This is a genomic window from Rothia nasimurium (assembly GCF_928392795.1).
GTDB lineage: Bacteria > Actinomycetota > Actinomycetes > Actinomycetales > Micrococcaceae > Rothia > Rothia nasimurium_F.
This window is the reverse complement of sequence record NZ_CAKMTJ010000009.1, coordinates 57,672-115,342: the sequence shown is the minus strand read 5'-3', so window position 1 is coordinate 115,342 and position 57,671 is coordinate 57,672. Positions and strand designations below refer to the sequence as shown.

Genomic DNA, 57,671 nt, shown 5'->3' with positions numbered 1-57,671 from the left:
CTTCTCAGGGCCTGACCCGCCACCTGGTGCTTAACCCTGAGATTACCGAGGCCGTCCTGCACATCACCGCCCGTGCCGCGGCCTGCGACGGTGAGCCCGGCGGGGAAATCCCCGACCACGCTGCCTGCCACCTCTACCAGCAGGACTGGGGCCTGCCCGTCATCGTCACCGGTGACGATGCAGACGAGGCCCACCTGGTGCTTGACCTGCGCGGGGTGAACTAGGCAAAAGTGACGTTTAGCCAGCGGGGGTAAAGGTGAGAGTTTCCCCGCTGGCAGTCAACGACCCTTTCAGGGAAAAGGAGACAGTCTTGGTGACCTGCTGAGTCTCTCCTGTATACAGGTCAAGCTCGGTAAAGGAAATCTCTGCTTTACCACTGCTCTTGCCCAGAGCCCATTTGCCCCCGGCCAAAGTCACCTCGGGCTGAGGGTACTCGGTGACAAGCCACGTGACATCGCCGTCCACGCGACCTGAAAAGTCGTACTCAAACGGACAGCCGGTGGGGTAGAGGGAATTCTGCGCGGCACAGGTATCAAGGTAGGTCTTAATCTGTTGCTGCACAGAGGTCACCGCAGCTTCTGAGGGGGTGAGCTCAACGGTGAGAGGGGAAGGGCCGCTGCTCGGAGCTGTCACATCGACCGTCTGAGACCCGGCAGTGTACAGCGCTGACTCATAGGTGACCGTGTAGGAGCCGGGGTAGAGCACCGCAAACTTACGGGTTCCCCCTTCAACCGCCACCTTGGTGTTGTTAAGGGTTGCTGCCTCCACCGAATTCGAGGTAATTTCTACGGTCGGCAGCTCTCCGGCATCAATCTGCCACTGGTCAAAAACACCCCAGTGGGACCCCACCTTATGAAGATAGAAATCGGTGCTACCGGCCTCACCGTCGAGAGTATAGGTGACGGTCACGGTGGCGCGATCCCCACCGTCAGTTACGGTAACCGCCCTCGTTGAGAGGTCTTTGAGACCGGCAAAGGACGCCTTCAGCGCGCCCCCATTGAGCATGGCGGCACTGGCATCAGGCACCTGGGCGCCCAAAATGCCCAGGGCTTTAGAACCATCCCCCTCACGAACAGCAGCGAAGTAGGCGCGCACCTGCCCCTGCGGCCCGTAGACCAGACGGTTAATGAGGGCTAAAGAAGTAAGGGCGATAACAAGCGCGGCAAGGACGCCCAACAACCACCAGGCTAAAACACGGTCTACTGAAGATCTAAAATGCACCCTTTAAATGTAGCTCACACGCGCTTACGCCCCGTTTGGGCGGTACTGCCGATAGAGTAGAGCCATGGCAGAACACGCTCACCAGGTACCCGATAAATACGGGGCCGTCACGAAGATCTTTCACCCCCGAATCAACTCCTACCACCGCCGTCTCATCGCGGGTGTACCCGCGGGTGTGCTGGCTTTAGCCTGCATCTGGTTCATGGTGGCCAAGCGCCCCACCCCGGTCTTTATGGTGCTTCTGGGCCTGATTACCCTGGGTGCCCTCTTTGCTATCTACTCCACCCTGCGCCCTCAGATTGTGGTTAAGACCGAAACCCACGTGCTGAGCGGACGCCTGTTCGGATGGCAGGCTGCCGAGCTCAGCTCGATTTCTCAGACAGTCTTCGCTGAGCGTCTCACCCCCCGCCAGGCAGCGGGCAAGGAGCTAACCGGCATGGCAGCTTTGCGCTACAAGGGGGTGCCTGCCCTCTGGGCCGTGAACGCCAAGGGCAAGCGTGTTTTCCGCCTTGACGGGCGTATCTGGGACGCCAAAACCCTGCGCTCCATCGCCACCGCAATTGCCCCCCAGACCACCGTCTACCAGGTTATCAACGTGACCCAGATGAACAAGCAGCACCCCGGCCTGGTGACCTTCAACGAGCTGCACCCCGGCTGGAAGTCCACCACCGTGGGCGTCATCTCCCTGCTCTTCCTGCTGGCCCTGGCTGTTGCCGCAGTGCTCCCAGAAGAGACCCTGCAGCAGTTCAATATCCTGTAGAAGCGCTCACTGATATAACAGAGCCCGGGCTTCCCCTTACTCAGGGAAGCCCGGGCTTTAGCGTACCTGCTCGAAATACACCCTAGAGCTATTGGCGGTCGTTAGCGATAATCTCGTACTCTGAGTCAGACTCATCATCTGTGCTCTCTATGTCTGCCTCTACGAGAGAGTCGTAGTCGGCATTAATTTCAGCAATGATGTCTTCCACAAAATTCATTACCTTCTTGCCGCCAAAGACCGGGCCGCCGGCCAGAAGACCGTCTGCCCCCAGGGCAACAGCGCCAGGAGTGCCCTTGCCAAAGAGGCTCTGAGTCTTAAAGCCGGGGTCAACAAAGACCTGGATATCGCCGGTGAAACTGAAACGGTCGATATCGGAGTCGTTAGAGACTACCGGGTGGATACCCAACATGGGCAGCTGCTGCTGCCACTCATCGATTTTGTCGATAACTTCGTGGCAGTGCCCGCAACCGGGGGAAACAAAGAGAAGAACTCTAGCCTGTTGCAGCGCTAGCTCGCGGAGGCTGGTTTGTTCTCCCGAACCCGAAGGGAGGGAACGATTCTCATGGGGGTAGTAAAGGGCAGCAAAAGGCACAGGGGTGCGGACGTACTCGCCCTCCTCATCTACGGGGGACTCGAGGGCAGGGGCGGTCGTCTCTTCCTCGGCAACGGGGACCAGCTCGGAGCGGTAGATAGCCCAGAGGGTCAGCGACGCTATACCAGCACCAATCACCCAGAGCCAACCATTAGCATCTAGAGCCAGGAGCATAGTGAGGGCTGACCCACCAGTATTCAACGCACCGATGAGAGCGCCACAGGCTGCTACTAAGAGAGCTGTATTGCGCACCAGAGTATACGCCGAGACCGGGGCCGTAGACGCTGACCCGAAACAGTTACAGCTAGCGGTATTACCCTGCACCACAGCCCGAGCAATTACTGCCCAATAGCCGATAAAAAGTACCAGCGCCGCGATAGCAGCTAGGACCTGAAGAATACCGGGGGCAAAGAAAAGGACGGCTGCCAGAGCTAGTTCGGCCCAGGGCAGGATTCGGGCAAACGGCTTGATAGGTAGCCACTGATCCAACTTGAGGTTGACGATAGCTGTCACCGTGCTGGTGGGCTCTTTAGCCTTGGCGTAACCGCTCACAGCCAGTGTCACAATAACGGTGAGCGTGCACAGCACTAGGGGAGTCATAGTCTGCTTTCATGCGAGTGAAGTATAAGATGCTTTGCTCTTAAGGGTACGCTTCTTCCCCGCAATGACAGGGGTGCACTACGCCACGCTGTATGTAGAGCGTCAGCCCGGTGCTGTTGAAGTGCGGTATTTTTGAAGTGTGCTATTTTCTGATCAGGATATCCGCAAAGAAATTGATGCCGGGCGAATTGCCCTAGAGCCCTACGACCCGTCGATGATTCAGCCCGCCTCGGTGGACGTGCGCATTGACCGCTTTTTCAGGCTCTTCGACAACCACAAGTACCCCTACATCGACCCTTCACAGGAGCAGGAAGACCTCACCCGCCTGGTAGAGGTTGCACCCGATGAGCCCTTCATTCTGCACCCGGGTGAATTCGTGCTGGGTGCAACCTACGAGAAGGTCACCCTGCCAGATAATATTGCTGCCCGACTGGAGGGTAAGTCTTCACTAGGACGTCTGGGGCTGCTGACCCATTCCACCGCGGGTTTTATTGACCCCGGGTTCTCAGGCCATGTGACCCTGGAACTGTCGAATATGGCGACCCTTCCCATTATGCTATGGCCCGGTTCTAAGGTGGGCCAGCTTTGCTTCTTCCAGCTCACCAGCGCAACCGAGCACCCCTATGGTTCAGGTGCCTACGGCAACCGCTACCAGGGGCAGCGCGGTCCTACCGCTTCGCGTAGCTACCTGAACTTCCATAAAACCCTCATCCCTACCGATACCCCGACCAGCTAAGGAGTCATATGCGCGGTCTGTTGCTTCATCCCGCTGATGTTCCGGTGCTTGTGGTCTTTGAGGACGCTTCAGACCGGCTCTGGGAGGACTCCTTACGTGCCTGGGGGTCCCTTGCACCGCAGATTATTGACCCCGTCGCGGATGCCGATGCGGAGGGCGTCCGTCTGGTCGTGCTGAGCCAGCGTCCTTCCACTGAGGTTCTAGAAGCCTACCCGCAGGCTCTTGAGCTGACTTCCATTGACAGTTCAGACGAAGCGCTTGCCGCAGAGCGTCTGACGGTACATGTGACGATGCACCTGCTCAAGGCTCATGCAGGCAGTAAACATCTGCTGCATGCAGCTGTGCTAGGAGACGCTGAGAGTGGGCAAGCCGTGGGGCTGGTAGCTGCTTCTGGCACCGGCAAGACCACCGCAGCCAGCGTCCTGGGTGCTTCCCTTGCTTATCTCAGCGATGAGACAGCCGTGATCAACATCGATGATCTGAGCATTATGCCCTACCCCAAGCCCCTCTCGGTGATAGAGACGGCACATGCTCCGAAGGTGCAGTATGACCCGGCTCAACGGGGTCTCAAGGTCGCTGCGCCCGGTAGCACCTATACTCTCTCGCACCTGGTGATTCTTGACCGGGATAAGACCGGGAAGGCGCCGGTGAGTTGGGAACGTCTTCCGCTAGATGATGCCCTTTTTGCGATTATCTTGCAGTCGTCCGGGGTGCAGCAGATGCCGCAAGGGTTGGGGGAGCTGGCCCGTCTCATCAACCGCGTGGGTGGAGCTATCAAACTGACCTACAGCGAGATTACTGAGACGCTCCCTTTCTTCCGAGACCTACTTGCGGGGCAGCTGGATATCCCGCCGCTTACCCCAGATTTCGAGTACCTGTGTACTCCTGAACCTGTCACTGATGGGCTAAGTAGCGAAAATCTTTATCAGCGGGTAGCTGGCACCGAGGGCCTGGCGGTGGAGGATAGCTTCTTGCTCACCACATCAGGTAGGCTCTCACGTATCTCTATTATCGGTTGGGATATCTGGTCCTTCCTAGAAACTCCCCACCGTGCAGATGATATTTACGCGGCTATGGTTGAGCTTTACGGAGATATCGCCCGCCCTGATTTTGATGCAACCTTGCGAGGCATGGTCGCTGGGCAGATGATCGAGGTCATCCGCCACTCTGACGCCCCTGAAGACGCTCCGATTCCGGATAGCCGAACCTAGGTCGGTAAGGGCTTACCTGACGGTGGTTACCTGCGGGTCCTTGATGGGGATCATCAGAAGCAGACCTGCGAGGAGCACGATGATGATGCCGACGATGCCCCAGATTTGGCTGCCCATGAGGGTGACGAAGATGCCGAAGAGGGCAGGGGCCAGGAAGCTGGCTGCGCGGCCGGTGGTGGAGTAGAGCCCGTAAATCTCACCTTCCTGGCCTTCCTCGACCAGGCGCCCCAGGTAGGAGCGGGCCGCTGACTGAGCCGGGCCGACAAAGGCGCACAGGGCGAGGCCGCAGACCCAGAACATGGTGGTGGATGGCCATACCAGCAGGGGGACGGCTACCGCGATGAGGGCTACCAGCGAGAAGATAATGACGCGTTTGGGGCCAAAACGGTCGTCGAAGAAACCGCCCAGCATGGCCCCTGCTCCTGCCACGATATTGCCGAAGATGGCAAAGATAATTACCTGGTTGGTACTAAAGCCGAAGGAACCTGCTGCGAGGATGCCGCCGAAGGTGAAGATACCGTTGAGGCCGTCGCGGAAAACAGCGGACGACACCAGGAAGTAGAGGGTCGTGGGGGCCTGCCGGTAGAGCCTGACGACGGTGGCGAAAAGCTGTTTGTAGGAGGCAAGAATCCCGGTACGGGGGGCGTCCGGACGCACCGCCTGCGGCAGGGAGCGCACCTTGAGAATCAGGGGCAGGGAGAAAACTAGAGCCCAGGCCGCCGAGAAGAGGGCAACAGCGCGGATGTTGAGGGCGCCGTCCTCCGTAATACCTAGCAGGCCGGGGGAGATGAACCCCACGAGCACAAGGAGCAGGGCTACAATGCCGCCAAAGTAGCCAGCTGCCCAGCCGGTTCCGCTCATTTTGCCGATGGTATCTCGGGTAGAGATAGTGGGCAGGATAGCGTTGTAGTTGACCACGGCGAACTCATTGACCAGGTTGCCCAGGGCCAGCAGGGCCACACCCCAGATAAGGTAGTCGGGGGAGGGGGCTACGAAGAAGCACAGGGCCATCAGAAGCACCAGGAGCAGGCTGTTGACGGTCAGCCAGAGGCCGCGGCGGCCGGTCACATCGGCCCGCTGGCCCGAGAGTGGGGCAAGTAGGGCGATGAAGAAACCTGCGATGGTGAGACCGGCGGAGAGGACGGCCGAGGTGTGCTCGGTGCTGCCAAAGCTGGAGCTGGTGAGGTAGACCGTGAAGACGAAGGTCGTCATGATCGCGTTGAAGCTGGCGTTGCCCACATCCCACAGGGTCCAGGCGAAGAAGGTGGAGCGGGAGGCAGGGGCGGTAGCAGTGGCGCTGCCGGGTGCTGGTGTGGTCATGGCTATATGCTATCGGCCCGGTTGCTACTTGTGGCCTGTGAAACGGTTAAATGACGGTAAAAGTAAAGGCTGGCCCCGCTCTCCACTGAGCGGGGCCAGCCTTGCAGGCGGGACTACCGGCCGGGCTTAGACCTCAGCCTGGTTGCCTGATCCGGCCTTTGCTTCAATCTTGTGCTGGGCGCGGGTGATGCTGACCTTGATGATGGTGCCGACCAGGCCGGTAACCAGTGACCAGAGGATGATGTCGCGCCAGCGCTCATCGTCATCGGGGTTGTTGGCGGGGGGTTCGTTGCCGGTGATCTTGGTCCAGGTGGCGCTCAAAATCTTGTTGGAGAGGGCCACGCCGCCGAGTGAAGCGGCGGTTCCTGCGATCTTGATGAGGGGGTTCATGAGGTTCCCTTTCGGTAGCTGATGGAGGCTCTACAGAGAGCTACTGGCACTAACACTATCAGTACTGTGTAAATGTGGGCAGCTGGCAGCGGCTTCTGTCATAAAAGTTTGTATCTTTTCTTTGCCGGGCTGACCTGCCTATACTACAAAGGCGTTCAGAAGGAACGTCCGCCCACGGCGGAAACGACAGGGGAGCGCCCACACGGGGCGCTGAGAGTGCACATGCAGACCCTCGAACCTGATCCGGTTAGTACCGGCGCTAGGGAGTCGAACAGAACGGCTGGTTTTTTGCCTGCCGGTGCATGCCCCCTTTGCTGTACCACACCAAAGGAAGGCTTATGTCTAAGAAAGCTGCGCTGACATGGCGCGTTAACGATATCGTAGTAGCCTCTGTGCTGGCTGTTGCCTGCGCTGTGCTCTTCTGGGCCTGGAATAACGGCGGCTACAACATGGCCCAAACCGCCTTGGCCCTGGCCCCCGAGTACGCCTCGTTGGTGGGCGGCACCTGGCTGATTGCGGGCGTCCTTGGCGGCTATATCATCCGTAAGCCTGGCGCTGCCCTCTACACTGAGCTGCTGGCTGCGGTGATTTCTATGCTGCTGGGCAGTAGCTACTCTGTAGCGATTATTATCTCCGGTATTATCCAGGGTCTGGGTACCGAGCTGGTCTTCCTGCTCTTTGCCTACCGCGTCTGGAACCTGGGCACCACCCTGCTAGCGGGTGCTTCTGCCGGTGCCTTTATGAGTATTTCTGAGCTCTTTATCTACTACGCGGGCGTCTTTGAGGGCTCCAAGGCTGTCACCTACGCGGTGTGCGGCGTTATCTCCGGCACCCTGCTGGCTGGTCTGGTGTCGTGGCTTCTCACCCGCGCCCTGGCGACGACCGGTGTGCTCGATTCTTTGGCCGCTGGCCGTGCCCGCCGCCGGGCTGGCACCTCACCCCGCTCTCAGGCCTAGACCAGGGGTAGGCGCGTGCAGGTAGAGCATGGGGCCCGCTTTGTGGCCCGTAATTTCGGCTGGCATCACCCCGGGCGGGCTACCCCTGCCTTTTCGGGGCTGAACTTTGAGATTGCCCCGGGACAGAAGGTACTCCTGGTGGGCCCTTCTGGCGCGGGCAAATCGACTCTGCTGCACGCCATGGCGGGTCTGCTTGTCGATGAGGACGATCAAACCCAGCTAGGTGAGCTGACCGTCAGCGGGCAGACTCCCACCGAGGCCCGCGGGGTCTGCGGGCTTATGCAGCAGGACCCCGAAAGCTCGGTGGTGCTGGCGCGGGTAGGCGATGACGTGGCCTTCGGACCCGAGAACCTGGGGGTGCCCCGCGAGGATATCTGGGACCGGGTGACCTGGGCCCTGGAGGCCGTCGGTCTGGGCTCCCTGCCCCTTGACCGTTCCACCTCGGCTCTCTCTGGCGGGCAGAAGCAGAGGCTGGGCTTAGCCGGTATCTTGGCTATGCACCCCGGTGCCCTGCTCCTGGACGAACCCACCGCCAACCTCGACCCGGCGGGTGTGCTTGAGGTGCGCGACGCCGTCCTGGCCGCCGCTGCCGCATCGGGCGCTACCCTGGTGGTTATTGAACACCGGGTTGGTATTTGGGCAGAGCACGTCGACCGGGTGCTGGTGCTCGATGCTCAGGGCGGTATCAGCTTCGACGGCCCGCCTGCGCAGGTGCTGGAACAGGCCCGCGACCAGCTCATTGCCGGTGGGGTGTGGGCGCCCGGCTATGTGCCCCACCCGCCCCGGGCAAGGAAGGTGGGGGCGGACGTCCGCCCCCGGCAGGGTACGGACGAGCCCTCCCCGCTGCTTGAGGCCCGCGAGGTGGGCCTGACCCGGCAGCTACCTACCCGTCGCCAGCGTAAGGAGCGCTCCCGCGCTATCGCCGCGGGGCAGGTGCCTACCCTCGATCTGCCCACCCTGGCTAGTGGAATCAACCTGACCCTTTCTTCCGGGGAGCACCTGGCTCTTTTGGGGCCCAACGGTGCCGGGAAGTCGACCCTGGCGCTGACCCTTGCCGGGCTAATCTACCCGGCTGCTGGGCAGGTCTATGCCCACGAGGCACTCGTCGCGGGTCTACCCGCCCGGCACCGTAGCTCCGACCCCGCTAGCTGGCCCGCTGCCGAGCTGGCCGATCGTATCGGTCTGGTATTCCAGGAGCCGGAGCAACAGTTCCTCGCCCCCACCGTGCGCGCAGAACTAGAGTTTGGCCCCCGGCACCTGGCCCGTGTGCGCAAGGAGAAGATTGATGAAGACCGGCTGGCTGCCCGCACCGATGAGCTTCTTGCCCGCTTGCGTCTTACCGACCTGGCAGATGCCAACCCCTTTACCCTCTCGGGCGGTGAAAAACGACGGCTGTCGGTAGCCACAGCCCTGGCCACCGAACCGGCGGTCCTGGTGCTTGATGAACCTACCTTTGGGCAGGACGCCACTACCTGGGCCGAGCTCGTCACCCTTATCAAAGAACTTCTCGACCGGGGGCTGGCCGTTATTTCGGTAACCCACGATACAGACTATGTAGCTGCCCTCGGCGGTACGCGCCTGACCCTGCAGAAAGCGGAACCCACCCATGGCTCTTGACCTTTTCGCGCTAGGCCCTGCCCACCGTAGCCGCGCCGGAAAGCTCAACGCGGGCACCAAACTGCTGGCTACCTTCCTGCTATCGATAGGGCTGCTGCTCATCAAAGACTGGGGCACCGCCCTGGTGGTATTTGCCCTTGAACTGGCCCTGCTCAAAGCCTGGGGCGTGCAGCCGCTCGCCCTGCTGGCCCGTTTCTGGCCCCTGCTGATCGGCACCCTGCTCACCGGCTGGTCCACCTCGCTGATCGCCGATAAAACGGGGGAGACGGTACTCCAGATGGGGTTCATCTGGATTACCACCGACTCCCTTGCCATGGGTATCTCCCTGATGGTTCGTGGCCTGGCCCTAATCTTGCCCAGCCTCCTGCTCATCACCACCACCGACCCCACCCACCTGGGCGACTCCCTAGCGCAGACGGCTAAACTACCGGCCCGCTTCGTCCTGGCCGCCCTGGCCGCCCTGCGCCTGCTAGGGCTCATGTTCAGCGAATGGCACACCCTGGGGCAGGCACGGCGTGCCCGCGGGCTAGGGGCAAGCGACTCCCTGCTCCGCCGCGTCCGCACCCTGGCCGGGCAGACCTTCGCCCTGCTGGTGCAAGCTATCCGGCGCGGCACCCGCCTGGCTGTCACCATGGAAGCTCGCGGTTTCGGTGCCGGGCCCCGTACCTGGGCCCGCGTTCCCGTCTATAGCAGGGACGATTCGATCTTCCTGCTGTGCTGTCTGGGAACGCTCATCATCGGCTACGTGACATCGGGCCTTGCTGGCACCCTCACCTGGGTGTGGCAGTAAAAATATGACCTAAAAAGTCCAAAAATCTTTGAGAAAGCCCCACCGCCCGCGTTAGAGTGAAAGCGTGTACCCGGTCACCAGGCCCCACGCCTGGTAGTACTGGGAAAGAGTTCGAGCTCCCGACCAGAGGGCTCGAAGAACGCTCGCATCGTACGCGGTGCTCGCATCAGGTGCTCCCGCCCCGCAGCCCCTAACGCCAGGTTGCCGCGGGAGCATCAGCGTTAAGGGTTAGGCTTGGAAGTATGACTACAACCGTTGTGATGCTAACCAAAGAAAACCCCGCCGGTGAGCTGGTTGACGCCACCGCCCCCCTCATCAACATCGAAGACCAGGGGCTGACCCGCGGCGACGGCGTCTTTGAAACCATGCTGGCCGCTAACCGCCGCGTCCGTAAATTTGAAGCCCACCTGACCCGTCTGGCCGGTTCCGCCCGCCTGCTCGACCTGCCCCTGCCCGCTGAAGACAACCTGCGGGCTGCCGTGCAGCTGGCCGTCGATGCCGCTGCCCAGGGGCCCCAGACCGTGCTGGGTGAAGAGCACACCGTCAAAATCATCATTTCCCGCGGTACCGTTGAAACCGGCCCCCACGCCTGGGTGACCGTGGCCCCGTCCTCACCCACGATTCTGCGTCAGCGCGAGCAGGGGGTGCGGGCTATGCTCCTACCGCGCGGCCACGACCCCGCCGAAGATTCCGCCTACCCCTGGCTCCTGGCCGGAGCCAAGACCCTCTCCTACGCCATCAACATGTCGGTGCTGCGCTATGTGGGCAAACACGGTGCGGACGACGCCATCTGGGTGACCGACGACCGCCGCATTCTTGAGGGGGCAACCTCATCGGTCATCGTTGCCAAGACTGAGGGGCAGAAGAAGGTGCTCTACACCCCCGAACCGGCCCACGGCATTCTGCCCGGCACCACCCAGGGCGCTATCTTTGCGGGCGCTCGCGCCGCCGGATGGGAGCTCGGCTACGGGCCCCTCTACCCCCAGGACCTGCTGGAGGCGGACGCCGTGTGGCTGGCGTCCTCGGTACGTCTACTGGCGCCGGTTACCCACCTTAACGGAACCCCCGTGGCCACCGATAAGGAACTAACCGAAGAACTGCTGGGCTACCTGGCGCGCGGCTAGCGTGGGGGTAGGTGGCTACTAGGGCTTGGGGCGGTCAATCGCGTAGTCGCTCTCGGCCCGCGGCGTAGTGGCCAGGCTCAGAGCGCTGAGGGCCGCAAACCCCACCATCGCGCAGGCCATGGGCAGGTAGGCGCTGCTGCCACCCAGGGCAACCAGGGGTGAGGCGAGGCCACCCATCAGTGCCTGTACGGTGCCGAGCAGGGCGCTCGCGGAGCCCGCAATGTGGCGGGCTTCGCCGAGGGCCAGGGCTGAGGCGTTACCAAAGACCATGCCGACCGAGGCGGTGAAGGCGAACAGCAGAACCATGGTGGGAATAAGCGAGGGGGTGCCCAGTAGGAAGTAGCCCAGCAGGAGCAGGCTGACGGTCAGCAGGGAACTGGTGCCAATGACGAGGAGCTTGCGCAGGGCAACCTTGCCCACCAGGGAGGTCATCACGGTGGAGGCAAGGACGATGGCCAGGGAGTTCAGGCCAAAGACGTAGGTGAAGTGGGTTTCGCTCAGACCCATGACGTTTTGCAGCAGGTAGGGCGAGCCGGAGATATAGCTAAAGAGGGCGCCGAAGGCCAACACCATGGTCAGCATGAACCCCCGGTAGCGGCGGATTCGGGCCACCTCGATAATGCCGGCATAGGCTGAGAGTAGGGAGCCGGTGCGGCGCTTGTCTGCCGGTAGGGACTCCTTGATGAAGAAGAGAACCAGCACCAGGGAAATAGCGATAATGACGCTAATGACCTTGAAAATATCGCGCCAGGTACCGTGAGCTAGAACGAAGCCGCCGATGAGCGGGGCAGCGACCGGGGCGATGCCGTTGATCATCATCATGATGCCCATGAGGCGGGCGGTCTGCAGACCGCTGGTGGAATCGGCCACGATAGCGCGGGCTAGCACCATGCCGATGGAGCCGGTAAAGCCCATCACGAAACGGGCCGCAATAAACAGCTCAATGGTAGGCGCAAAGACGCAGACCAGGGCCGAGAGGGCACAGAGGGTTACCCCGATGAGCAGGGGCAGACGGCGCCCGGTCTTATCAGAAAGCGGCCCCACGATAAACTGCCCGGTGCCCATGCCCACCATGAAGGCGGTCAGGGTGAGCTGGGCGTAAGCGGTGGTGGTCCCTAGATCAACCGCGATAGCCGGGAGTGCTGCCAGATACATATCAATGGCGAGCGGGCCCACGGCGGTGAGTGACGCCAGGGTAATAATTGCAATCGGTGGCAGGCCCCGATTAGGTGTGGCGGCTGAGCTCATCGGCGGTGGGTCTTCCTCTTAGGGGCGGTTTTCAACCCGTCCATTCTACGCCTGCCGGTTTCTTATTTGATAGGGAAACTAATGTGATGTTGCAGAAATGAAAAAATATGACCTACCGCTGAACATAGCGGACGCCCGCCCCCGCATAGGCGCTCGCGTAGGCTGCCAGCAGGTCGGCTTCTTGTTCTGCCCACATGTCCCAGTAGGGGCGGTAGGTTTCTCCGTCCCGGGCTAGGGCCCGCTGCCTGCGGCGCGCGGTATCAAGCTCCACGAAAACACCCACATCGTGGGTGCCGGTCAGGGCTCCTACCCCTTCAGCGATGAGCGCGCCGCCCGCCGCCTGCTGGGCAGCGGTAAAGGGGTGCGGGCCGGTTGTTTGAGACCTACCCCAATCCCAGCCAAACCAGTGCGGGGCAGTCTCGGGGGAGCTGGCGCGTCCGTCCGCCACGGCCTCGGCAAGCTGCTGCCATACCCGGGCGGCCTGGGCCAGTCCGCTCCAGCCCTGGTAGAGGTCTTCTAGATGAAAGACCTCGGCCGCGATACCCCGCTTGCTCAACCAGGTAGCCAGCTCAGCAGCCAGGGTGGTTTTACCCGACCCGCTGCGTCCGTCAATCGCCACCAGCAGCGGCCGCCCACCCCGCACCTGCTGGTGGGCCTGCGCCACCACCTCACCGAGCGAATCTAGCCCCGTTAGCTCAAGCACCCCGGCCTCCTTCACCTTTGCCATAACTACTGCCCTCAGGCTACCGCACCGGGGCGATTCGCTAGGCCATAATGAGAAACAAGCCAACAGGCTCCACCGACAACCAGGGGAACACATGAGCACCGAAGAAGCCCAGGGCACAGCCCTGCTCCACGCCAGCCAGCGCAGCCAAGCCACCCTCGCGGCCTTATCCGCCCCCACCGCCCTGCGCTTCAACCTGCCCGAGGGCTACGCCGGCTCCCTCTACCGCTTCGCCCCGTTGGCGCCCGCTTCTATCGAGAACCTTTCCACCTGGCTCACCCAGCAGTTCTGGCGCAACCAAAACCCCGCCCTGCACGATGACCTGCGCACCCTTGCCGCAGCGGGCGACAACCTTCCCGCCCTTCTGGCAGACATCCAGGCCGGGAGCGGCGGCCTGCTGGGCCGACTCTTTGGCGGCCAAAAGCGCCGCGCCGCAGAAGCTGCCAGTGCAGCCCTTGCTGAGCGGCTGGCGTCCGCCTCCGGTGCCCTTACCCGCCTCACCCCGCTCTTTGCCCAGGCAGACCAGCTCACCACCCTTACCCCCGATGCGGCCTTCGCCGCCAACACCTTAGGTATTAAGGACGCCGCCGCCCCGGCCCTTGCCCGCTATGCCGGGGAAAACTGGGCCGCCCCGCACTGGGAAGAAGTCAGCACCGCAGACCACGCCGCCTTCCTGTCGGTATGGGGAGCCCTCAACACCCCCGAACGTGCCCAGCTGCTCACCGGTATGAGCGGTGACATGCAGGCCCTCAAAGCAGAACGGGCCACCCTCACCCTCAAGAACGTTCCCGTCGAAAAACTGCGTGATTTGACCAGCGGCACCGTCCGCACCGCGCCCCTGGTAGACGCTGGCTTAGCTACCGTCGCCGACGTCCTCGCCCAGGGCAGCGCCGCAGCCCTCACCCGCATACCCGGTATTGGTGAAACCACCGCCAACCAGATTTACGCCGCTGCCACCCGCCTACTCGACGAAGCAGCGGGTCAAGAAAAAGAGAACCTGGGTGAAACTCGCACCCCCGCCGCCGAACGAATCCTCATCGGCCTTGACCGCCTGCGTACCATCGACGCCGCTCTGAACGACTCCGACCTCTTCGACCGCCTGGCCTCCTACGCGCCCCTGCTCACCCAGCCGACCCCGGCGTCCGGCCCCCTCTTTGTGGCCGTCGGCGACGACCTGACCGACCTCAACCAGCTCCGCACCGACCTTGCCCGTTGCCGGGACCTCGCTCCGCTCACCGTCCCCGCAGCCACCTGGCTCACCGCCGATGCCGCCTGGGCCGGCTACCTCGCCGACCCCGCCACCCACCAGGCCCTGCTCGCCCACTACCTGGGCAAAGAAACCCTCGGCGACGCCTACCTACCGGCTGAAATCTTCGAGCGAATCCGCAAATACCCCCTCAACCTCACCGGCCTCTCAGCCACCCTGCGCGGCTACCAAACCTACGGCGCCAAATTCATGCTCGCCCAGAAAAAAGTAATCCTCGGCGACGAAATGGGCCTGGGCAAAACCATGCAAACCCTCGCCGCCCTCACCCACCTCACCAACACCGGCAAAACCCACTTCATCGTCGTCTGTCCGGCCTCCCTTGTCATCAACTGGCAGCGCGAAACCGAAAAATTCACCGCAATCCCCACCCACCTAGCCCACGGGGACGCCCGCGACGCCGCCCTCACCACCTGGAAAGCCGACGGCGGCCTGCTCATCACCACCTACGACGGGGTCCGCCTCTACTCCGACGCCACCTGGCGCGCCGATGCCGTCATTGCCGACGAAGCCCACCTGGTGAAAAATAAGAGCGCCCAACGCTCCCAAAAAGTCGCCGACCTCGTGAGAGCCGCCGACTACGCCGTCCTACTCTCCGGCACTCCCATGGAAAACCGCGTCTCAGAATTCGTCACCCTCGTCGACTACCTACAACCCGACCTCGTCGCCGGCGGTAGAGCCGAAAACCTACTCGCCAGCGAATTCCGCGCCCGCATAGCCCCCGCCTACCTGCGCCGCAACCAAAAAGACGTACTCTCCGAACTACCCGACATGACCGAGCACCGCGACTGGCTCGAACTCACCCCAGCAGACGCAGACGCCTACCGGTCCGCCGTCGCCGAAGGCAACTTCGCCCTCATGCGCCGCGCCGCCTGGGCCGCAGAGGACTCCGCCAAACTCACCCGCCTGCTCGAAATCGTCGAAGAAGCCACCAACGCAGGCCGCCAAGTCCTCGTCTTCTCCTTCTTCCTCTCCGTCCTCACCCGCCTCGAAACCGCCCTCGGCACCAAAACCATCGGAACCATCACCGGCGCCATGCCCCCGGCCGAACGCCAAGCCGCCGTCGATAGGCTCAAAGACGCCGCCCCCGGCTCCGTCCTACTCGCCCAAATCACCGCAGCAGGCGCCGGACTCAACATCCAATCAGCCTCCATCGTCATCCTCGCCGAACCCCAGTTCAAACCCACCATCGAAGCCCAAGCCATCGCCCGCGCCCACCGCATGGGCCAAACCCACGCCGTCGACGTCTACCGCCTCCTCGGCGCCAACACCGTCGACGAACGCATGATTGAACTCCTCGGCCTTAAATCCCAGCTCTTCGACGAATACGCCCGCCTCTCCGCCACCAAGGACGGCGCCGCCGAAGCCGTCGACATCTCCGACTCCAAGATGGCCGCCCAAATCATCGCGGACGAACGCGCCCGCCTCGGCCTGGACGCCGCCGCACCCGTGGCTGATAGTGAGGGGACGGCTGAGGGCTAGGGAACAGGAGGAAAGCGCACAGGGTTCGCGCTCGCTGGGCGGACGCGGCCAGGGCGCCCCTTGCGCTGACAACCGCTCTCGTTCGTCGCCCGGGGGCTCCTCACGATTCACCGCCAGCCCCGATCCACGTCAGCTCTCAGGGGCGCCCCTGCCCGCTTACCCGGCCCAGGCTAACTGCTGTGGGTCTGGATCTGCTCGATGACTCCGGGCACGGCGTCCCGAATCATCTGGAAGGTCTCGTAGAAGTCGCTCATATCGCCGTACCAGGGGTCGTAGATGCCCAGCCGGTCAAGGGGCTGGTCTGCGACAGCCGGGTCGAACTCGCGCATGAGCCTAACCTTGGCCGCTGCCTCGTCGTTAGGAGCCATACGCCTGAGCGCCCGGTAATGGTTGGTGTCCATGGCTAGAAGCAGGTCGTAGCGATCAAAATCGGCCCGGGTGAACTGCTGGGCTCGGTGGGAGCCGGTATTGATGTTGAGCTCATCGAGCACCTTCTTGGCTCGACGGTCGATGGGATTGCCCTCTTCTTCGTTAGAAATGCCGCTGGAAGCGACTTCTACGGCGAGCCCGGCTTGGGCGGCAGCTTGTTTGATAAGGTACTCGCCCATGGGGGAGCGGCAGATATTTCCGGTGCATACAGTCATGATTCGATACATGCTCACTATGTTCCCATGAAGCTTTCGGGAAAGGTGGGCGGGCAGAGAAGCTGAATAAAAAGTGGTAAAAAGTTCGCTCTAAGGCGGAAAAATAAGGGCAACCTGTGTATAGTCTTACAGGTACACACACTTGATGGTGGCTCTTAGGCAAGAAGGTTTGCCCGGTTCATACAGCAGTGAACTGAGAAGAGTAGCACCAGACACTCAGTTTCTTGAGTTCTTTCGAGATGACAAAAGCCCTGCAGGCCACACACCTGCGGGGCTTTTGCGTACTGCCTATAATGGGTGATATGAGTACCAGCACAACAGTCAACGACGACCGCCCTGAGGAACAGACCCCTAAACCTCGCCGCAGCAGGGGTAACCGCCTAGCTCTTGCCGCTCTACCGCTCATTTTCATTCTTGCGCCCTGGGTTCTAGCGCTGACTGCGCCTGAGCAAGTGGTGATTACTTCGATTCTGGTCGGCACCCCACTCGTCCTTGCGATTCTTGCCGCCTACGATGCGGCAACCTACCGACCTAATCTCACTTTCTGCCTGTTGGCCGCAGCCTGTATGTGGCTGGCTTCCAGGCTTTTTTATCCGGACGGAGCGGGCTGGTACGTTTGGGCGGTAGTCATCATCTATATCGTGTCTGTCAGCCCCTGGCACAAAAAATTTGCGGACGAGTGGGGTACAAGTTCCGAGGGTAAAGAAGGCTCTGGAGGGAAAGAGTAATGCTTCGCTGGGAACTGCACCACCCTGTGGCAGGGCATCTGCTTCTGGAGCGTGGATCTGATGCCGAATTCATCGAGATCGACCCGGACTGGCCTATCAAAAAACCAGACGAGAAGTCACTGCACGCCTTTAACGAGTCTCCGGTAGGGGCAAAGATCCGTGAACGTATCGCCGAACGTATCGACCGGCCTAAGCAACGGGTGAGGGTGCTCGTTGACGGTGAAGTAGTGGGCCGGTATGACCATACTCCTACCAGCATTGCACTCAAGAAGAACCTTCTAGACGGAAAGTTCTCCCGGGCTAAGACCGCTGTTCCCACAGACCCCCAGCTTAAACTCACCACAAACTTTCTGGATGAGCTGCTGGTCGTGGCCTATAAACATGGGACAGCTAAGGAATATGTCGAGCTCGACGTGCCAGCCGGTAGCCGGTCAGAAGCCTACCGTGAGGCGCTTGAAAGAAGCCCCTCTCGACGGTTTGTGTTGCCCTTGCTGTTCGGTTTGGGCCGCTCTGCCTGGTTTCTCGCCATGCTGGTGCTTATGCCTGTGCTGGGTAGGGTAGTGCAGTGGCTAGTCGAACGTCTTCCCGATATAAATGCGCCCCAGATAGCCCTGCCTGTTCCAGAATTTACTCTTTCCCTGCCTGCCCCACCCCAGATAAGTCTGCCCGTTCCTTCCTGGCGCGTCCCCTGGCCTACTATTACTCCACCGGACTGGCTTATTTTTCTTATGGAATACTCCAAAGCCTGGGTTCCTCTCGTCATCGGAATAGTCGCTGCAATTCTGGCTGTACGTAATGGGAAAAAATCTAAGCGCAGGAGGGCCGAGCTCGAAACTGACGGCAAAGAAGTCCAGAGATAGTACAGGGAAAACGCAAACACCGCGCGAAATATAATCAAGCTGACCATTTTCGCCTGTAAAGTTAGCTAAGACACACACATTATCTGTATGAAGGATGAGATTGCCATGACTCAGCAGCCTACAAACCCTGAGCCCAACCTCCCTGGTGCAGGTCAGGCGGCGTCCGCCCAGGGCGTCCCGCAGCCTGCGCCCGGCACCCAGGCACCCGATACTCTTATCGGCGGCCCTATGCCCCAGCCTCCCGCTGACCCGAAAAAGAGAAACATGGGTCTGCTCATCGGCGGCCTGATGGCTATCGGTATTGCCATAGCTATTCTGGCTGGAATCTTCCTGACTGGCGCGTTTGGTGGGTCGAGTAAGGTCTCCAGCTACGACAAGTTTAAGGAAGGGATGCAGGAAGCCACAGCAGGCTCTGCCGCCTCTGTCTGTGCTGATAGCGGTGACACCATCTTGGAGTCAGCTCTTGAAGAGACTAAGCAACAGGGGGCTACCGATCTGGGTGTTGCCCCTGAAGATGTCAATATTTATATTTGCTCCCCGGCCGACTTGAGCAGCTTTGAAGGCATGATGGCTATTGACGATTCTTCGCCCCTCATTATGGGGTTCTATGTCAACGGTGCTTCAGTTGATGAGAATCAGGTTGCCGAATTTTCTCAGTCTGACTTTAAAGGCGGCTGGGTTACCTATGGAGAGAACTGGATGGCCGTAGGTATGAACGCTGAAGAGAGCCTTAAGGCCAGCCTGCTTGATACCTTCAACGGTAAGGAAGCTGTGCTCAACTAAGACGTAGAGTCTCCGAAGTATCAGATCTGTCGGTACCCCCTTGTTGCGGGGTGCCGACTTCTTTATGTTCACTTTCAGGGTTTTAAAAGGTGCGGACGCCGCCACCCGCCTTTGCCCTGCAAGGGCGGGGCGGGCGTCCGTCCGCTCCCCACTAGCTTAAACTTAATCTGCGCAAAAAAGTTGAGTCTTTTTGACTCAACTCTGTTGACTTCTGCTCAAAACGTGGCAAACTAGATATCAAGACAAGCGGGTTGAGCCTGCAAGACTCAACTTGTTTGAAAGATGTACAGATAACCAAACCATAAGGAGTAAATATGTCACGTGCAGTAGGTATTGACCTCGGTACTACCAACTCAGTTGTATCAGTCCTCGAAGGTGGCGAACCCACCGTCATCGCCAACGCAGAAGGCGCCCGCACCACCCCCTCCGTCGTAGCTTTCTCAAAGGACGGCGAAGTTCTGGTTGGCGACGTCGCAAAGCGTCAGGCCGTTACCAACGTTGACCGCACCATCGCCTCCGTCAAGCGCCACATGGGCACCAACTGGACCACCGACATCGACGGCAAGAAGTACACCGCCCAGGAAATCTCAGCCCGCACCCTCATGAAGCTCAAGGGTGACGCTGAAGCCTACCTGAACGACAAGGTCACCGACGCCGTCATCACCGTCCCCGCCTACTTCAACGACGCCGAACGTCAGGCCACCAAGGAAGCCGGCGAAATTGCGGGCCTCAACGTCCTGCGTATCGTCAACGAGCCCACCGCAGCAGCCCTTGCCTACGGCCTCGACAAGGGCAACGAAGACGAACTAATCCTGGTCTTCGACCTCGGCGGCGGTACCTTCGACGTCTCCCTGCTCGAAGTTGGCAAGGACGAAGACGGCTTCTCCACCATCCAGGTACGCGCAACCTCCGGCGACAACCGCCTGGGTGGCGACGACTGGGACCAGCGCATCGTCGACTGGCTGCTGGAGCAGGTCAAGTCCAAGACCGGCGCCGACCTCTCCAAGGACAAGATTGCCCTGCAGCGCCTGCGTGAAGCCGCAGAACAGGCCAAGAAGGAACTGTCGTCTGCAACCTCCACCAACATCTCCCTGCAGTACCTGTCCGTCACCCCCGAGGGCCCCATCCACCTGGATGAAAAGCTGACCCGCGCCAAGTTCCAGGACATGACCGCAGACCTGATCGAGCGCACCAAGAAGCCCTTCAACGACGTAATCGCTGAAGCTGGCGTCAAGGTTTCAGACATTGCCCACATCGTGCTGGTCGGTGGCTCAACCCGTATGCCTGCCGTCACCGAGGTCGTCAAGGAACTCTCCGGTGGTCGCGAGCCCAACAAGGGCGTCAACCCCGACGAGGTCGTTGCCATGGGTGCAGCCCTGCAGGCAGGTGTGCTGAAGGGTGAGCGCAAGGACGTTCTGCTCATCGACGTCACCCCCCTCTCCCTCGGCATTGAGACCAAGGGCGGCGTGATGACCAAGCTGATCGAGCGCAACACCGCGATCCCCACCAAGCGTTCCGAAACCTTCACCACCGCTGAAGACAACCAGCCCTCAGTATCGATCCAGGTCTTCCAGGGCGAGCGCGAGTTCACCCGCGACAACAAGAACCTGGGCACCTTCGAACTGACCGGCATCGCACCCGCCCCCCGCGGCGTCCCCCAGATCGAAGTTACCTTCGACATCGACGCCAACGGCATCGTGCACGTCTCAGCTAAGGACAAGGGCACCGGCACCGAGCAGTCCATGACCATCACCGGCGGCACCTCCCTCTCCAAGGAAGATATCGACCGCATGGTCAAGGACGCCGAGGCTCACGCCGAGCAGGACAAGGCCCGCCGCGAGGCCGCCGAGACCCGCAACGCTGCTGAGAACACCGCCTACTCCATCGAGAAGCTCATCAAGGACAACGGCGAGAAGCTGCCCGAGGACGTCAAGACCGAGGTCCAGGCCGACGTTGACGCCCTGAAGGCTGCCCTTGAAGATGAAGACGATGACGCCGTCAAGGCCGCTTTCGAGAAGCTGCAGGCATCTCAGACCAAGCTGGGCGAGGCTCTCTACGCCCAGGCTCAGGCAGATGCAGCAGCCGGTGAGGGCGCCAAGGCTGAAGACGACGACGTCGTTGACGCCGAAGTAATCGATGAAGAAGACGAGAAGAAGAACTAATCATGGCTGAGAACACCAACGAGCCCGTAGACAACCAGCCCGAGGGTACCGACCCTCTGGAGGAAGCCTTCGCCGCCCCGGCTGCTGAAGGCCACCCCGAGCCCGAAGGTGTAGCTGCTGACGCTGCGGCAGATGAGGAATCTGCCGCAGCCGAGGCCGGCGAAAGTGCAGAGGCAGCTGAGAGCGCTGACGCGGCCCTGGCCGCCGAACGTCTTGAAGATCTGCGCCGCCTTCAGGCCGAGTTCACCAACTACAAGAACCGCACCGCCAAGGAAAAGGACCAGCTACGCGATTTCGTTATCGCTGACCTGGTTGCCGCCCTGCTGCCCGTCATCGACGATATCGATGCCGCCCGCAAGCACGGTGACCTTGAAGAAGGCCCCTTCGCCGCCATCGCTAACAAGCTCGAAGAGACCCTGACCAAGCAGGGCCTGGAACGCTTTGGCGAAGTCGGCGAACCCTTCAACCCCCAGGTTCACGAGGCTGTACTGCAGCAGCCCACCAGCGAGGTTGAGCCCGATTCAATCTCCATGGTTCTTCGTAACGGTTACAAGGTGAAGGACCGCGTGGTCCGTACCGCCCAGGTAGCTGTTGCGGTAGCAGAATAAGGGATGCGGGCGGGCACCCGGCCTGATACGTCAGGCTAGGTGCCCGCCCCTTCTATCACCATCACCCCTAAAAGAGACACGATCTACCTCGGAAGGAGAGGCATATGGCGAGCGAAAACTGGCTCCATCAAGATTTTTATAAGGTACTAGGCGTAGCCGAGGACGCTTCCGAGGCAGACATCAAGAAGGCCTACCGCAAGCTGGCCCGCAAGTACCACCCCGACCAGAACCCCGGCGACGAGGCCGCTGAGAAGAAATTCAAGGAAGTCTCAGAAGCCTACGACGTACTCTCAGACCCCAAGCAGAAGGAAGAATACGACCAGATCCGTAAGTACGGTGCTGCCGGATTCGGCGGGGCTGGTGGCGGCTTCCCGGGTGGTTTCCCCGGCGGCGGCAACTTCAGCTACTCCACCAGCGGCGGCGCTGGCGGTATCAACATCGAAGATTTGCTCGGCGGCATGTTCGGTGGCGGTGCTGGCTTCGGCGGGTCCGGACGATCCGCCGGCGGCTTCCCCGGTGGTGCGGGCGGCTTCCCCGGCGGCGGCTTCTCAGCCCCCAAGGGTGAGGACGCCACCACCAGCGCCCGCATCACCATCCAGCAGGCCTACGACGGCGCTGAGGTCTCGGTGTTCCGCCCCGGCGGCTCCCAGACCAAGGTTCGCCTGCCGCGCGGCGTCAAGGACGGCCAGAAAATCCGTGCCCGAGGCAAGGGGCACCCCGGTGCCGGTGGGGCAGGGGACCTAATCGTCACCGTCCGCGTAGACTCCCACCCCGTCTTTGACCGCGAGGGCGATAACCTGCTCGTGCGTGTGCCCGTCACCCTGGAAGAAGCCGTCAAGGGCGGCGTGATTGAGGCCCCCACTCTCGACGGCGGGAGCGTCAAGCTCCGCCTGGCTGCCGGGGCCCCGTCCGGCCGTAAGCTGCGTGCTAAGGGCCGCGGCTTCGTGACCAAGAAAGGCACCGGCGATATGCTGGTTATCCCCGAGGTGCAGCTGCCCACCAACCTCACACCCGAAGCTGAGGCAGCCCTTGAAGCCTTCTTCGCGGTGGCACCCCAGGCCAACCCCCGTGAGGACCTGCTGAGGAAAGCTGGTGACTAGGAATGGCTCTCGAATCTGACCGCCCGGTCTTCGTTATCTCCGTAGCGGCCGAATTGGCCGGTATGCACCCACAGACCCTGCGCCAGTACGACCGCCTGGGGCTGGTGCAGCCCCAGCGAGCCCCGGGGCGGGCCCGTCGCTACTCCGAACGCGACGTGCAGAAACTCCAGGAGATTCAGGAGCTCTCCCAGTCCGGCGTCTCGCTCGAGGGTATCAAACGTATCATGCAGCTGGAGAACCAGGTGGAGGCCCTGCGAGCCCGCATGGGCGAGCTGCAGGCTGAAAATGAGGCCCTGCGCAACCGTCTGCAGGAGAACTCTCGCATCTTTGCTGCCGGAACCTCAGGTGGGGCTGTGCACCTGGCTCGGGGCAAGCGTCCTGCTGCCCGCCAGACCTCCCAGGCCGTGGTGCTCTACCGGCCGCGCTAAACCCGACCCCTAGACCCTGACTGTAACGATGGTTGCCATCTGCGCGAAAGAGATTCGCGCTGATGGCAACCATCGCTACATTCAAGACATGGGCTGACCACAGCGCCACAAAAAACTTTCGGAATAAAGTAATGTAGGCTGGTGTTGAACCTCCTGTAAACGATCAACACAGCACCGAAAGGTAAACGAAATGACCAGCATCAGCACCGCCCCCGACCTGCGCCCCAGCCTGCCCAGCGTCGATGACACCGCCTTCCAGATGGGTCTGGATACCTTCGGCGACACCACCGCCGACCTGGCAGGGAACCGCCTGCACCACGCCCAGGTTATCCGCAACGTCCTAGAGCAGGGCCAGCTCGCTGACCGCGTAGGCGTCGACTTCTTCGGTATCGGCGAGCACCACCGTCCTGACTATGCCGTCAGCGCCCCCGACACCATCCTGGCGGGGCTAGCCACCACCACCGACCGCATCCACCTGGGCTCGGCCGTCACCGTCCTCTCCTCCGACGACCCCATCCGCGTCTACCAGCGCTTCGCCACCATCAACGCCCTCAGCAACGGCCGCGCCGAAGCTGTACTGGGCCGCGGCTCCTTCACCGAGTCCTTCCCCCTCTTCGGCTACAAGCTTGAAGACTACAACTCCCTCTTCTCTGAGAAGTTCGACCTCTTCACTAAAATCATCACCCAAGAACCTCTCAATTGGAACCCCGGCAACCGCGAGCCCCTGGTCAATCAGGAGATTTACCCCAAGACCGAGGGCATTCTCAAGCACTGGCTGGCTGTTGGTGGCAGCCCTGAATCCGTTGCCCGCGCCGCCCAATACAAGACCCCGCTCATGCTCGCTATTATCGGAGGCCCCGCCGAGCGCTTCAAGCCCTACACCGACCTCTACCGCCGGGCCAACGAGCAGCTGGGGAACGGAACCCTGCCCATCGCCGTCCACTCACCCGGCCACATCGCCGAGACGGACGAAGAAGCCCGCAATCAGCTGCGCGAACACTGGATTGCCAACCGTAATAAAATTGGCTCTGAACGCGGCTGGGGGCCGGCCGGGGAGCGCGAATTTGAGCACGAAATTGAGCACGGCGCCCTGTATGTGGGCTCGCCCGAAACCGTCGCACAAAAAATTGCGGACACCGCTCAAAAGCTGGGCATCAACCGCTTTGATCTTAAGTTCTCCAACGGTGCTCTGGCCCACGAGCACTCCATGAACTCGATTGAGCTCTACGGCACCAAGGTGATGCCGCGCGTGCGTGAACTGCTGGCCGAGGCGCAGTAAGGACGCCGGTAGCGACGTAAGCGGTTATGGCAGCTTAAAAAGTGGCGGCACCCTGAGCTGGGTGCCGCCACAATCTTTAAGTCTACGGTAGCCAGGGGCGGGTGCACCAGGTTTTGTGGGAAATTTATCAGCCTACTGTTCATAAGCTGTCATTCTGCTATGGATAAGGCTTAAAGTCTTGAAGCCCCCGGTGTTGGTCAGCTAGCTTAGTTCTATCAGCGGGTAGTCCCGCACCCCACCGATCGACAAAGGAGCCGACCGTGACCGACACCCCTCTCTCCACCAACAGGCCTTTCGACACCCTGGATTTACAGGCTTTGACGGAGCCCGCTTCTGACGGGGCGGTACGCGTGACTCTCACCCTACCGACCGAGCGTGCAGGCCGTGACACCACCGGTAATGCCACCCGCTTTCGCAATCTTCTGTCAACAGCCCGGGAAAAGCTTGAAGCGGCAGGCGCCGACGCCGATGCAATTTTGGCACCGGCTCAAGAGCTACACGACGATCGAGACTACTGGCAGCATCAGGGAGACGGCCTGCTGGTCTTGCTCAACAACGGCCAGCTCACCGCCCATCGCCTACCGCTTGACCTGCCTGAAAGCGTCACCGTCGCCAACGACTACGACCTCACCGCCCTCGTCCCCCTTTTGAGCACCGACACCAGCCTGCACCTGCTAGCGCTCTCCCGTAAGGAGGTGCGCCTTTTTGAAACTGACGGGACCCGTATCGGCCGCATCAACCTCGACAACATGATCGAGAGCGAAGACGACATCTACAACGATTACGATGTACAGCGCACCCAGCAGCAAGCCCCCAAGGGCGGAGGGGAAGCTACCTTCCACGCCCACACGAACGACTCAGACACCGACCGTATCTACCGCGAGCGTTTCCTGCGCAAAGTAGCCCAGGGTATCGAGGCGGAGGTTGCCGAACCCAACCGCCACCCGCTCGTCCTCGCGGGAGTTGAAGAACTGGCCAACGAGTTCCGCTCCGTCACCGGCTGGGGCGATGTGCTTGACACCGTCATTACCGGCAGGGTCGATGAGATGAGCGAAAGCCAGCTCCTTGAAAAACTCCAGCCCGTATTCGACGAAGTAGCTGACAACGAGGCCAAGAACCTAGCCCAGCAGATTGACGATGCCCGCTCCGGCAAACGCTACATCGGAGCCGGCGAGGTGCTGGATGCAGCGACCCAGGGGCAAATCGCAACCCTCCTGGTAGCCCCCGATACAGAAAGCAGCGGAGGGGAGCAACTCAATGATGCGGCTCGGGCCATTAACCTGGTGCTCCGCTCCGGTGGTGAGGTGAAGCCAGCCCCCGAAACACTAGAAGAAAAACTGGCGGCAATCACCCGCTGGTAAGCCTGTACACAGGGTAAGACGCTATAGGTCTTCCTGTTCTTGACTCGCTATAGTTGAATGGCGCCCCACCGCAGTGCACACGCCTGCGGCGGGGCGTCCTTATTCATCACGCAGCTGCGGCGCTCCCTCGCCCGCAGCGACCTGTATCAAGGACACCACATGATCTTTCAAGACGTCTTGAGCGCTATTAGCTCCCTCATCTGGGGGCCTTTTGTGCTGATACCGCTGCTTCTTGGCACCGGTATCTACCTGACGGTGAGGCTGGGCTTTATCCAGCTCACCAAACTACTCGTCGCTAACCGTTTAGCCTTCTTCGAACGCAAGGACGACGGCGCCACCGGCGGCGACATCTCCCAGTTCCAGTCCCTCACCACCGCCCTAGCCGCGACGGTGGGTACCGGTAATATCGTCGGCGTTGCCACCGCGATTTCTATCGGCGGCCCCGGCGCCCTCTTCTGGATGTGGGTCACCGCTATTTTCGGTATGGCCTCCAAGTACTCCGAGGCCTTCCTGGGCGTACGCTACCGCACTACAGATGCCAAGGGGGAAGTCTCCGGCGGCCCCCAGTACTACCTCCAGCGCGGTATCAAAGGCCCCCTGGGTAAATTTCTAGCCCTCTTCTTCGCGGTAGCCGCCGTGCTGGCGTCCTTCGGCATCGGTAATACCGCCCAGGGTAACTCCATTGCCCACAACCTTGAAGACACCTTCCACCTGCCCGCTGCCCTCACCGGCATCGTGCTGGCCCTCATCACTCTCTTCGTGCTGATGGGCGGTATTAAATCTATCGGGCGGGTGACCAGTGCCTTCGTGCCGGTTATGATCCTCTTCTATGTGGGCGGGGCCCTCTATATTCTGGGTGTGCACGCCGCTGACCTGCCCGCGGCCTTCGGCCAGATTTTTGCGGACGCCTTCACCGGCACCTCCGCTGTGGGCGGCTTTGCCGGGGCCTCCCTCATGTACGCCGTACAGTACGGTGTAGCCCGCGGTATTTTCTCCAACGAATCGGGCATGGGGTCCGCCGCTATCGCAGCAGCTGCTGCCCAGACCACCCACCCGGTCCGCCAGGGGATGGTCTCCATGACCCAGACCTTCATCGACACCATCATCGTGGTCTCCTGCACCGGCCTGGTACTGGTTGTCACCGGTATCTGGCACGCCAGCGACCCTGCAACCGGCGAGCAAATTTCTGCTTCCGTGATGACCAGTCAGGCCTTCGCCTCGGTAATAGGCCCCGCTGGAAGCTGGATTGTGACCATCGGCCTGGTCATGTTCGCCTACTCCACCATTCTGGGCTGGGCCTACTACGGCGAACGCAACATTGAGCGCCTCTTCGGCCGCCGCGGTGTTACCCCCTACCGCCTTTTCTTCGCGGTGATTGTCTACTTCGGTTGCACCATGGAACTGACCGTGGCCTGGACCTTCTCAGACATCGCCAACGGGCTCATGGCTATTCCCAACCTGATTGGCTTGCTCCTCATGTCGGGGCTAATCGTGAGGGAAACCAAGTACTACCTGGCCAACGACCCCAAACTCACCGCATCTAAGGCCGAGATCGACGCCTTTATGCAGGGGCACCCCGGAGCGATTGACTCCTACGAGAAAACGGGGCAGTAAGAAGACCCTCTACCTATAAAAGAGGCGGGTACCCGAACACCTATGGTGCGTTCAGGTACCCGCCTGCTTTATATAGCTAACGGATTTTTACCGACGAATGTAGGTCAGGTCGTGGGCCCGGCGGCCCGCCTCACCTGCCTTGCGTTCGAAACTGGTGACCACGCGTCCGTCCCAACGAGGGGCCCAGCCGCCCAGCGGGTCTTCCTCGGTGGTGTTTTCACCGGCGTGGGCGTTGGTGAAGTCGGGGTGGGCATCAAGTACCTCACGCATGACCAGGGCATATTCTTCCCAGTCGGTGGCCAGACGCCAGATACCACCGGGCTTAAGAACCCGGGCCACCTTATCTGCAAAGGTAGGGGAGACCAGACGACGCTTGTGATGGCGGGCCTTGTGCCAGGGGTCGGGGAAGAAGACCCAGAGCTCATCAACAGAAGACTCTTCGAGCAGGTTATCGAGCAGCTCGGGGGCGTTGGCCTGGGCCACACGCACATTCTCAACCCCGGCCTGGCCCATCTTGAGCAGTAGGTCAGCGATGCCGGGGGTATAGACCTCAACGGCTAGGAAGTTAGCCTCGGGTACCTGGGTGGCACGGTTGACGATAGCCTCGCCCAGGCCTGAGCCGATTTCAACAACGAGAGGGGCGTCGGTGCGTCCGTACAGGGCCTGCTGGTCAAAGACCGCGCCCTCAGCGACGGAGGTGTCGCCGATGTTGCGGGGTAGGTCAAGCACATGGGTAGGGGCGTAGGTATCCCAGGCCTTCTGGCGGCGGGCGGTCAGGCGGTCGCCGCGGCGGACGAACGAGTAGGGTTGGCGGTGGAACTGCTCAGGGACGGGGGCGGTCAGGTCTTCACCTGCCGCTGCGCGCTCGGCCTTAGCCGCCAGATCCTGCTTCTGCTTATTGGTTTCCATAACTCTCCTTGCGAGGTTGAAACAGATAAACCGGCGCGCACGGAAACGCAAAGTGCCGCCGGTAGGGGAAAGAAAGACTTCCCCAAGTATATCGTCACAGATAGACACCGGGGCAGGCTGAAAACAGCCTGCCCCGGTGGAGGGTCCCTGACGGTTCTACTTAGTAGATAACACGGCCCTGGGTGACGCCCATGTGCTCAAAGTTATCGTCTGAATCGCCGTCCATCTCATCGATGACAGTAACTGCTACGAAAAGCTCGTACTGGACGTTCCAGAAAGGGAAATTCACGTAATAGCGCAGGGGAATCTCTACGGACTCACCGGGCTGTAGGACGCCGGAGTAGGTCCAGGTAAAGGAGGGTGAACCCCAGCCTGCCTGTCCAGCGTACGCGAAGGTGACGAGCGGATCACTTGAGTTAACGTAGGTGCCGGCCCGGTTTGAACCGGTAGCGTCTGTAGCAACATCGTTCATGTCGGTCAGTAGGGTGCCGCTGGGGTTCACTGCGGGCACCGTACCAACGTTGGTGATGGTCATGGTGTTGGGGAAAGACGCGTAGGCAGCAACGTTGGTTCTTGTGGTCGGACCACGATAGATGGGGCTATCGTAGACCGGCTGAAAAGTTGACCAGTCCACAGTGGGATCAGAGAGCAGAATTGCTAGATCGGTGCGGGGGATCTCTTCGAAGCTCGCTGCGTAAGCGGGGATAGCACTGGTAGCCAGGACGGCGGGGGCCGCCCAGGCACCAGCTTTCAGTACGGTGCGGCGTTTGGGAGTGTGCGCAGTCATTGTGTGCTTTCTGTGTTTAGGCGAAACGGCCTGCTGCCAGCAGACGGTCCATGTTGCGTTCTGCGATAGCAGTGATGGTTACAAAGGGGTTAACACCAATTTTGCCAGGAATCAGGGAGCCGTCCATAACAAAGAGACCGGGAACACCCTTTACTTCACCGTTGAGGTCGGTGGTTTCACCGATGACGGCACCGCCGAGGGGGTGGTAGGTGAAGTAGTCAGCGAAGGTCTTGCCGTCCTTGAAGAGACCCTTGTTGTAGCTGGTTCCTGAGTTAGCGGCGTTCATCTTATCCATGAAGGCCCTAGCTGCTGCAACGCCGGGGGCTGCCTTGGCGGAGTCCCAATCCAGTTCCATAGAGCCGGTTGAGTTGTTCCAGGTGAACTTGCCCTTGTTGGGGTTGTTGGTGATAGCCAGGTAGAGGCCGATACGCATATCGATACCGGCGGGAAAGGGGGCCAGCTCAGCGAAGACCGAGTTGGTGGAGTTATCCCAGTTTGAGACACCCATGGCAGGGATGCCGGACTGGTAGCCACCGGTCGCAGCGTTCATATTACGGGCAACCATGATGTTGCCGTTGGGGCCCCAGTTGGTACCGAGGGTGGCGGGCAGGTTCTTGATGGTGCCGAAGTTCTTGGCCTGCAGGAGCAGACGGTTGGTGCCCACGGAACCGGCAGCCATGATAACGCGGTCGTAGACCTTCTTGGTGTTGCTGACCAGGTTGCCCTTGAAGTCGATGGTCTTCAGGTCCAGGGAGAAGGTGCCGTCGGCCTGCTGGGTAATGGAGGTTACCTCGGTCATGGTGGTCAGGTTGACCTTGCCGGTTGCGAAAGCAGTGGCGAGGATGGTCTTGGGCAGGGACTTCTTGCCGTAGTCGTTACCGAAGATAACCTGGCCGCCGAGAGCTGACTTGGGAACGCGGGCGAAGTTTTCCTGGCGCATGTAGTTCCAGTCGTACACGTTGGGTACGAGCTGGTGCTTGAAGCCGGCCTTGGCTGCCTGGGAGGCTGAGAGGCGTGAGAACTGGTACCACTTGGAGGTACCTACGATGTCGGAGGGTGGTACGTTGACACCAAGGTTTGAGTTGGCACGGGGGAAGTAGGTTGCGTACATTTCCGCAGCGTCGAGCTGGGGGAGGACCTGCTGGAAGTAGGACCGGATGGGGGTAACGGCCATACCACCGTTGGCGAGGGAGCCACCGCCGACGCCCTTGCCCACGTAGACCTTCATGTTAGCGAAGCGCTCAACGCCGAGTACGCCGGCTGCACGGCCGATGGAGCGGTTAACGAAGTCCATGCCTGCGATGCTTGAGAGAGGCATGTCGGTGCGGTCTTCGAACCACATGGATCGTTCGGTGGGGGAGGTCATCTGGTCAAACTTGTAGCCGTTTGACTTAGCTGCCATATTTTCCCAGTCGGCACCCATTTCGATCATGTCGACGGTGTAGCCCTTTTCGGTGAGGGCGCGGGCTGCAACAGCGCCACCGTAGCCGGAACCGATGATAGCAATGCGCTTCTGGCCGTTAGCATGGGCGCTGGTAGCGGTAGCGGCGGTCAGAGCGGACGCGGCAGATGCTGCTGCGGTCAGCTTCAGAGCTGAGCGACGGTTTGGGGTAAATGACATGGGTGTGTCCTCTTCTAAAAGTACAGGTGCTAGACCGAGTGGAGTGACGCTCCTCAACCTTTGGGGGTAGGATGCAAGAGCTTTGTGGGCTGTTCAGCAATATTCTGGGGGATATTTTTCAGAATGCGAAAAGTCCTGTCCCCATTTTAGCGGTAGTTGTGGTGCTTTTATGTCACAGTTTGTGGGGGTGGTAGCCTCTTGTGCGTCCTGCTGTGCTGGAAAAATTTCTGGTAATGAATGGTGGGGAGGGTGGTTCCACCTATGCGGGGATGGTTCGCCATATGGAATTTCCTCCTGTTTTAGCTTCTGAAGCGAAATAATGCTTGATGAATCAAGGGAAATTTTAAAAACAGGCAGGTGGAAAGCTGGAGGCGCGGTGTTTTTTAAAAAATCCACTCGTACTAGTTAAAGCTGGAAATTTGTGTGATGGATACGAAAAATTATTTTGCACTGTTCGTCGGGTCGTCGATTGCCCGAGGGTCAGTAGGGGTGCCAAAGGTGGGTTTTGCCTGCTGAATAATGGGCAGGGAGCCGGTGTGTAGCGGGATGCTTCCCGTATTGACGTCGTCAATGGTGATGTCGTAAACCTCTGGCTGAGTGGACTGGGCAGCGTCGTCAGCCAGCATTTTTTCGGTGATGACTTTAAGGCTGGTGGTATCGGGGTGTTCTAAAACCGGGTTCTTCTGGGAGAGGTCAACCTCGTGGTCGATTTGGGCGTCCAGGCCGCCGAGGTGGCCGTACATGAAGCTGTCGATGTTATCGACCGTTGCTTCAAAGTTGGGGTCGTGGGTGAGGTACTTCTTGGTTTCGCGGGCTACAAGACCAGAGAGTAGTAGTAGGCCGATGAGGTTGGGGATGGCCATCAGGCCGTTCATGATATCTGAGAAGGTGAAAACCAGAGTGAGCGGGGCGATGGCACCAAGCCCACAGACCAGGGCAAAAATCATGCGATAGCTAACGATAGCCTTGGCGCCCCCGCCGAGTGACTCTAGGGCGCGTTCGCCGTAGTAGGACCAGCCGAGCACGGTGGAGTAGCCCAGGAGTGCCAGGCAGAAGGTGACGACGTAGCCGCCCCAATCACCGGGCAGGCCGGTGGCAAAAGCAATGGATGTTGATGTGGCCGGGTCATCGCCCCGCCAGGCGCCCGTTGTGAGCAGGATGAACCCCGTCACTGAGATCACCACGATGGTGTCGACAAAGGTTTGAGTCATGGAGGCTAGCCCCTGGCGGACGGGGTGGGACGTGGTTGCTACCGCTGCGGGGATAGCTGCTGTTCCCATACCCGACTCGTTGGAGAATAGTGAGCGCTGGGCGCCGACCTGCAGGGCAAAGATCATTCCGGCGCCGACGGCTCCACCGAGGGCGCCCTCTCCGGTAAAGGCGCCTCGCAGAATCATGGCAAAGGCCTCTGGGAGCATGTGGGCGTTGATGGCCACGATATAGACTCCAAATCCCAGGTAGAGCAGAATCATGAGGGGCACGCAAAGGGCTGTGACCTTTGAGACGGTTTTGATGCCGCCGAGCAGGGCTGCTGCAGTTCCTAGGGTAAGGACGCCCGCGGTGAGGTAGGGCGGAATGTTGAAGGAGTGCTCTAGGTTAGCTGAGATGGCGTTTGCCTGGGTCATGTTTCCGATGCCGAAGCAGGCGAAGACGCAGCAGATGGCAAACATGGTGGCGAGGAATTTTCCGAAGCGGTTGGGGATGCCTCGCTGCAGGTAGGCCTGCGGGCCGCCGGTAAGTTCGCCCATTTTGTCCCGGTGGCGGAAGCGGACGCCGAGGAAGCATTCGGCGTATTTTGAGGCCATGCCAAAAATCGCGGTGACCCACATCCAGAAGAGAGCTCCGGGGCCACCGATGCTGAGGGAGAGGGCTACGCCAACGATGTTGCCGGTGCCTACGGTGGCGCCGAGGGAGGTGCTCATGGCCTGGAAGGAAGATATTTCGCCTTTGGCTCCTTCTTGTCGAGAGCGGCGTCCGAACTGCAGGCTCATGGCCTTGGTGAAGAGTCTGAGCTGGATAAGACCCAGGCGGACGGTGAGGAAGATGCCGGTGCCAATCAGCAGGGGTAGGAGGAGGAAGGGGCCCCAGATGAAGCTGCTGGCTGTGTCGAGTGCTTCTTGCAGGGTGCCCACGGGTCTATCCTTTTCCTTCTCTGTGGTCTAGCTCTCGTTAATTTATCACACAGCTGATGATGAGCTTACTTTCTGTTGGTTTATTAAGGATAGAAAACCGCCCCGCTCCTGGAAGGAGCGGGGCGGTGAGGTAATAGAGGAGCTGGGGGCTACTTCTTCTTGCCGGAGAAGAGGAGGGCCAGGCCTGCGCCGAGCAGGACGACGTCCTTAGCCATGGCGGTGCCCTCCTGGGTGGGGCGAATGCCGTCCTTCTCGGTCATGGAATCAATGCCGAAGTACATGCTTAGCAGGCCGCTTGAGAAAGCGGTCAGGCCCAGGCCTGCCAGCTTGGGGGAAACGAAAGGGGTCAGCAGGGCTGCACCCAGGGCGGTTTCGCTGACAGCAAGGGCCTTGCCGAACTGCTTGTCGGAGAGCTTGGCTACCTGGGGGACGCCGGCTGAAGCCATGCCCTTGAGGTGGCCGTAGGTGGCCTCGTCCATGGAGAGCTTGCCGATGCCTGAGTTGAGAATCAGGGCACCGGTGGTCAGGCGGAGGGCGGCGTTTGAAAGCTTGGGCATGAGAAATCCTATCGATAGGGGCCTCGGTGTCGCGCGGCAACCCGAGAAAATTTTGTTTCCGTGTAAACATTCTAGCGCGGTGGTGGCGGCTTGAACAGCGGGAAAGTGTGGACGAGCGGACGCCCGGGGTGACCCTGTGCGGAAAAAACACCCCTGCTAGAAGGACTACACTTGACCTGAACTATAACAAAATACCGGTCTGGAAAGGCGCGCAATCCCTGCTCTCCCCGCAGAAGAGGGGTCGTGTTCGCTCCCGGCAGGTCTTTGACTCTTCTAAGGGGGCGCTCATGGCTACAGCCGAGCACACACCTGAACCGCAGGCGGCAGAAGGCCTGCAGCGCGGTCTTTCGAACCGTCATATCCAGCTCATCGCCATTGGTGGCGCTATCGGCACCGGCCTCTTTATGGGCTCGGGCAAGACCATCTCACTCGCAGGCCCGTCACTGCTGCTGGTCTACGCCATTATTGGTGCCGTGATCTTCCTGGTACTCCGCGCTATGGGAGAGCTGTTGCTCTCCAACCTCAAGTACAAGACCTTCAATGACTTCATCACTGACCTGCTGGGCCCCAGCGCAGGTTTCCTTATGGGCTGGTCCTACTGGTTTACCTGGGTCGTCATCGGTGTTGCCGATATCATCGCCATCACCAGCTACGTTCATTTCTGGTGGCCTGACCTCCCTGCCTGGATCCCAGCCCTCTGTCTCATCGGCCTGCTGCTGGCCCTGAACCTACCCAGCGTGAAGAACTTCGGTGAAATCGAGTTCTGGTTTGCCTTGATCAAGATTGTGGCTATCGTCCTGCTCATCATCGTGGGCCTGGTGATGGTCTTTGCAGGTTTTACCTCACCCAACGGTGACAAGGCCTCCGTAGCAAACCTGTGGAACGACGGCGGCTTCTTCCCCATGGGCGCAAGTGGCTTCTTCGCCGCCTTCCAGATCGGCATCTTTGCCTTCCTGGGCGCTGAGCTTATCGGCACCACTGCAGCTGAAACTAAAGACCCCACCAAGACCCTGCCCCGCGCCATCAACGCGGTGCCGGTGCGTATCATTGTCTTCTACGTGCTGACCCTGGCCGTGATTCTGATGGTGACCCCCTGGCGCAACATCGATCCCAACCAGAGTCCCTTTGTTGAGATGTTCACCCTGGCAGGTCTGGGCTTCGCCGCCCACCTGGTGAACTTCGTCGTGCTCACCAGTGCGACCTCGTCCGCGAATTCGGGCATCTTCTCAACCTCCCGCATGATTTACGGCTTGGCGCAAAACGGCAATGCCCCCGCCATCTTCGGCAAGCTCTCCAAAAACGGCGTGCCCCGCAACGGTCTTTTCCTGACCACCGTATTGCTATTCACGGGTCTGATTCTGCTCTACTCGGGTGACTCCCTCATTGCCGCCTTCACCCTGGTCACTACGGTGGCATCGGTGCTGACCGTTGTGACCTGGTCGCTGATTATGATTGCCTACCTCAAGTACCGCAGGACCCGCCCGCAGCTGCACGAGGCGTCCGTCTACAAGCTACCCGGTGGTGTCTTTACCTGCTACGCTGTGCTGGCCTTCTTTGTGGGCGTCATCGTGCTGCTCTTTATGTACGAAGATACCCGCCAGGCCCTCATTGCCATGCCGGTCTGGTATGCCCTGTTAGGTGCTGGCTGGTGGCTCATCTACCGCAAGAACCGCGGCCAGACCCTCACCGCCCGTGCCGAGGAGAAGTCCAAGCACCACTAGCCCGCAAAAGCTGACCTGTAAGCGGGCTGGTCAGGGCAGGTTGCCAGGACGCCCTGCATAGCCCGCTTTTCAGCGCTGGTGACAGTGAGCTGGTAGGCAGCTTTGACCGATACCTGCCGTGCCACATACTCGCAACGATAGCCTGGCTGGGGGAGCCAGGCGTCCGCGCTTTTATCGGACTTCTCGGTGTTAGCCGTCCGCCCCGCAGCCTGAAGGTTAAGAGGGTCGTTAGCGAGCAGAACGCGCCGCTCATCACTCCACTGCCAGGCCCCCGAAGACCAGGCGTTGGATAGGGCCACTACATGGTCAATGGGGACAGCTTCACTGGTCTTAGGCCCGCGTGTAAAGTCGATAGTCTCAGCCGTGTAGGGGTCCACGAGGCTACCCGAGAGCACATAGCAGTTACTTGCAACGTCAAGATCGGTCAGGTCACGGGTGAGAATATCGTTGCGCTGATCGCAGCCATTGCGGTCAATATCGGCCCACGGGTCTCCGTAGGCATCTCGCTTGTACCTGACCTGGGCGTAGGGCTCAGCTACCGTCAGGGTAGCAAGCACCTCACTTGCTGTGGAATAGGTCTGCACCCCGGAGCCAGCAAAACCGGTGCTCACGGCGGTGCCTGCCGGATTGAGTAAATCATCGAGGGCAGCGCGGACGTTCCACTCGTGAGAGCGCAACCAGAGCACACCACCCACCAGCAAGACCATAACCAACAGAAGGGCTAGCGCTCGCCGCAGCCCGCGGGGCAGATCCGCTACAAGGCGGACGCCCGCACGGATTTGGCGGTCGCTGGGCGCAGAAAAACGGGGAGCGGACGGACGTTTACGGGAGGCACTCATAGGCAACCCATTCTAGCGCTGGGAGCTGGGCACCTCTCCCCTTAAAAATCGTCAATTGATATGAAACCGTTACCGGTCACCGGAACCATGGGGATAGAGCCGGTACTGGGGTGGGCAGTATTCACCGAAAGGCTACCCGTCGGGTCATCTGACTGGTAGTAATCAGGGTGGTCACAGCCCATGCCCCGGTGCATGGCTTCAATGACGCCTTCTGCGGCGTCCGAAACCGACAGGAAATTTCGAGCCCAGCGGCCGCCCGGCGCGGGAGCCGTCCACCCGGCCTTTTCTAGCATCTCCGTATCAAGCTCCACTTCGATGGCCTCAAACTCGTCGGGGGACGTGAGCTCACAGAAGTAACCGGCAGGCGAACGGAAGATACTCACAAAGTTAGTGACGTCCTCCGTTTCCACTATCTCAGGAGAGAGGTAGTAGATCCGCAGTGAAAGGGTCCAGGGCAGTTCATCAAGACGCTGCTTGGTGACCGATAGGAGCTGCTGCCAGGCACGGGCGGTACGCTCACTCTCGGTCAGCACTTTTGGCTGTACCACGCCGATACCCTGGGCCTGAATCTCTTGAATGTTGAGAGGCTCGGTGGGGTCAACCGGGGGCTGGTTAATGGGGCGAGCTGGCAAAGCGGGTGAACCGCCTAAGGCCATCGCGTCGTTGAGCATCTGGCGGCCAGCCTGCAGAGCCAGGTGCCAAGAGCCGTACTTGGCTCGTACCGTACCTAGATGGGGCACGCGTCCGCTCCGGGTAGGGTCTTCAGCCCAGCTGCCGTAGAGCAGAACCGAGGGTTTACGGTCGTAGCGGATACAGTAGTTCAGGAACTCGCCCAGAGTATTGCGGAAGGTGCGCTCGCTCAGGGTGCCAGCCTCGAGTTTAATACCCTGCCCCTCAGCATCCGGCGGGCAGGCCCCCACCTTGAGCAGGGCCTTGGACCAGGAACGGTCCCCCAGACGGTCCTCAATCAGTGCCCGGGACGGGGGCCAGGAGAAATCCCCACGAGAGATATGGGCAATCTCCTGCGGCAGATGGGCGAGAAAGTCGTCGTAGGCCTGCTCTTCGAGCTCGGTATAGGGGTGTTCCGCCATGTATTTGAGGGCCGCACCGATACGCCCGACAATTCCGGCAATTGCCTCAGCGGGGACCGCAAAGGACTCCAGCATACGCGGAAGATCCTGGATGATGGTCGGGTCAAGACCTACCGCCGCGTACTCATAGTCGGGCTCAAAATCAAAACTGACAGCTACTGCGTACCAGATAGCCGAGGCCATGAGCACATTTGAGTGGGTTTGCCCCTGGCTACCGCTAAAGAGCCAGCGGCCAGAATGAACGGCCTGATCTAGTAGGTCGCGATCGATATCGGGGTAGAGCACGGACGCACGGTGTACGGCTTCGGAGGAGGTCCAGCCCATGCGCGCCAGGCCGCTTAACAGAGAATCGTAGCGTTCACAGAACTCTGTATAGGTAAGATCAGCTGCGTCTGGCACGGTGGTTCTCCAAAGCAAGGTTAAATCAAGGGCGTGGTAGCGGTACAAGAGACTCGGCGTAGGTCTGGTGATGCCGGTGCCGAAAATATATACCCTGTATGACTACTACTTTATGTGGTGTTAACCCTCTCTGCCCACTGCAAGCGTAACTATTACACACAGGGTTGGTGGTACACGCTGTCTTATGTGAATCAGGTGACTAGAACGCCCTTTGAACCCAGACCTCTTGCTGAACCCGGTCATAAAACCGGTATGAGAAACTAGAAACTATGACACATGCAGGCGCGCTAGCAGATTCCCCCACCCCTCTTCCTCCTATTGAGGAACGTATCGCTGTAGAACTCGGCGCCCGGGCCGACCAGGTGCGCTCAGCCGTAGCCCTGCTCGATGACGGGGCTACCGTGCCCTTCATCGCCCGCTACCGCAAGGAAGCCACCGGTGGGCTAGACGACGCTCAACTGCGTACCCTCGCCGAACGCCTGCGCTACCTGCGGGAACTCGAAGAGCGCCGGGCAGCTATTATGCAGACCCTCCACGAACGCGCCCTGCTCACCGACGAGCTGGCCGCCGCGCTGGCGTCCGCGCCCACCAAAAACGAGCTCGAGGCGCTCTATGCGCCCCACAAAACCAAACGCAAGACCCTGGCTTTTCTCGCCCGTGAAGCCGGGCTGGAGTCCCTGGTTGAAGATCTGCTCGAAGTTCCCTTTGCCCCCACTGCCGACATCGCTGACGCCTACGTCGAGCCTGAACTGGCCGATGCTGAACCCGGTACCGTTGAGGCTACCGTTGCCTCGGTCGACAATGCCCTGGACGGGGCCCGGGCTATCTTGATTGAGCAGGCCATGACCGACCCCGCCCTGGCCGAAATCCTCCGCCAGCGCTTTGTACGCCGCGGCGTTATCACCTCCCGCCTGATTCCCGGTCAGCAGGAAGCCGGGGCGAAGTTCAGCGATTACTTCGAGTTCAACGAAGAAATCCGCCGCATCCCCTCCCACCGGGTACTGGCCCTGCTCCGCGCCGAAAAAGAAGGCGCCGTTAAGGTCAGCTTCGATGTGGATGTGCTGCCCCCGGCCAAGTCCTCCCTCAAGGGTGCCGCCCGCGAAGCTGCTGAGATTCTGGCCGAAGAATACGACCGGGAACGCAGCTGGTATGAACGCACCGTAGCCGAAGCCCTCGGCATCGGTGCCCAGGTGCTCAACATGGTCTCCGACGAAACCATGGTGGTTGGCTGGCTGGCCAAGACCGTGCGCATTGCCTGGCGCCAGCGTCTGCTGCCCCGCCTGGCTGCTGAGGCCAGAACCTCCCTCTTTGAGCAGGCGGAAAAGGACGCCATCGCCGTCTTTGCCTCGAACCTGCGCGATGTGCTGCTGGCAGCCCCCGCTGGCTCCCGTACCACTCTGGGACTCGACCCCGGGCTGCGCACCGGCGTCAAGGTCGCCGTCGTTGGGCAGACCGGCCAGGTACTGGCCACCGACGTTATTTACCCCCATGCCCCCCGAAACCAGTGGCAGGCGTCCCTCGATACCCTCACCCAGCTGGTGCGCGCCCACGGTGTAGAACTGATTGCTATCGGCAATGGAACAGCCAGCCGTGAAACCGACAAACTGGCTAGCGACCTGATTAAAGAGTGCGCAGCTAAGGGCCTACGAGGCCTCGAAAAAGTGGTGGTCTCCGAAGCCGGAGCCTCCGTCTATTCAGCCTCAGAACTGGCCAGCCGCGAACTACCCGGCATGGACGTCTCCCTGCGCGGGGCAGTTTCGATTGCCCGCCGCCTGCAAGATCCCCTGGCCGAACTCGTCAAAATCGAACCCCAATCGATCGGTGTGGGTCAGTACCAGCACGACGTCTCACCGGCAGCCCTCACCCGTGCCCTGGATGGCGTGGTTGAAGACTCCGTCAACGCTGTTGGTGTACTCGTGAACTCCGCCTCCCCGGCTCTTCTTGCCCGGGTGGCGGGCTTCAACAAGACCATTGCCGACAACATCGTCACCTACCGCACCGAGCACGGCCCCTTCACCCGTCGTACCGACCTGCTCAAGGTACCCCGTCTTGGGCCCAAGGCTTTTGAACAGGCTGCAGGCTTCGTCCGTATCACAGGCGGGTCCGAGCCCCTGGACGCCTCCGGCGTACACCCCGAATCCTACGACCTGGCCCGCAGCATTGTGGCAGCTGCTGGTGGCTTCACCCAGGGTAAGGCCAGCGCAGAAAGCCTAGCTGCCCTCAATCCGCGCGACTTTACCAGCGAAACTGTTGGTCTGCCCACCGTTACCGACATCATCGCTGAACTTTCTGCACCCGGTCGAGACCCCCGCCCCACCTTCCGCACCGCCCGCTTCGAAGAAGGCATTGAAACTATCGCGGACCTCGTTCCCGGCATGATCCTGGAGGGAACCGTCTCCAACGTCGCCGCCTTTGGTGCCTTCGTCGACATCGGCGTCCACCAGGACGGCCTGATCCACGTCTCGCAGATGAGCCGCGACTTCGTCTCTGACCCCCACACCATCGTCAAATCTGGCGATATCGTGCAGGTTCGTGTGGTTGAAGCTGATCCTGCTCGCAAACGGATCTCTCTTTCCCTGCTCCTTGAAGAGCCAGAACCTCGCGGGCGTAAGACAAGCGGACGCCGGCGCCGCTAGTCAAAACGGCAGGCAGGGGTGCGGCTGCAACCAGCACCCTGAACGCCAGCCCCGAGCCAGCTGGCTGCCACTGCACCCCGCCCCTGCATTCTCCACAGCAAAGGACCTCACCATGAACCTGTCCCTGACCATGAACGATGGCTGCAGCATTCCCCAGCTAGGCTTTGGTACCTGCCGTATCGCACCGGCTGCCACCGCAGCAGCAGTAGCAACCGCCCTCGACACCGGGTACCGTCACATCGATACCGCCACCATCTACAAGAATGAAGCGGGAGTGGGGCAGGCCGTGGCCGAATCTGGCTTACCCCGCGCCGAGCTCTTCGTGACCACCAAGCTCTGGAATACCGACCAGGGCTACGACACCGCTATCGAAGCGGCCGAACGCTCCCTGGAACTTCTGGGTCTGGACTACCTCGACCTCTACCTCATCCACTGGGCCCAGCCCAGTCTTGATCGCTACCGGGCCTCCTGGGAAGCCCTGGTCGAGCTGCGCGAGCGCGGGCTGGTACGCTCCATCGGCGTCTCTAACTTCACCGACACCCAGCTTGACCAGATCATCGGCGACACCGGCGTCACCCCGGCTGTCAACCAGATTGAACTGCACCCCTACCTCACCCAAACCAGCATGCGGGCAGAAAACTCAGCCCGCGGCGTCCTCACCGAAGCCTGGAGCCCTCTCGGCAACGGCTTGGTGCTGACCGACCCCGCCCTGCAAGAGCTGGCCGGGCGCCGCGGTATTGGGGTGGCTGAGCTGGTGCTGGCCTGGCACCTGACTATAGGTAACGTGGTTATCCCCAAGACCGAAACACCCTCCCGCATGGCCTCCAACCTGGCGATGCAGGGAATGGAACTAACCCCTGACGAAATAGCGGCTATCGAAGCCCTGCACCGTAACCACCGCCTCGGCGGCGACCCCGCCGAAGGGGACCTGGGCGCACCTGAATATAGCGACCGGCGCTCGTTCACCCCTGCCGAACAGGCTAGGGGCTAATCAGAAGAGCGGACTAGAGTGGGGTGTGACCGTGCATACTCGAAAGGAAAAACCATGACTGAGTCACCCCTTCTCACCTTCAACGACGGCAACAGCATCCCCCAGCTGGGCTACGGCGTCTGGCAGGTAGAAAACGACACCGCCGAAAAGGTCGTAGGCCTGGCCCTTGATGCCGGCTACCGCCACATCGACACCGCCAAAATCTATGGCAATGAAGAAGGTACCGGCAAGGCAATTGCTGACTCCGGTGTAGCTCGCGAGGACGTCTTCCTCACCACCAAGATCTGGAACGACGACCAGGGCTACGAGCAGACCCTCAAGGCAGCGGACGAGTCCCTGGCCCGCCTGGGCACCGACTACGTCGACCTGCTCCTGGTTCACTGGGCTAAGCCCTCCCAGGGTCTCTACACCGAGACCTGGAAGGCCCTGATTGAACTGCAGAAGCAGGGCAAGGCCAAGTCCATCGGCGTCTCTAACTTCCCCGAAGAGCAGCTGCGTGAAATCGTCGCCGAAACCGGCGTCGTCCCCGCTATCCACCAGATTGAGCTGCACCCCTACTTCGCCCAGGAAAACCTGCGTGAGGTCCACGCAGAGCTGGGCATTGTCACCCAGGCATGGAGCCCCCTGGGCAACCGCTCCGACCTGCTGGATAACCCCGTGATTGGCGAAATTGCCAAGGCACATGACGCTACCCCCGCCCAGGTTGTGCTGGCCTGGCACCGAGCCCACGGCATCGTGGCTATCCCCAAGTCGGTAACCCCCGAGCGTATCGTCTCTAACTTCGAGTCCCTCAAGGTGGCCCTGACCGGCGACGAGGTTTCAAAGATTGACGCGCTCTCATCAGCTGAGGGCCGCATCGGCCCTGACCCGGCAGATATCGACTTCTAGGAGTCAACGATAGGCTGCTGCCGTGTTTCGGGGATAGGCTCCGGTACGTAGCGCCAGAGGGCAGGTACCGCCAGCGTCGCTAGGGCGATGGTGACCATCACCAGGGTTCCGCCGATAACCGCAGCTAAGGGGGAGCCCACCAGCTCGGCGGCACCGCCCACAAAGGCCATGCCCAGGTTGGGGCCGCCCGCAACCGTGATGATGAAGAGCCCCTGTAGGCGTCCGCGCAGGGCGTCGGGAGTGGCTACCTGAATAATGGTGGAACGGTAGACCGACCCCAGGGCGTCCGCCCAGCCCATAAAGGCCAGGGACGCAAAGGCCAGGCCCAGGGGCAGCAGGTTCTCGGTCAGCGAGGCGCTGGGGATACGCCCCTCATAAGCCCAGGCGATGAGCCCGAAGGCGATAAAGCCCAGCCCCCAGCCCGTATAGCTGAGGGTGAGGAAGCGGCCCTGGCGGCGGACGTCCTTGAGGAAGCCAGAGAAAGAGACCCCCAGGAGCGCGCCCACCGGCCCAGCGGCTAGCAGCAGCCCCGCACCGGCCTCACCGCCGCCAAAGGTGAGGGCGGCAAGGGCTGGAATGAGGGGGCGGGCCTGGGCGAAGAACATGCCGAGAAGATCCACCACAAAGGTCATACCCACCACCGTATTGCGGCGCACAAAGCCGAGCCCCTCACGGATTGAGGTCAGAGCGGACGGACGCACCGCCCCGCTCTGCTCCGGGAGCATGGCTGGGAGCCGGTAAAGGGCCCAGATGCCAACGGTCATCGCGAAAACGTTGATGGAGTAGGTGAGCTGGTAGCCGACGGAGGCTACGAGCAGGCCGCCAATCAGGGGCCCGGCGCTCATGCCCAGGGTGCCTACCGACATCATGAGGGTGTTAGCTGCCGGGAGCAGACGGGGTTTGATGAGGCGGGGAATAATGGCCCCGCGGGCTGACTGGTTGATGGGCTGGAGCAGGGATTCTGCGGCGATGAGGGCGTAGAGTACCGCCACACTGTGGACGTTGAGCCAGGCGTGTAGAGCGATGAGTACGGTGACGCCCCACATGCCCAGGGTTGCAGCTAGGGCGACCTTGCGTCGGTCGTAGCGGTCGGCAATCACACCGCCGTAGAGGCCGCCGATGATCAGCGGCACCACCGAGACCAGGCCCACCAGGCCCACTGCCCCGGAGGAGCCTGTCAGGGCATAAATCTCCAGGGCGATCGCCACCGAGGTGATTGCAAAACCTATGGTGGAAAAGAGCCCGCCCAACCAGATGCGCCTGAAATCGGGGGAGTAGGTGAGCGGGGTGAAGTCCATGAGAATCTTACCCACGGCTTACTCTCCTTTCTTCTCTGAGACGGCGCCCTGACCGGCGTCCGGTTCGGGGGCCGCTAGCAGGTCGCGTATCTGGGCAGCGGTGAGCTGGGAGGCAAAGAAAGCCCCCTCATCGACCACAGCATCAAAGAGGGCGGCCTTGGACTCCTTGAGTTCCATGACCTTCTCTTCGATGGTGCCCGCCGATACCAGGCGGTAGACCATCACGTTCTTGGTCTGCCCGATACGGTGCACGCGGTCAACGGCCTGCTGCTCGGCAGCCGGGTTCCACCAGGGGTCCATGATGAAGCAGTAGTCGGCGCTGGTTAGATTCAGGCCAAAGCCACCTGCCTTCAGGGAGATAAGGAAGACAGGGGCGGTGCCCGCCTCAAACCCTTCAAGGAGCTCCCCGCGGTTGCGGGTGGAACCGTCCAGGTAAAGATAGGGGATGCCCAGGTCAGAGAGCCTTGCCGCGATTTTCTTCAGATAGCCGGTGAACTGGCTAAAAATCAGAGCCCGGTGGCCGTCGTGGATAATTTCGGGCAGGTTTTCTTCCAGGTAGTCCAGCTTAGAAGACTCCACCCCTGAGTAGCGTTCGGCGTCAATGAGGGTGGCATCGAGGGCCAGACGGCGCAGGGTAGTCAGGGACTGGAAGATGGTGAAACGGTTCTTATCGATATCCTCCAACAGACCCAGAATCTTCTGGCGCTCGCGCTGCAGGTGGGTGTCGTAGGCCTTGCGGTGGGCTGGTGCCAGGGGTACATCGATCCGCATATCGGTCTTCTCGGGCAGGTCGGCGGCCACCAGTTCTTTGGTGCGGCGCTTCATGAGCGGACGGATGCGGCGGCGCAGCCTGCCCAGGGCCTTGGTTTCTTCCCCTGATTCGATGGGGGTGGCGTAGACGTCCTTAAAGGCGCGGGCCGAGGGGAAGAGCCCCGGGGCAGCGATAGAGAACATGGACCATAATTCCATGAGGTTGTTTTCCATGGGGGTGCCGGTGACCGCGATCTTGACGCGGGCTGGCAGGTCGCGGGCGGCCTGGTGGGCCTTGGTTTTGGCGTTTTTGACGAACTGGGCCTCATCGAGCACCAGCCCCTCAAAGGGCTGCTGGGTGCCCAGCTCAAAGTAGTGTTCTTCATCGATCCGGAAGAGGGCGTAGCTGGTCACCACAACGTCGGCTCCGGCAACGGTATCGGCCAGTCGCCGTTTCGACTTTCGCACCGACTCTTCCACCCCCACCACCGTGAGGGAGGGGGCAAAACGCTTGATTTCCCGCACCCAGTTGGGCACCACCGAGGTGGGGGCGACCACCAGGAAGGGGGAGGACGCGTCCGCCCCACCTTCTGGTGTGCCGGGCTGGTGGGCGGCACCCAGCGAGCTGGCGGCGTCCTGCTTTTTCTGCTGGGCGTGCAGGAAGAGGGCGATGGTTTGCAGAGTCTTACCCAGGCCCATGTCATCAGCCAGTACCCCGCCCAGGCCGTGTTCCCAGAGGAAGGCCAGCCACTGGTAGCCCTCTACCTGGTAGGGGCGCAGGGTGGCCTGTAGGGTAGTGGGCACGTCGGCGGGGGAGTGGTCATCGAGGTTGAGCAGGGCAGAGACCTGCTCATCCCAGGCGGCCACGGTCTGGGTTTCTGCGGCTAACTCTTCGAGTTCTTCCCAGAGGCCCACCTGGTGGCGGTTGATTTCGAGCGGGCCGGTTTTATCGGTGAGCTGAGCGGCTTCGCGCAACAGCTCTTGTAATTTCATGAATTCGGGCCGGTCGAGGGCAAAGTACTGGCCGTTACCGAGCAGCAGGTGGGTTTGGCCCTTAGCCAGGGCTGCAACAACATCGGAGAAGGCCACATGCCAGTCCCCGGCCTTGATAGCAACGCCCAAACCGAACCAGTCGCGGCGGCGGGTATCGTCCACCGTCACGATGATTTCGGGGGCTTCGTCGAGCTCGCGGAATTCGGGGCGGGGCCCGGTTACATCAACGCGCACACCCTCAATCTGCTCGTAGTCGGGCACATAGGTTTCGAGCAGGGTGCGGGTGCCCCAGTTCTCGGTGTAGTGGCGGGTGAAGGGCACGCCGGGGCGAATCTTTTTGACCTCTTTGAGCACCCGGTACTCGTGGGCGGTATCGCGCACATCGGCCCGGTCTTCGCCGGGGTAGCCCAGGGCATCGAGCCTGAGAAAGTCGCTGTCGTCGCCGGTGGGGTTGACCGGGTACTCCCAGTGCCAGGCGGTGTGGGCGGTGAAGGGCGGGCCCGGCTCGTCAAAGGCAATGCTCAGCACCAGGGTGGGCATACGGACGGCAGGCAGCTCAAGATCTTCGCTGCTCGTTGAGATGGGCAGTGCCCGGGTGAGGGCAGGGTAGTAGTCGGCGAAGAAGGCGGGGACGTCGGTAGCCGGCACGGTGACCGGCTCACCGGATACCAGGGACTCGGCAACCGCATCCAGCGGCTCAGCTAAGGGAATGAGCACAAGCTCCGAGTCGGCGGTGAGCCAGGAAGGACGGTCCGCGGGCGCTACGTCCTCAGCCTGGGCCAGAGCCGAGGGCAGGGTGGACTCCCAGCGGGCAGCGGCCGCAGCCTTCACATAGGTCTCCTGGGCCGCCCCGCCCAGGGCGATAAAGCCCTGCCTGTTATTGCCCAGCTTGTGGGTAAAACTAGCGGGCAGGGTGTAGGCCCCCCAGCGGAGCAGGGGAGTCAGGCGCAGGGCATCGGCGGACGACCCCCGCTCGGGTACCGGTTCAAGGGCCAGTTCAACCTGGGGAGCGCTCGCGATAGTCAGACCGGTTTCTTTGCCGTCTAAGAGGATAGACAGACCCACCTCGCTAGCAGATTCCAGCATCTGCCAGAGCAGGGAAGAATCCACATTCGAGATAGAAGCCCAGTCGCGGTGGGAGGAATAGATGGACTGGGAGCCCCGAATCACCGCGTAAAACTCATTGAACCAGGCCGCGTGCTCGGGGAGCAGGCCGGTTCCCGCCGACCCGGCGGCAGAACCCGAAAACTTCTCCCAGCTCAAACCGCCCTTAATCCACTTGCCGCGGGCACCCATCATCAGGGGCCGGGCTTCAAGCGATACGCGGGGCGCCCCGATGTTCTTGGTCCACCCGTACTTACCGGGCACCACCAGGCGCAAATCAAGGGCACCGGTCACCCGGTGGTTGCGGCTATCGTAGCTGGGGCGGGCAGCAAGAGAATGGGCCAGGGACCGCCGCCAAGCCGGCAGGGACTGCCCAGCCCGAGCACCGGCGTCCGCCTGCTCCTCGGTACCGGCACTCGCCTGCTCGCCCCGGTGTTCCCTCAGCAGATCTGCAGCCCGCTGCAGGCCCACCGTATCGGCCATCTCCAGGATCTCCTGCACCTTCTCGTCGGCGCTCGCTGTGGTCTTCCAGGTACTTGAGGACGCCGTCATAGCCCGCTTAGCCTTGGCCGTACGGTCGATTGCGGTCAGCATCAGCGCCACCGCATGCTTGCAGTTATGGGCCACCGGGCAGGAACAGGTCGCCGAAAAAGCATAGGAGCCCGCGGTGACCTCCGCGGGGAAAGCCACCTGCGCAGTGTAGGGAGTAGAACCAGAGCCAGCCACCTGCCCCTCCAGCACCCGCGACTGCTCGTCATAGGTGTAACGAATGACGTTACCCTCCCGCATATACCGCTGCCCCCGCGTGTAGGCACCAGAGCCCACCTGCCGAATAATGGCGGGGGCTGTCACCGGGATTTCAGGGAAAGAAGTAGACACAGGCACACCTTCACAACAGAGCAAATACCTAGTCTTCTAGCGTATCGCACCGCCTTACCCACAGCGCCAACGGGCTGGTTCGTCACAGTAAGAAAAATTTCTGAGACCGGTGTTTACAGATGCGTTGAGAGCGGGTTATGCTTTTACCAGCTTCAAGAGATTCAACTGTCAAGCTCCGACTTTGGTTGAACGCCAACCCCATGTTCACGGGTGGCTCGGATGACGAAGCGGTCTGCATCGCGCATATCAGCGCTGTTTGGTGCAGGCAAGAGCAAGTTTCGAAAGGAATGCGCACTTTACGCGCAACGACGGCATGTCAAACGCTCGACCTCACGCCCACCGTCCTCACATCACCGTTCAGAAGAACATCTCTGCTGCCTCTGTACCCGCCCGCGGCGGCTACACCGCAATGAGCATCCAGGACTACACCCGCATCTCCAACGAGCGCAGCGAATTCCTCAACTTCCTGCTGGCCCCCAACCCCAGCGGTATCCCTGCAACTGAGTACGGTGTTCTGAAAGCTGCATGAGCCAGGTAGGTCTGCTTCTCGATTCCGATGTCCTTGCTGAAATCCGCAAGGCCACCCCGCACCCGCAGGTAGTGAACTGCCTGCGCCGCCGCTCCTACCGCACCATGTACATCTCGGTGCTCAGCCTCGGTGAACTCAAGGGGCTTTACCCCTACCCAGAAACCGAACGCTGGCTCGCTGAGCTCATGGACCGCTTCGACTCTCACGTACTAGAAGTCGACGCGAAGGTATCACTGGAGTGGGCCGGACGCCACGCCGAGAAGCACCTCCACCTGGTGGGTGGGCAGCGCCCCGCCCCCCTCGCCACAGCAGCCCTCGAGGGCCTGATGGCAGCCACCGCCACCGTCCACCAGCTTGAGATTATTTCGAGCAAGGCCGAGATTTATAAGTCCTGGGGCGTCCCGGCGGTGGACCCTTGGGAAGACTAGATTCCGCAACATAGGTTCCACAGGCTCACGCTCGATGGAGCCCAGCAGATTCCGAGCGCGCGAGGAAACAAATCTGCGGGCGGAATAGGCGCAAGCCTGACCCTCACGCCCCGCCTAACGGCGGATTCCGTTCGCTCTTGCGTGCTCGCGCGCTCGCACCCGCTCACTTCATCCGAGCCAGCAGCTTCGCTGTGAGCCTGCGGAACCTTATCTAATAGTCTCGCGTTCTCGCTATCGCAGCTGCCACCAGCCGGCGGGGTAGCACCCGTGCGGCTGCGACCGTTAGTTTGTAGGGTAAGGACGGCACACAGATCGGCTTACCTGCCGTGACCGCTGCGATACCTTCGGCAACGACCCGTTGGGGGCTCAGCCATAAAAAGTCTGGTAGGCGGGGCTCGCCCTGGCCCATGGCGTCGTGGAACTCCGAGCGGGTTAGGCCCGGGCATAGGGCTGTCACATGGATACCCCGGTGTGAATACTGTAGATGGGCGGATTCTGAGGCCACCACCAGGAAACGTTTAACTGCCGAGTAGGTGCCGCCGGGGGTAAAGGCTGCCACCGAGGCGACGTTAATAATGCGGCCCCGCCCGCGCGGCAGCATGGCAACAATCGCCGTGTGCATGAGCTGGAGCGGAACCCTGGCCAGCACATCGACCTGGTCTAGGTGGCGTTCTACGGGCGCTGCATCAAAGCTCTTGCCGAGCCCAAAACCCGCATTATTGACCAGTATCTCAACAGGGTGCTCAACCTGCTGTAGGCGCTCAACTAGGCGGGCGACGTCCTGCTCCACCAGCAAATCGGCAGGGATTACCTCAACGTCCACCGAGAATCTGTCGCGCAGCTGGCCTGCTAGGTTTTCTAGAGCCTCGGCCCGCCGGGCGGTGAGTACCAGGTTGTACCCGGCTTCTGCATACTGGCGGGCGAACTCGGAGCCGATACCTGCTGAAGCACCGGTAATCATCACATACGAAGTTTCACTGCTCATGGCTCCCACTCTACCGCCGGGGCGAGCTGGCCCGGTTATCTTCACCGCACTCTTACCCTGTATACCGGCGTCATCAGGCACACAACAGAGAAACATGACATGATGAAAGACGATGAATACCACCGCTCACCCCAAACATTCCCTCCCTATGCCCCTGTGGCTGCAGGGCTCAGTTGAACTTGCCCTCGTGGCGCTGGCCTCCTACCTCACCGTCGTCCTGCTCCTGGTGGCGGTCTGGTACACCAACGGCTTCAACAGCAGCGGTACCCTAGCCGGTGCTGTCTCTGTGGCCGGGCACTTGTGGCTGCTGGTTCACGGTGTGCCCCTGAACATGAATATCCCCGAGCAGGGGGTCTTCTCGGCGGTGACCGGAACCATGAGCCTGGTACCCCTGGGCCTCACCCTGATCCCCCTAGCCCTCTGCTACCGCTCCGGTCGCCGCCTGGCCCGCGCCAGCTACGAGGGCCAGTTCTGGCAGCCCCTGGCCGGTGGTCTTCTCGCCTACGCCGTGGTGGGCGCAGGGGTGAGCCTGCTGTCCACTAACGACTTCTTCTCCACCTCACCCGTCCTTGCTGCCCTGATACCCCTCTGGGTAGCTGCCCTGGGCATTATCTTGGGCGGGTACGCCGAATCGCGCTCGCTAGCCGCCATGATCGGTGTGAACGCGGCCGACTGGGTGAAGAAATTCAGCCAGTATTCCCGCTGGGCAGGCTCCTACGTCTGGGCCCTGCTGAGGGCGGCCCTGGTGAGCGTACTGGCCTTTGTGGCCGGTGGCGCCCTGCTGCTGGTGGTCACCCTCTTCTGGCACTGGGACGACGTCGTCTCCCTTTATCAGACCCTGCACGCTGGTGCCGTCGGCGGCCTAGCCCTAACCCTGCTGCAGCTGGGTTTGCTCGTGAACCTGGTGGTCTACTCCATGGCGTGGAGCTCCGGCGCGGGCTTTGCCCTGGGCACCGGCACCTCCGTTGACCTGACCGGCACCAACGTGGGGGTCATGCCCTCCCTGCCGGTGCTGGGGGCACTGCCGCACGCGTCCGAACCCTGGGGCTACCTGGCTCTTGCCGTGCCCCTAGCCGCCGGTGCCCTGGGCGGCTGGTGGTTCTTCCGCGAAGGCGAAAACCACTTTGACGAGTGGCTTTCCCTCAAGATTCGGTTCCGCTGGCTGTCCTGGCCCCTCTCTACCCTGGGGCTTGCCGTCCTGACCCTGCTGCCGACCTTCCTTCTGACCACCCTGCTGGGCTGGGCCGCTAACGGGTCGCTGGGGCTGGGACGCTTCACGGCGATCGGCCCGCACCCCCTCACCTTTGGGGCCTTCTCTGCCGTGCTGCTGGCGGCCGGTACCATGCTGGGGCTGGGCCTTGCCCACCTGCTGGTGCGCGACACCTCCGGTGAACTAGAGCGCTTTGCCCAGGCCAAGCCCACCCGCGAACAGAAGCGTGCCGCCCGCGCCGAGGCAAAAGCCCAGAAGGCAGCGGCCCGCGCCCAGCGCAAGGCAGAAAAGGCGGGGTCTGACCAGTCGGACGCCGCCCAGCCGGATGCCACCGAGCAGGTAGACGTAGAACCGGGTGAGCTAGAGAATCAGGACGCGGGTGGCAAGACCCCCGCAGAGGGTGGGTCGGTTGCGGCCTCCAGTGAGAAGGGCGCCGCTGCGCTGGCGCTGGCCCGCATCATGGCTGACCGTGAGCAGACCCAGCCGGCCGAGAGCGACGAGCCGGCCGAGAGCGATGAAGCTGCTCCTGAGACTGAGGAAGTAGCGCCTGAAAACGAAGCTGAAGAACCCGCATCTAGCGAAGCAGAAGCAGAGGCTACACCCGAGACTGAAACTGAAGAACCCGCTGTGCCCTTCCGGCCCGTGGTGAAGCGTCCTAAGTCCCTGCGTGCCCGCCGCCAAAAACGCCTTGAAGAGCTGGCAGAAGGTACGGGCAAGGACACTGAAGATTAGTAAGAGGTGGCCCAGACTCGCAGCGAAGCTGCTGGCTCGGGGCTGGCGTGAATCGCCCTTGTGAGCGATAGTGAACCGGGCGAGAGGGTCGGCAGCGAGCGTGAGTCTGGGCCACCTTTGCGGTAACTGCTCAAGACCTACTGCCCCATGAGCTGCTGCAGCAGGCCGTCGCTCATTTGCGAGGTGCACTGCTGCTGGCGGCTCAGGGTCACAGCCTGCTGCAGGCACTCCGCGTAGGCGATGGTGGCGTCCACAAAAATCAGCTGAACCAGCGCGGCGAAGCCCAAAAAGAGCGACCAGAGCATCACCATGACCATGAGCACTACCGAAAAAGCGGGAAACTTAGCCCCCACCATTTTCACCAGGGTCACCGTGGCAAGAGTGAAGGTCAGCACCGCCAGGGTCGCTGTTACCGCAGCAAACCAGCCCGGGTACGAGGTGCTAGCCACCGTAGCAACCATCGCCAAAAACGACAGGCGGGACCACACCTTGATATTCTCAAGCACACGGTCAGAGGGCAGCTGAGTGGAAGGACGCACAGTGTCAGACATACCTACCACCTTACCGCGCCCTGCCACCCGCCTCGCACAGCGCAAACTACCGGCGTCTCAGCATGAAAACGCGGCAGTGTGTTGGCGCTCGCATGCGATAAACTTTTCTGTATGCGCATTGTGGTGATGGTGTCCGGATCGGGCACAAATTTACAGTCCATCCTTGACTCCGTAGCAGCCGGCGACCTGAACGCCACGGTCCTGGCTGTTGGTGCCGACAAGCCCTGCCTGGGAATCGAACGAGCAGAAGCAGCCGGAATCGAGACCTTCCTCGTAGAACCTTCCAGCTACGACACCCGCGAAGCCTGGAACCGCGCCCTGGAAGAAAAAATTGCCAGCTACGGCGCCGACTACATCATCTTCGCAGGCTTCATGCGCATCGTCGACGCCCAGCTCGTTGACCGCTTCAAAAACCGCATCATCAACACCCACCCCGCCCTGCTGCCGTCCTTCCCAGGAGCCCACGGCGTGCGCGACGCCCTTGCCCACGGGGTCAAAGTCACCGGGCTCACCGTGCACCTGGTCGACTCCGGCGTCGATACCGGCCCCATCCTGGCCCAAGCCGCCGTCGACGTCCTCGATGACGACACCGAAGAAACCCTGCACGAGCGCATCAAGGTCAAAGAGCGAGTGCTCCTGGTAGAAACCATCGCCCGCCTGGCCCAAGACCTCAACGGCGAACCAGCCTAACCCACAAGTTTAGCCCCGCACCACGGGGCTGGGCCTAGGGTCGGGGCTCCTTACCAAAACGACTCACACCCACGTAACCACCTGCTGACCCGGCCCAACCCGGCAGCAAAAGAAACGGAGTTAATCTGTGAGTCTCATTGAGCTCGACCGCGTACCGCTCAAGCGTGCCCTCATCTCTGTCTACGACAAGACCGGCCTCGAAGACCTAGCAAAGGGCCTGCACGAAGCCGGCGTCGCTATCGTCTCCACCGGTTCAACCGCCTCCACCATCGCCGCAGCCGGCGTCCCCGTCACCGAAGTCTCCGACATCACCGGCTTCCCCGAATGCCTCGAAGGCCGCGTCAAAACCCTGCACCCCCGCGTCCATGCCGGCATCCTGGCAGACCGCCGCAAGCAGGAACACATCGACACCCTCAAAGACATGGGAATCGAGGCCTTCGACCTGGTCGTCGTCAACCTTTACCCCTTCGTTGAGACCGTAGCCTCCGGCGCAGACCAGGACGCCATCATCGAAAAAATCGACATCGGCGGCCCCTCCATGGTGCGCGCAGCAGCCAAGAACCACGACGCCGTCGCTATCGTCGTCGACCCCGCCAAGTACGGCCAGGTCGTTGAAGCCGCCAAGGCAGGTGGCTTCAACCTGGCAGAACGCCGCCGCCTGGCGTCCGCCGCCTTCGCCCACACTGCCGCCTACGACACCGCCGTTGCCACCTGGACCGCAGCCCAGTTCGAACAGGACGAAGACGCCAACTACTGGCCCCCCTTCGCCGGACTCGCCTTCGAACGCTCCGAATCCCTGCGCTACGGCGAAAACCCCCACCAGGCAGGCGCCCTCTACGTCGACCCCGCTGCAACCCCCGGCATCGCCCAGGCAGAACTGCTCGGCGGCAAGGCCATGAGCTACAACAACTACGTCGACGGTGACGCCGCCCTACGCGCCGCCTACGATTTCGACGAACCTGCCGTCGCCATCATCAAGCACAACAACCCCTGCGGCATCGCCATCGGCGCAGCAGACGCAGCCGACCCCATCGCCGACGCCCACGCCAAGGCCCACGCCTGCGACCCCCTCTCAGCCTACGGCGGCGTCATCGCAGCCAACCGCGAAGTCACCGCAGCCATGGCAGAAACCGTCAAGGGCATCTTCACCGAAGTCATCATCGCCCCCTCCTACGCCCCCGAAGCCCTGGAAATCCTGCAGACCAAGAAGAACCTGCGTATTCTCCAGCTGCCCGAAGGTTTTGCCCGCGATGCTATCGAATACCGCCAGGTATCCGGCGGTGCCCTCTTCCAGGACGCCGACCGCCTGCACGCCGACGGTGACAAGGTCGAAAACTGGCAGCTCGTCGCCGGTGACGCCGCCGACGAAGCCACCCTGGCCGACCTTGAATTCGCCTGGAAGGCCCTACGCGCCGCCAAGTCCAACGCCATCCTGCTCGCCAACGACGGAGCCGCCGTCGGCATCGGCATGGGCCAGGTCAACCGCGTAGACTCCTGCCGCCTCTCCGTCGAACGCGCCAACACCCTTGCAGAAGGTGCAGAACGCGCCCGCGGCTCCGTCGCAGCCTCAGACGCCTTCTTCCCCTTCGCCGACGGCCTCCAGGTACTCCTGGACGCCGGCGTCCGCGCAGTCGTGCAGCCTGGCGGCTCCATCCGCGATGAAGAAGTTATCGCTGCAGCCAAGGAAGCGGGAGTGACTATGTACTTCACCGGAGCTCGTCACTTCTTCCACTAGGCTCATCAGCGCGGCGGAGCGAATATACCTTCGCCAGCTGACCCTCTTGGGCTCGCGCTGGGCGCTCGCCCAGCCTCGTAAACTCGGCTGATTCCGTGCTCTCTTATGTGCTCGCTTGCTCGCACCCGAGCACTTCATCACGCCAGCCCCAGCCAGCTGGCTCCGGTATATTCGCTCCGCCTCTGGTAGAACTAGTAATTCGCAGTAAAAAGTCCGCCCCTCCACGTACGGAGGGGCGGACTTTTATCGTGTTATGTGAAGAACCCTACTGCTGCGCAGCTGCGTCCGAGATGCCGGTGAGGGCTTCAGCGAAGATGCGCTGCACGTCGGTGGGGGAGGAAGCCATATGGGCCTCGCCACCGACGCTCTGGGCGATGGTGGTCAGGGCGTTCATATCCGCGTCCTCAGAGACACCAATCATGATGATGAAGACCGGGTTAGCCGGGTCCTGCTCCGCCTGAATGGTAGAAATCAGTTCTTCCTGGCTAATTGAACCATCATCAAAGTTTTCACCGTCGGTCAGTACAATCACGGCATTTACCGAACCGTAGGCGTAGTTCTCCTTAGCGGAGCGGAAGGCAGCCAGGGTGGTGTCATAAAGGGCGGTGAAGCCGTTGGGGTCAATGGTCGCGGCAATACCCGAGCCAGCCTCCTGTAGGAGCACCCGCTGGGTCTTACCGTCTACAGTTTCTTCAAAGCCGCGCACGGGTACCAGCTCCTGGTAATCAGAAACAGAACCGTCGGGCAAAGTGAGGTCACGGGAGAACTTCCACAGACCCATAGAGTCACGAGCAGGGAAAAGCTGGGAGCCCGCCAGCACAGACTCGACAGTGATATCCATACGGGACTTATCGGTACCCGTTACCGGGCGCAGCATGGAACCCGATGCATCGAGCACGACCAAGGCATTCAGCGGCGCAGACTGTAGGGAGTAAGAAGTCCAGACCTGGGTAAGCACGTCCTGGTTACTGGGAGTCAGCGCAGCAAAACTACCGACACCGTACTCGCCTTCTAGCTCCTGGCCGTCCGCCCCACGCAAACCGGCAGATGTTAGGGCCTTCTTGCCGTCCTCGCTGCCCATAAAGTCAATAATCTGCTGGGCAGCTTCATCGATAGTGGTGTTGTTGCTGGAGGACGCCTGGTAGAGGGGGTAGTTGAGGGCAAAAGAGCCGTCGCCGGGTACAGTTGCGGTCAGCCCGGAATCTGCGTGGGTTGAAGCGTAAGCAGCGTAGTCAGCTTCGGTGACGATTGCGGCGTCCTTGGAGCCGTTATCCACATCGGTCAGCAGCTCGGTAGCGCTCTGGGCGGCTTCAGTAACACCGATGCTCTGGGCACGCAGCGTAGTGCCACCGGTGAGGTCCTCAACGCTAACGGTACCCGCTGACGCCTCAGAGATACCCCCGAGCAGGGCCGCGAAAGCGCCGGGGTCCTCCTTGGGGTCACCCATGCTGACGGTATCTTCAGCCTTGAGAGCTTCGAGCCAGGTGCCGTAGCTGGTGTTATCTTCTGACACGATGACGCCGGGGGTCTGGGCAAGAGACTCAGCAAGGGGAGTTAGGCCGGTGTTGGCTTCGCTCATGGCCAGCTCAGCGCGGGTGGTGGAGTCAGGAATCCAGAGGTTGGTGGTTGCTGTGCCGCTGGTTGACTCGGTGAGTACATCGCTGGCGGTCTTATTGGTGGTGATGTCGAGGGTGATGCAGGTGTCCTCGTCCACGGGCATAGCCTTCAGCGCTGCTGCCATAGGTTCGGTGGTAGCCACGGTGACGGCCTGGGTGGTTGAGCAGGCAGCCGGAACGGTTTGGCCGCTGGTCGTTGACTGTTCCCTATCAGAGGTGATGTTGGTGTAGGCGATAGCGCCGCCGCAGAGCAAAATGATGGCTGCAGCGCCGGTTGCAATCCACTTGCGGCTATTCTTCTTCTGCTTCTCAATACGCTCTTGACGGCGCGACTTGGCGGTGTTCACCATGGGGTGGGTGCCTCTTCCCTAATGCTGTGCGGTGGGGTGTGCGAGTGGGGGTCCCTCAGCAGGTGCGACTGATGAGGCACTCGCATGCGCGGCTAACTACTGCTGGGTAGCGCCGCTGGTTCGCCCTTTAGTGTAGCAAGAATGGGGTGCTGATGGCGGGGTTTATAGGACGGTGGTGGTGGGCTGCTGTGCTTTAAAATGGGAGGGTGCCGAAAGTCAGTGAAGAGTATATGCGTTCCCGTCGTGCCGAGCTTGTTGAGGCTGCCCGTGCTGTGTTTATGCAGAAAGGGTATCAGCAGGCCTCGATGAGCGAGGTGATTGCAGCCTCGGGCTTATCTGCCGGGGCGATTTATAACCACTTCTCGGGGAAAACCGAGATTATGGCTGCGGCTGCCCGGGTAGATCTCTCTCAGTTTGAGGTGCGCAGCGATGAGCTGCCCTGGGAGTTTGTGGAACGCTGTCTGGTGACCTTGCAGGCCGATGAGCAGCTGACGCGGTTTTTGGCGATTACCTGGGGAGAGGCCGTGACGGTACCTGAGGTCGCTGAGGTTGTTGATGAACAGCTGGGCCTCTTGCGTTCCCGCGTGGTGGCGAGCTACCGGGCCTGGGCTGCGACAGAACTAGATTTTTCCCCCTCGGAGCTAGAAACCTGGTTACAGATGCTGGGCTCGGCGGTCCTGTCTGTGCTGACCGGCTTTGTGGTGCAGGCCAGCACTGTACGCGACTTTGACGCCGAAAGCTACTTCGAATTTGCCCGCACTATTTTGCGGCAGGCCTAGCCTCCCTTTTTCCTGCGCGGACGCCGGTGAGCAGCTCACCGGCGTCCGCGCAGCTTAAAAGCAGGGGTGGGTAAAAACCTGAAAATTATCTCAAATCTGCCGGGGCAACGGGCACTAGCTAGCTAGGTCACATACACTTAAAAATAGAGTGCGCTCACACGCGCTACTCGGTTAAAGCATCACGTGATCTTCTGTATCCCCTCGTACAGACAACAGAAGAAACTGATCCACCATACTCAAGGAAGTGGCATGACCAACCTTTCACCCAACGTCACCAACCTGCCCCTGGCTGAGGTAGACCCCGAGGTCGCTGAAGCTATTCAGCACGAGCAGGAACGCCAGCAGAACACCCTCGAAATGATCGCTTCAGAGAACTTCGCCCCCCGCGCTGTACTTGAAGCTCAGGGCTCTGTTCTGACCAACAAGTACGCCGAAGGCTACCCCGGCCGCCGCTACTACGGCGGCTGTGAATTTGTTGACGTGGTGGAGCAGCTGGCTATCGACCGCGCCAAGGCCCTCTTCGGTGCCGATCACGCCAACGTACAGCCCCACTCCGGCGCCCAGGCCAACAACGCCGTCATGCACGCCCTGCTGACCCCCGGCGACAAGATTATGGGCCTGTCCCTGGCCCACGGCGGTCACCTGACCCACGGTATGAAGCTCAACGTCTCGGGCAAGCTCTACGAGGTTGTTGCCTACGGCGTGGACGAAGAAACCGGCCGCGTGAACATGGACGAGGTCCGCGAACTGGCCCTGGCCGAGAAGCCCAAGGTCATTATCGCCGGTTGGTCAGCCTACACCCGTCAGCTGGACTTCGCAGCCTTCCGCGCTATCGCCGACGAAATCGGTGCCTACCTCTGGGTCGATAT

At 61.2% G+C, this 57,671-nt stretch carries 49 protein-coding genes and 2 riboswitches (2 of these 51 cut by a window edge); of the genes, 30 read left to right on the top strand and 19 right to left on the bottom strand.

What is annotated here, in order from left to right; genetic code table 11:
• Window positions 1-224 carry the final stretch of an NHL domain-containing thioredoxin family protein gene (locus L6963_RS10175; RefSeq protein WP_237207514.1) on the top strand. Its footprint begins 1,708 nt before the window's first position, so 224 of the gene's 1,932 nt are visible here — the last part of the coding sequence; its start codon lies beyond the left edge, outside the window; its stop codon occupies window positions 222-224.
• A gap of 13 nt (window positions 225-237) precedes the next feature.
• Here L6963_RS10175 and L6963_RS10170 read toward each other — a convergent pair whose 3' ends face one another.
• A complete protein-coding gene (locus L6963_RS10170; RefSeq protein ID WP_237207515.1) occupies window positions 238-1,221 on the bottom strand; it encodes a hypothetical protein in 984 nt (327 codons plus the stop codon).
• A 64-nt stretch (window positions 1,222-1,285) separates the two neighbouring features.
• Between L6963_RS10170 and L6963_RS10165 the strand changes: the two genes are divergently transcribed.
• Window positions 1,286-1,981: a hypothetical protein gene (locus L6963_RS10165; RefSeq protein WP_237187188.1), complete on the top strand. Its 696-nt coding sequence runs from the start codon at window positions 1,286-1,288 to the stop codon at window positions 1,979-1,981.
• 88 nt (window positions 1,982-2,069) lie between these two features.
• Here L6963_RS10165 and L6963_RS10160 read toward each other — a convergent pair whose 3' ends face one another.
• Window positions 2,070-3,173 (bottom strand): MauE/DoxX family redox-associated membrane protein, encoded by a 1,104-nt coding sequence (locus L6963_RS10160; RefSeq protein ID WP_237197067.1) that lies wholly within the window; start codon window positions 3,171-3,173, stop codon window positions 2,070-2,072.
• A 139-nt stretch (window positions 3,174-3,312) separates the two neighbouring features.
• On the opposite strand from L6963_RS10160, the gene dcd reads away from it, so the two are divergent.
• The gene (gene dcd / locus L6963_RS10155; RefSeq protein ID WP_237197066.1) at window positions 3,313-3,909 is read left to right on the top strand and encodes a dCTP deaminase; all 597 of its coding nucleotides are present in this window, start codon (window positions 3,313-3,315) and stop codon (window positions 3,907-3,909) included.
• A gap of 8 nt (window positions 3,910-3,917) precedes the next feature.
• Window positions 3,918-5,120, top strand: coding sequence for a hypothetical protein (locus L6963_RS10150; RefSeq protein WP_237205710.1), 1,203 nt, complete (start codon window positions 3,918-3,920; stop codon window positions 5,118-5,120).
• 12 nt (window positions 5,121-5,132) lie between these two features.
• Here the strand turns inward: L6963_RS10150 and L6963_RS10145 are convergent, their stop codons facing one another.
• Window positions 5,133-6,440 (bottom strand): MFS transporter, encoded by a 1,308-nt coding sequence (locus L6963_RS10145; protein WP_237207516.1) that lies wholly within the window; start codon window positions 6,438-6,440, stop codon window positions 5,133-5,135.
• Window positions 6,441-6,566: 126 nt separating this feature from the next.
• A complete protein-coding gene (locus L6963_RS10140; protein ID WP_237207517.1) occupies window positions 6,567-6,830 on the bottom strand; it encodes a DUF4235 domain-containing protein in 264 nt (87 codons plus the stop codon).
• 178 nt (window positions 6,831-7,008) lie between these two features.
• Window positions 7,009-7,113, top strand: a riboswitch (TPP riboswitch).
• Between the two features lie 55 nt (window positions 7,114-7,168).
• On the opposite strand from L6963_RS10140, the gene L6963_RS10135 reads away from it, so the two are divergent.
• The 4 genes from L6963_RS10135 to L6963_RS10120 all read left to right on the top strand — a co-directional run bounded on the left by L6963_RS10135 (window position 7,169) and on the right by L6963_RS10120 (window position 11,317).
• Window positions 7,169-7,786, top strand: a complete 618-nt coding sequence (locus tag L6963_RS10135; protein ID WP_237207518.1) for an ECF transporter S component — start codon at window positions 7,169-7,171, stop codon at window positions 7,784-7,786.
• A 15-nt stretch (window positions 7,787-7,801) separates the two neighbouring features.
• Window positions 7,802-9,403 (top strand): ABC transporter ATP-binding protein, encoded by a 1,602-nt coding sequence (locus tag L6963_RS10130; protein ID WP_237207519.1) that lies wholly within the window; start codon window positions 7,802-7,804, stop codon window positions 9,401-9,403.
• Window positions 9,393-10,193 carry an energy-coupling factor transporter transmembrane component T family protein gene (locus L6963_RS10125; RefSeq protein ID WP_237207520.1) on the top strand — a complete coding sequence of 267 codons (801 nt, stop codon included), beginning with the start codon at window positions 9,393-9,395 and terminating at the stop codon, window positions 10,191-10,193. The genes L6963_RS10130 and L6963_RS10125 overlap by 11 nt, the downstream gene beginning before the upstream one ends.
• 242 nt (window positions 10,194-10,435) lie before the next feature.
• Window positions 10,436-11,317, top strand: coding sequence for an aminotransferase class IV (locus tag L6963_RS10120; RefSeq protein ID WP_237207521.1), 882 nt, complete (start codon window positions 10,436-10,438; stop codon window positions 11,315-11,317).
• 18 nt (window positions 11,318-11,335) lie between these two features.
• On the opposite strand, the gene L6963_RS10115 is transcribed toward L6963_RS10120, so the two are convergent.
• Window positions 11,336-12,565 carry a multidrug effflux MFS transporter gene (locus tag L6963_RS10115; RefSeq protein ID WP_237207522.1) on the bottom strand — a complete coding sequence of 410 codons (1,230 nt, stop codon included), beginning with the start codon at window positions 12,563-12,565 and terminating at the stop codon, window positions 11,336-11,338.
• Between the two features lie 112 nt (window positions 12,566-12,677).
• Window positions 12,678-13,292 carry a hypothetical protein gene (locus L6963_RS10110; protein WP_237207523.1) on the bottom strand — a complete coding sequence of 205 codons (615 nt, stop codon included), beginning with the start codon at window positions 13,290-13,292 and terminating at the stop codon, window positions 12,678-12,680.
• A gap of 91 nt (window positions 13,293-13,383) precedes the next feature.
• On the opposite strand from L6963_RS10110, the gene L6963_RS10105 reads away from it, so the two are divergent.
• Complete coding sequence (locus L6963_RS10105) at window positions 13,384-16,035, top strand: DEAD/DEAH box helicase (protein WP_237207524.1); 2,652 nt, start codon at window positions 13,384-13,386, stop codon at window positions 16,033-16,035.
• 170 nt (window positions 16,036-16,205) lie between these two features.
• On the opposite strand, the gene L6963_RS10100 is transcribed toward L6963_RS10105, so the two are convergent.
• Window positions 16,206-16,679: a low molecular weight protein-tyrosine-phosphatase gene (locus L6963_RS10100; protein ID WP_237207525.1), complete on the bottom strand. Its 474-nt coding sequence runs from the start codon at window positions 16,677-16,679 to the stop codon at window positions 16,206-16,208.
• 302 nt (window positions 16,680-16,981) lie between these two features.
• Between L6963_RS10100 and L6963_RS10095 the strand changes: the two genes are divergently transcribed.
• From L6963_RS10095 to L6963_RS10050, 10 genes are all read left to right on the top strand, one after another.
• The gene (locus L6963_RS10095; RefSeq protein WP_237207526.1) at window positions 16,982-17,407 is read left to right on the top strand and encodes a hypothetical protein; all 426 of its coding nucleotides are present in this window, start codon (window positions 16,982-16,984) and stop codon (window positions 17,405-17,407) included.
• Entirely contained in the window at window positions 17,407-18,267 is an 861-nt protein-coding gene (locus L6963_RS10090; protein ID WP_237207527.1) for a hypothetical protein, read from the top strand. Before L6963_RS10095 ends, L6963_RS10090 begins: the two co-directional genes overlap by 1 nt.
• 105 nt (window positions 18,268-18,372) lie before the next feature.
• The gene (locus L6963_RS10085) at window positions 18,373-19,050 is read left to right on the top strand and encodes a hypothetical protein (RefSeq protein WP_237207528.1); all 678 of its coding nucleotides are present in this window, start codon (window positions 18,373-18,375) and stop codon (window positions 19,048-19,050) included.
• Window positions 19,051-19,364: 314 nt separating this feature from the next.
• Window positions 19,365-21,212 (top strand): molecular chaperone DnaK, encoded by a 1,848-nt coding sequence (dnaK, locus tag L6963_RS10080; RefSeq protein ID WP_237207529.1) that lies wholly within the window; start codon window positions 19,365-19,367, stop codon window positions 21,210-21,212.
• Window positions 21,213-21,214: 2 nt separating this feature from the next.
• The gene (locus tag L6963_RS10075; protein WP_237198786.1) at window positions 21,215-21,820 is read left to right on the top strand and encodes a nucleotide exchange factor GrpE; all 606 of its coding nucleotides are present in this window, start codon (window positions 21,215-21,217) and stop codon (window positions 21,818-21,820) included.
• Between the two features lie 104 nt (window positions 21,821-21,924).
• Window positions 21,925-22,920, top strand: a complete 996-nt coding sequence (locus L6963_RS10070; protein ID WP_237207530.1) for a DnaJ C-terminal domain-containing protein — start codon at window positions 21,925-21,927, stop codon at window positions 22,918-22,920.
• 2 nt (window positions 22,921-22,922) lie between these two features.
• The gene (locus L6963_RS10065; protein WP_237207531.1) at window positions 22,923-23,348 is read left to right on the top strand and encodes a heat shock protein transcriptional repressor HspR; all 426 of its coding nucleotides are present in this window, start codon (window positions 22,923-22,925) and stop codon (window positions 23,346-23,348) included.
• Between the two features lie 190 nt (window positions 23,349-23,538).
• A complete protein-coding gene (locus L6963_RS10060) occupies window positions 23,539-24,627 on the top strand; it encodes an LLM class flavin-dependent oxidoreductase (RefSeq protein WP_237207532.1) in 1,089 nt (362 codons plus the stop codon).
• A gap of 260 nt (window positions 24,628-24,887) precedes the next feature.
• The gene (locus tag L6963_RS10055) at window positions 24,888-25,988 is read left to right on the top strand and encodes a hypothetical protein (RefSeq protein ID WP_237207533.1); all 1,101 of its coding nucleotides are present in this window, start codon (window positions 24,888-24,890) and stop codon (window positions 25,986-25,988) included.
• A gap of 159 nt (window positions 25,989-26,147) precedes the next feature.
• The gene (locus L6963_RS10050) at window positions 26,148-27,602 is read left to right on the top strand and encodes an alanine/glycine:cation symporter family protein (RefSeq protein ID WP_237207534.1); all 1,455 of its coding nucleotides are present in this window, start codon (window positions 26,148-26,150) and stop codon (window positions 27,600-27,602) included.
• 87 nt (window positions 27,603-27,689) lie between these two features.
• On the opposite strand, the gene trmB is transcribed toward L6963_RS10050, so the two are convergent.
• From trmB to L6963_RS10025, 5 genes are all read right to left on the bottom strand, one after another.
• Window positions 27,690-28,511, bottom strand: coding sequence for a tRNA (guanosine(46)-N7)-methyltransferase TrmB (gene trmB, locus L6963_RS10045; protein ID WP_237207535.1), 822 nt, complete (start codon window positions 28,509-28,511; stop codon window positions 27,690-27,692).
• A gap of 160 nt (window positions 28,512-28,671) precedes the next feature.
• Window positions 28,672-29,298: a hypothetical protein gene (locus L6963_RS10040; protein WP_237197025.1), complete on the bottom strand. Its 627-nt coding sequence runs from the start codon at window positions 29,296-29,298 to the stop codon at window positions 28,672-28,674.
• Window positions 29,299-29,314: 16 nt separating this feature from the next.
• Complete coding sequence (locus L6963_RS10035; protein WP_237207536.1) at window positions 29,315-30,919, bottom strand: GMC oxidoreductase; 1,605 nt, start codon at window positions 30,917-30,919, stop codon at window positions 29,315-29,317.
• Window positions 30,920-31,359: 440 nt separating this feature from the next.
• Window positions 31,360-33,051 carry an alanine/glycine:cation symporter family protein gene (locus tag L6963_RS10030; RefSeq protein WP_237207537.1) on the bottom strand — a complete coding sequence of 564 codons (1,692 nt, stop codon included), beginning with the start codon at window positions 33,049-33,051 and terminating at the stop codon, window positions 31,360-31,362.
• A 149-nt stretch (window positions 33,052-33,200) separates the two neighbouring features.
• Window positions 33,201-33,608 (bottom strand): hypothetical protein, encoded by a 408-nt coding sequence (locus L6963_RS10025; RefSeq protein ID WP_237207538.1) that lies wholly within the window; start codon window positions 33,606-33,608, stop codon window positions 33,201-33,203.
• Between the two features lie 287 nt (window positions 33,609-33,895).
• On the opposite strand from L6963_RS10025, the gene L6963_RS10020 reads away from it, so the two are divergent.
• Window positions 33,896-35,329, top strand: coding sequence for an amino acid permease (locus tag L6963_RS10020; RefSeq protein ID WP_237207539.1), 1,434 nt, complete (start codon window positions 33,896-33,898; stop codon window positions 35,327-35,329).
• Here the strand turns inward: L6963_RS10020 and L6963_RS10015 are convergent.
• Together L6963_RS10015 and L6963_RS10010 are read right to left on the bottom strand one after the other, a co-directional pair.
• Complete coding sequence (locus L6963_RS10015; protein ID WP_237197013.1) at window positions 35,326-36,168, bottom strand: HNH endonuclease family protein; 843 nt, start codon at window positions 36,166-36,168, stop codon at window positions 35,326-35,328. The two genes, L6963_RS10020 and L6963_RS10015, sit on opposite strands and share 4 nt — an antisense overlap.
• Before the next feature lie 41 nt (window positions 36,169-36,209).
• The gene (locus L6963_RS10010; protein WP_237207540.1) at window positions 36,210-37,658 is read right to left on the bottom strand and encodes a hypothetical protein; all 1,449 of its coding nucleotides are present in this window, start codon (window positions 37,656-37,658) and stop codon (window positions 36,210-36,212) included.
• Between the two features lie 269 nt (window positions 37,659-37,927).
• On the opposite strand from L6963_RS10010, the gene L6963_RS10005 reads away from it, so the two are divergent.
• From L6963_RS10005 to L6963_RS09995, 3 genes are all read left to right on the top strand, one after another.
• Complete coding sequence (locus L6963_RS10005) at window positions 37,928-40,294, top strand: Tex family protein (RefSeq protein ID WP_237207541.1); 2,367 nt, start codon at window positions 37,928-37,930, stop codon at window positions 40,292-40,294.
• A gap of 112 nt (window positions 40,295-40,406) precedes the next feature.
• Window positions 40,407-41,285, top strand: a complete 879-nt coding sequence (locus L6963_RS10000) for an aldo/keto reductase (protein ID WP_237197007.1) — start codon at window positions 40,407-40,409, stop codon at window positions 41,283-41,285.
• 54 nt (window positions 41,286-41,339) lie between these two features.
• Window positions 41,340-42,173, top strand: coding sequence for an aldo/keto reductase (locus tag L6963_RS09995; RefSeq protein WP_135011189.1), 834 nt, complete (start codon window positions 41,340-41,342; stop codon window positions 42,171-42,173).
• Here the strand turns inward: L6963_RS09995 and L6963_RS09990 are convergent.
• Both L6963_RS09990 and L6963_RS09985 read right to left on the bottom strand, forming a co-directional pair.
• Window positions 42,170-43,486 (bottom strand): MFS transporter, encoded by a 1,317-nt coding sequence (locus L6963_RS09990; RefSeq protein ID WP_237207543.1) that lies wholly within the window; start codon window positions 43,484-43,486, stop codon window positions 42,170-42,172. The genes L6963_RS09995 and L6963_RS09990 overlap by 4 nt on opposite strands.
• A 3-nt stretch (window positions 43,487-43,489) precedes the next feature.
• Window positions 43,490-47,197: a DEAD/DEAH box helicase gene (locus L6963_RS09985; protein WP_237197004.1), complete on the bottom strand. Its 3,708-nt coding sequence runs from the start codon at window positions 47,195-47,197 to the stop codon at window positions 43,490-43,492.
• 150 nt (window positions 47,198-47,347) lie between these two features.
• A riboswitch (SAM riboswitch) is annotated at window positions 47,348-47,475 on the top strand.
• Window positions 47,476-47,510: 35 nt separating this feature from the next.
• On the opposite strand from L6963_RS09985, the gene L6963_RS09980 reads away from it, so the two are divergent.
• Together L6963_RS09980 and L6963_RS09975 are read left to right on the top strand one after the other, a co-directional pair.
• On the top strand, window positions 47,511-47,726 hold the full coding sequence (locus L6963_RS09980) for a nuclease PIN (RefSeq protein WP_083091505.1): 216 nt from the start codon (window positions 47,511-47,513) through the stop codon (window positions 47,724-47,726).
• Entirely contained in the window at window positions 47,723-48,154 is a 432-nt protein-coding gene (locus L6963_RS09975; RefSeq protein WP_237207544.1) for a plasmid stabilization protein, read from the top strand. The genes L6963_RS09980 and L6963_RS09975 overlap by 4 nt, the downstream gene beginning before the upstream one ends.
• Window positions 48,155-48,365: 211 nt before the next feature.
• Here the strand turns inward: L6963_RS09975 and L6963_RS09970 are convergent, their stop codons facing one another.
• Window positions 48,366-49,139, bottom strand: a complete 774-nt coding sequence (locus tag L6963_RS09970) for an SDR family NAD(P)-dependent oxidoreductase (RefSeq protein WP_237207545.1) — start codon at window positions 49,137-49,139, stop codon at window positions 48,366-48,368.
• 112 nt (window positions 49,140-49,251) lie between these two features.
• Here L6963_RS09970 and L6963_RS09965 point away from each other — a divergent pair, with 112 nt between their 5' ends.
• The gene (locus L6963_RS09965) at window positions 49,252-51,081 is read left to right on the top strand and encodes a DUF6350 family protein (RefSeq protein ID WP_237207546.1); all 1,830 of its coding nucleotides are present in this window, start codon (window positions 49,252-49,254) and stop codon (window positions 51,079-51,081) included.
• A gap of 137 nt (window positions 51,082-51,218) precedes the next feature.
• Here L6963_RS09965 and L6963_RS09960 read toward each other — a convergent pair whose 3' ends face one another.
• Window positions 51,219-51,632 (bottom strand): hypothetical protein, encoded by a 414-nt coding sequence (locus L6963_RS09960; protein ID WP_237207547.1) that lies wholly within the window; start codon window positions 51,630-51,632, stop codon window positions 51,219-51,221.
• Window positions 51,633-51,743: 111 nt separating this feature from the next.
• Here L6963_RS09960 and purN point away from each other — a divergent pair, with 111 nt between their 5' ends.
• Window positions 51,744-52,322 (top strand): phosphoribosylglycinamide formyltransferase, encoded by a 579-nt coding sequence (purN, locus tag L6963_RS09955; protein WP_237198808.1) that lies wholly within the window; start codon window positions 51,744-51,746, stop codon window positions 52,320-52,322.
• A 127-nt stretch (window positions 52,323-52,449) separates the two neighbouring features.
• A complete protein-coding gene (gene purH, locus L6963_RS09950; RefSeq protein WP_237207548.1) occupies window positions 52,450-54,057 on the top strand; it encodes a bifunctional phosphoribosylaminoimidazolecarboxamide formyltransferase/IMP cyclohydrolase in 1,608 nt (535 codons plus the stop codon).
• 265 nt (window positions 54,058-54,322) lie between these two features.
• On the opposite strand, the gene L6963_RS09945 is transcribed toward purH, so the two are convergent.
• On the bottom strand, window positions 54,323-56,023 hold the full coding sequence (locus tag L6963_RS09945) for a substrate-binding domain-containing protein (RefSeq protein WP_237207549.1): 1,701 nt from the start codon (window positions 56,021-56,023) through the stop codon (window positions 54,323-54,325).
• A gap of 230 nt (window positions 56,024-56,253) precedes the next feature.
• Here L6963_RS09945 and L6963_RS09940 point away from each other — a divergent pair, with 230 nt between their 5' ends.
• The gene (locus L6963_RS09940; RefSeq protein WP_237207550.1) at window positions 56,254-56,802 is read left to right on the top strand and encodes a TetR/AcrR family transcriptional regulator; all 549 of its coding nucleotides are present in this window, start codon (window positions 56,254-56,256) and stop codon (window positions 56,800-56,802) included.
• Window positions 56,803-57,051: 249 nt separating this feature from the next.
• Window positions 57,052-57,671, top strand: the start of a protein-coding gene (gene glyA / locus L6963_RS09935; protein WP_185173467.1) for a serine hydroxymethyltransferase. 664 nt of this gene lie beyond the right edge of the window; the window shows 620 of its 1,284 coding nt (coding positions 1-620); it begins with the start codon at window positions 57,052-57,054; its stop codon lies beyond the right edge, outside the window.

Coding starts and splice junctions, on each gene's coding strand:
- L6963_RS10165 (WP_237187188.1), top strand. CDS start 1,286: ATGGCAGAACACGCTCACCAGGTACCCGATAAATACGGGGCCGTCACG.
- L6963_RS10160 (WP_237197067.1), bottom strand. CDS start 3,173: ATGACTCCCCTAGTGCTGTGCACGCTCACCGTTATTGTGACACTGGCT.
- L6963_RS10150 (WP_237205710.1), top strand. CDS start 3,918: ATGCGCGGTCTGTTGCTTCATCCCGCTGATGTTCCGGTGCTTGTGGTC.
- L6963_RS10145 (WP_237207516.1), bottom strand. CDS start 6,440: ATGACCACACCAGCACCCGGCAGCGCCACTGCTACCGCCCCTGCCTCC.
- L6963_RS10140 (WP_237207517.1), bottom strand. CDS start 6,830: ATGAACCCCCTCATCAAGATCGCAGGAACCGCCGCTTCACTCGGCGGC.
- L6963_RS10135 (WP_237207518.1), top strand. CDS start 7,169: ATGTCTAAGAAAGCTGCGCTGACATGGCGCGTTAACGATATCGTAGTA.
- L6963_RS10125 (WP_237207520.1), top strand. CDS start 9,393: ATGGCTCTTGACCTTTTCGCGCTAGGCCCTGCCCACCGTAGCCGCGCC.
- L6963_RS10120 (WP_237207521.1), top strand. CDS start 10,436: ATGACTACAACCGTTGTGATGCTAACCAAAGAAAACCCCGCCGGTGAG.
- L6963_RS10115 (WP_237207522.1), bottom strand. CDS start 12,565: ATGAGCTCAGCCGCCACACCTAATCGGGGCCTGCCACCGATTGCAATT.
- L6963_RS10110 (WP_237207523.1), bottom strand. CDS start 13,292: ATGGCAAAGGTGAAGGAGGCCGGGGTGCTTGAGCTAACGGGGCTAGAT.
- L6963_RS10105 (WP_237207524.1), top strand. CDS start 13,384: ATGAGCACCGAAGAAGCCCAGGGCACAGCCCTGCTCCACGCCAGCCAG.
- L6963_RS10100 (WP_237207525.1), bottom strand. CDS start 16,679: ATGACTGTATGCACCGGAAATATCTGCCGCTCCCCCATGGGCGAGTAC.
- L6963_RS10095 (WP_237207526.1), top strand. CDS start 16,982: ATGAGTACCAGCACAACAGTCAACGACGACCGCCCTGAGGAACAGACC.
- L6963_RS10090 (WP_237207527.1), top strand. CDS start 17,407: ATGCTTCGCTGGGAACTGCACCACCCTGTGGCAGGGCATCTGCTTCTG.
- L6963_RS10085 (WP_237207528.1), top strand. CDS start 18,373: ATGACTCAGCAGCCTACAAACCCTGAGCCCAACCTCCCTGGTGCAGGT.
- dnaK (WP_237207529.1), top strand. CDS start 19,365: ATGTCACGTGCAGTAGGTATTGACCTCGGTACTACCAACTCAGTTGTA.
- L6963_RS10075 (WP_237198786.1), top strand. CDS start 21,215: ATGGCTGAGAACACCAACGAGCCCGTAGACAACCAGCCCGAGGGTACC.
- L6963_RS10070 (WP_237207530.1), top strand. CDS start 21,925: ATGGCGAGCGAAAACTGGCTCCATCAAGATTTTTATAAGGTACTAGGC.
- L6963_RS10065 (WP_237207531.1), top strand. CDS start 22,923: ATGGCTCTCGAATCTGACCGCCCGGTCTTCGTTATCTCCGTAGCGGCC.
- L6963_RS10060 (WP_237207532.1), top strand. CDS start 23,539: ATGACCAGCATCAGCACCGCCCCCGACCTGCGCCCCAGCCTGCCCAGC.
- L6963_RS10050 (WP_237207534.1), top strand. CDS start 26,148: ATGATCTTTCAAGACGTCTTGAGCGCTATTAGCTCCCTCATCTGGGGG.
- trmB (WP_237207535.1), bottom strand. CDS start 28,511: ATGGAAACCAATAAGCAGAAGCAGGATCTGGCGGCTAAGGCCGAGCGC.
- L6963_RS10040 (WP_237197025.1), bottom strand. CDS start 29,298: ATGACTGCGCACACTCCCAAACGCCGCACCGTACTGAAAGCTGGTGCC.
- L6963_RS10035 (WP_237207536.1), bottom strand. CDS start 30,919: ATGTCATTTACCCCAAACCGTCGCTCAGCTCTGAAGCTGACCGCAGCA.
- L6963_RS10025 (WP_237207538.1), bottom strand. CDS start 33,608: ATGCCCAAGCTTTCAAACGCCGCCCTCCGCCTGACCACCGGTGCCCTG.
- L6963_RS10020 (WP_237207539.1), top strand. CDS start 33,896: ATGGCTACAGCCGAGCACACACCTGAACCGCAGGCGGCAGAAGGCCTG.
- L6963_RS10015 (WP_237197013.1), bottom strand. CDS start 36,168: ATGAGTGCCTCCCGTAAACGTCCGTCCGCTCCCCGTTTTTCTGCGCCC.
- L6963_RS10005 (WP_237207541.1), top strand. CDS start 37,928: ATGACACATGCAGGCGCGCTAGCAGATTCCCCCACCCCTCTTCCTCCT.
- L6963_RS10000 (WP_237197007.1), top strand. CDS start 40,407: ATGAACCTGTCCCTGACCATGAACGATGGCTGCAGCATTCCCCAGCTA.
- L6963_RS09995 (WP_135011189.1), top strand. CDS start 41,340: ATGACTGAGTCACCCCTTCTCACCTTCAACGACGGCAACAGCATCCCC.
- L6963_RS09980 (WP_083091505.1), top strand. CDS start 47,511: ATGTCAAACGCTCGACCTCACGCCCACCGTCCTCACATCACCGTTCAG.
- L6963_RS09975 (WP_237207544.1), top strand. CDS start 47,723: ATGAGCCAGGTAGGTCTGCTTCTCGATTCCGATGTCCTTGCTGAAATC.
- L6963_RS09970 (WP_237207545.1), bottom strand. CDS start 49,139: ATGAGCAGTGAAACTTCGTATGTGATGATTACCGGTGCTTCAGCAGGT.
- L6963_RS09965 (WP_237207546.1), top strand. CDS start 49,252: ATGAATACCACCGCTCACCCCAAACATTCCCTCCCTATGCCCCTGTGG.
- L6963_RS09960 (WP_237207547.1), bottom strand. CDS start 51,632: ATGTCTGACACTGTGCGTCCTTCCACTCAGCTGCCCTCTGACCGTGTG.
- purN (WP_237198808.1), top strand. CDS start 51,744: ATGCGCATTGTGGTGATGGTGTCCGGATCGGGCACAAATTTACAGTCC.
- L6963_RS09945 (WP_237207549.1), bottom strand. CDS start 56,023: ATGGTGAACACCGCCAAGTCGCGCCGTCAAGAGCGTATTGAGAAGCAG.
- L6963_RS09940 (WP_237207550.1), top strand. CDS start 56,254: ATGCGTTCCCGTCGTGCCGAGCTTGTTGAGGCTGCCCGTGCTGTGTTT.